At 72.9% G+C, this 55047-nt stretch carries 53 protein-coding genes and 1 pseudogene (2 of these 54 cut by a window edge); 21 read left to right on the top strand and 33 right to left on the bottom strand.

The window, feature by feature from the left end:
- The 3 genes in view from ACPPVO_RS20690 to ACPPVO_RS20680 are tightly spaced (each overlapping or abutting the next) and all read left to right on the top strand, a layout consistent with a single transcriptional unit that may run on beyond the window.
- A protein-coding gene (locus tag ACPPVO_RS20690) for an ArsR family transcriptional regulator (protein WP_426512842.1) crosses the window boundary here: on the top strand, positions 1–610 show its 3' portion. The gene continues 104 nt to the left of window position 1, outside the view; only the last 610 of its 714 coding nucleotides appear in the window; the start codon falls outside the window, past its left edge; it ends in the stop codon at positions 608–610.
- The gene (locus ACPPVO_RS20685) at positions 607–921 is read left to right on the top strand and encodes a VOC family protein (RefSeq protein WP_426512841.1); all 315 of its coding nucleotides are present in this window, start codon (positions 607–609) and stop codon (positions 919–921) included. Before ACPPVO_RS20690 ends, ACPPVO_RS20685 begins: the two co-directional genes overlap by 4 nt.
- Positions 885–1403, top strand: a complete 519-nt coding sequence (locus ACPPVO_RS20680) for a chromate transporter (RefSeq protein WP_426512840.1) — start codon at positions 885–887, stop codon at positions 1401–1403. Before ACPPVO_RS20685 ends, ACPPVO_RS20680 begins: the two co-directional genes overlap by 37 nt.
- On the opposite strand, the gene ACPPVO_RS20675 is transcribed toward ACPPVO_RS20680, so the two are convergent.
- Both ACPPVO_RS20675 and ACPPVO_RS20670 read right to left on the bottom strand, forming a co-directional pair.
- Entirely contained in the window at positions 1364–2440 is a 1077-nt protein-coding gene (locus ACPPVO_RS20675) for a hypothetical protein (protein ID WP_426512839.1), read from the bottom strand. The genes ACPPVO_RS20680 and ACPPVO_RS20675 overlap by 40 nt on opposite strands.
- A 205-nt stretch (positions 2441–2645) precedes the next feature.
- Positions 2646–3614, bottom strand: coding sequence for a ThuA domain-containing protein (locus tag ACPPVO_RS20670; protein WP_426512838.1), 969 nt, complete (start codon positions 3612–3614; stop codon positions 2646–2648).
- 256 nt (positions 3615–3870) lie between these two features.
- Between ACPPVO_RS20670 and pqqC the strand changes: the two genes are divergently transcribed.
- From pqqC to pqqB, 3 genes are all read left to right on the top strand, one after another.
- Entirely contained in the window at positions 3871–4569 is a 699-nt protein-coding gene (gene pqqC / locus ACPPVO_RS20665) for a pyrroloquinoline-quinone synthase PqqC (protein ID WP_426512837.1), read from the top strand.
- Entirely contained in the window at positions 4566–6194 is a 1629-nt protein-coding gene (gene pqqE, locus ACPPVO_RS20660) for a pyrroloquinoline quinone biosynthesis protein PqqE (RefSeq protein ID WP_426512836.1), read from the top strand. Before pqqC ends, pqqE begins: the two co-directional genes overlap by 4 nt.
- Positions 6195–6377: 183 nt before the next feature.
- Positions 6378–7511 carry a pyrroloquinoline quinone biosynthesis protein PqqB gene (gene pqqB, locus ACPPVO_RS20655; protein WP_426512835.1) on the top strand — a complete coding sequence of 378 codons (1134 nt, stop codon included), beginning with the start codon at positions 6378–6380 and terminating at the stop codon, positions 7509–7511.
- Here the strand turns inward: pqqB and ACPPVO_RS20650 are convergent.
- From ACPPVO_RS20650 to ACPPVO_RS20620, 7 genes and pseudogenes are all read right to left on the bottom strand, one after another.
- The gene (locus ACPPVO_RS20650; RefSeq protein ID WP_426512834.1) at positions 7491–8132 is read right to left on the bottom strand and encodes a TetR/AcrR family transcriptional regulator; all 642 of its coding nucleotides are present in this window, start codon (positions 8130–8132) and stop codon (positions 7491–7493) included. The genes pqqB and ACPPVO_RS20650 overlap by 21 nt on opposite strands.
- A 372-nt stretch (positions 8133–8504) precedes the next feature.
- Positions 8505–8831: pseudogene (locus tag ACPPVO_RS20645) on the bottom strand (WhiB family transcriptional regulator); the annotation flags it as partial.
- A 2041-nt stretch (positions 8832–10872) separates the two neighbouring features.
- Complete coding sequence (locus tag ACPPVO_RS20640) at positions 10873–11925, bottom strand: caspase family protein (RefSeq protein WP_426512833.1); 1053 nt, start codon at positions 11923–11925, stop codon at positions 10873–10875.
- 14 nt (positions 11926–11939) lie between these two features.
- Positions 11940–12311: a hypothetical protein gene (locus tag ACPPVO_RS20635; RefSeq protein WP_426512832.1), complete on the bottom strand. Its 372-nt coding sequence runs from the start codon at positions 12309–12311 to the stop codon at positions 11940–11942.
- A gap of 138 nt (positions 12312–12449) precedes the next feature.
- Positions 12450–13859 carry a cellulose binding domain-containing protein gene (locus ACPPVO_RS20630; protein WP_426512831.1) on the bottom strand — a complete coding sequence of 470 codons (1410 nt, stop codon included), beginning with the start codon at positions 13857–13859 and terminating at the stop codon, positions 12450–12452.
- Entirely contained in the window at positions 13856–15088 is a 1233-nt protein-coding gene (locus ACPPVO_RS20625; RefSeq protein WP_426512830.1) for a cellulose binding domain-containing protein, read from the bottom strand. The genes ACPPVO_RS20630 and ACPPVO_RS20625 overlap by 4 nt, the downstream gene beginning before the upstream one ends.
- A gap of 111 nt (positions 15089–15199) precedes the next feature.
- Entirely contained in the window at positions 15200–15643 is a 444-nt protein-coding gene (locus tag ACPPVO_RS20620; protein WP_360382967.1) for a VOC family protein, read from the bottom strand.
- 63 nt (positions 15644–15706) lie between these two features.
- Here ACPPVO_RS20620 and ACPPVO_RS20615 point away from each other — a divergent pair, with 63 nt between their 5' ends.
- Positions 15707–16633: a helix-turn-helix transcriptional regulator gene (locus ACPPVO_RS20615; RefSeq protein ID WP_426512829.1), complete on the top strand. Its 927-nt coding sequence runs from the start codon at positions 15707–15709 to the stop codon at positions 16631–16633.
- A gap of 29 nt (positions 16634–16662) precedes the next feature.
- On the opposite strand, the gene ACPPVO_RS20610 is transcribed toward ACPPVO_RS20615, so the two are convergent.
- The 3 genes from ACPPVO_RS20610 to ACPPVO_RS20600 all read right to left on the bottom strand — a co-directional run bounded on the left by ACPPVO_RS20610 (position 16663) and on the right by ACPPVO_RS20600 (position 18793).
- Entirely contained in the window at positions 16663–17046 is a 384-nt protein-coding gene (locus ACPPVO_RS20610; RefSeq protein ID WP_426512828.1) for a nuclear transport factor 2 family protein, read from the bottom strand.
- Between the two features lie 72 nt (positions 17047–17118).
- Positions 17119–18345 (bottom strand): RNA polymerase sigma factor, encoded by a 1227-nt coding sequence (locus tag ACPPVO_RS20605; RefSeq protein WP_426512827.1) that lies wholly within the window; start codon positions 18343–18345, stop codon positions 17119–17121.
- 76 nt (positions 18346–18421) lie between these two features.
- Entirely contained in the window at positions 18422–18793 is a 372-nt protein-coding gene (locus ACPPVO_RS20600) for a YciI family protein (protein WP_426512826.1), read from the bottom strand.
- Between the two features lie 188 nt (positions 18794–18981).
- Between ACPPVO_RS20600 and ACPPVO_RS20595 the strand changes: the two genes are divergently transcribed.
- Together ACPPVO_RS20595 and ACPPVO_RS20590 are read left to right on the top strand one after the other, a co-directional pair.
- On the top strand, positions 18982–19419 hold the full coding sequence (locus ACPPVO_RS20595) for a MarR family winged helix-turn-helix transcriptional regulator (protein WP_426512825.1): 438 nt from the start codon (positions 18982–18984) through the stop codon (positions 19417–19419).
- Complete coding sequence (locus ACPPVO_RS20590) at positions 19416–20258, top strand: alpha/beta fold hydrolase (protein WP_426512824.1); 843 nt, start codon at positions 19416–19418, stop codon at positions 20256–20258. Before ACPPVO_RS20595 ends, ACPPVO_RS20590 begins: the two co-directional genes overlap by 4 nt.
- Positions 20259–20267: 9 nt before the next feature.
- Here ACPPVO_RS20590 and ACPPVO_RS20585 read toward each other — a convergent pair whose 3' ends face one another.
- From ACPPVO_RS20585 to ACPPVO_RS20555, 7 genes are all read right to left on the bottom strand, one after another.
- Positions 20268–20984, bottom strand: a complete 717-nt coding sequence (locus ACPPVO_RS20585) for an ABC transporter ATP-binding protein (protein ID WP_426512823.1) — start codon at positions 20982–20984, stop codon at positions 20268–20270.
- Positions 20981–22768 carry an ABC transporter permease subunit gene (locus ACPPVO_RS20580; RefSeq protein WP_426512822.1) on the bottom strand — a complete coding sequence of 596 codons (1788 nt, stop codon included), beginning with the start codon at positions 22766–22768 and terminating at the stop codon, positions 20981–20983. Before ACPPVO_RS20580 ends, ACPPVO_RS20585 begins: the two co-directional genes overlap by 4 nt.
- An 85-nt stretch (positions 22769–22853) precedes the next feature.
- Entirely contained in the window at positions 22854–23723 is an 870-nt protein-coding gene (locus ACPPVO_RS20575; RefSeq protein WP_360382951.1) for a branched-chain amino acid ABC transporter permease, read from the bottom strand.
- 62 nt (positions 23724–23785) lie between these two features.
- Complete coding sequence (locus ACPPVO_RS20570; RefSeq protein ID WP_426512821.1) at positions 23786–24934, bottom strand: ABC transporter substrate-binding protein; 1149 nt, start codon at positions 24932–24934, stop codon at positions 23786–23788.
- Between the two features lie 15 nt (positions 24935–24949).
- Positions 24950–26686, bottom strand: coding sequence for a thiamine pyrophosphate-binding protein (locus ACPPVO_RS20565; RefSeq protein ID WP_426512820.1), 1737 nt, complete (start codon positions 26684–26686; stop codon positions 24950–24952).
- Positions 26683–27660 (bottom strand): zinc-dependent alcohol dehydrogenase, encoded by a 978-nt coding sequence (locus ACPPVO_RS20560; RefSeq protein ID WP_426512819.1) that lies wholly within the window; start codon positions 27658–27660, stop codon positions 26683–26685. Before ACPPVO_RS20560 ends, ACPPVO_RS20565 begins: the two co-directional genes overlap by 4 nt.
- Entirely contained in the window at positions 27657–29129 is a 1473-nt protein-coding gene (locus tag ACPPVO_RS20555) for an aldehyde dehydrogenase family protein (RefSeq protein ID WP_426512818.1), read from the bottom strand. Before ACPPVO_RS20555 ends, ACPPVO_RS20560 begins: the two co-directional genes overlap by 4 nt.
- Positions 29130–29284: 155 nt before the next feature.
- Here ACPPVO_RS20555 and ACPPVO_RS20550 point away from each other — a divergent pair, with 155 nt between their 5' ends.
- The 3 genes from ACPPVO_RS20550 to ACPPVO_RS20540 are packed head-to-tail and all read left to right on the top strand — an operon-like array spanning position 29285 to position 32101.
- On the top strand, positions 29285–30088 hold the full coding sequence (locus tag ACPPVO_RS20550; RefSeq protein ID WP_426512817.1) for an IclR family transcriptional regulator: 804 nt from the start codon (positions 29285–29287) through the stop codon (positions 30086–30088).
- A gap of 49 nt (positions 30089–30137) precedes the next feature.
- Complete coding sequence (locus ACPPVO_RS20545) at positions 30138–31328, top strand: CaiB/BaiF CoA transferase family protein (RefSeq protein ID WP_426512816.1); 1191 nt, start codon at positions 30138–30140, stop codon at positions 31326–31328.
- On the top strand, positions 31325–32101 hold the full coding sequence (locus ACPPVO_RS20540) for a citryl-CoA lyase (RefSeq protein ID WP_426512815.1): 777 nt from the start codon (positions 31325–31327) through the stop codon (positions 32099–32101). Before ACPPVO_RS20545 ends, ACPPVO_RS20540 begins: the two co-directional genes overlap by 4 nt.
- A 5-nt stretch (positions 32102–32106) precedes the next feature.
- Here the strand turns inward: ACPPVO_RS20540 and ACPPVO_RS20535 are convergent, their stop codons facing one another.
- On the bottom strand, positions 32107–34740 hold the full coding sequence (locus ACPPVO_RS20535; RefSeq protein ID WP_426512814.1) for a TIM barrel protein: 2634 nt from the start codon (positions 34738–34740) through the stop codon (positions 32107–32109).
- 179 nt (positions 34741–34919) lie between these two features.
- On the opposite strand from ACPPVO_RS20535, the gene ACPPVO_RS20530 reads away from it, so the two are divergent.
- Complete coding sequence (locus ACPPVO_RS20530; protein ID WP_426512813.1) at positions 34920–36995, top strand: PQQ-binding-like beta-propeller repeat protein; 2076 nt, start codon at positions 34920–34922, stop codon at positions 36993–36995.
- A gap of 109 nt (positions 36996–37104) precedes the next feature.
- Here ACPPVO_RS20530 and ACPPVO_RS20525 read toward each other — a convergent pair whose 3' ends face one another.
- Complete coding sequence (locus ACPPVO_RS20525) at positions 37105–37737, bottom strand: hypothetical protein (RefSeq protein ID WP_426512812.1); 633 nt, start codon at positions 37735–37737, stop codon at positions 37105–37107.
- A gap of 332 nt (positions 37738–38069) precedes the next feature.
- On the opposite strand from ACPPVO_RS20525, the gene ACPPVO_RS20520 reads away from it, so the two are divergent.
- Positions 38070–38936 (top strand): hypothetical protein, encoded by an 867-nt coding sequence (locus ACPPVO_RS20520; protein WP_426512811.1) that lies wholly within the window; start codon positions 38070–38072, stop codon positions 38934–38936.
- A gap of 505 nt (positions 38937–39441) precedes the next feature.
- On the top strand, positions 39442–42411 hold the full coding sequence (locus ACPPVO_RS20515; protein ID WP_426512810.1) for a phosphatidylglycerol lysyltransferase domain-containing protein: 2970 nt from the start codon (positions 39442–39444) through the stop codon (positions 42409–42411).
- Here ACPPVO_RS20515 and ACPPVO_RS20510 read toward each other — a convergent pair.
- The 10 genes from ACPPVO_RS20510 to ACPPVO_RS20465 are packed head-to-tail and all read right to left on the bottom strand — an operon-like array spanning position 42326 to position 47811.
- The gene (locus ACPPVO_RS20510; RefSeq protein WP_426512809.1) at positions 42326–42637 is read right to left on the bottom strand and encodes a gas vesicle protein K; all 312 of its coding nucleotides are present in this window, start codon (positions 42635–42637) and stop codon (positions 42326–42328) included. The genes ACPPVO_RS20515 and ACPPVO_RS20510 overlap by 86 nt on opposite strands.
- Positions 42634–43188: a gas vesicle protein GvpJ gene (gene gvpJ / locus ACPPVO_RS20505; protein WP_426512808.1), complete on the bottom strand. Its 555-nt coding sequence runs from the start codon at positions 43186–43188 to the stop codon at positions 42634–42636. Before gvpJ (ACPPVO_RS20505) ends, ACPPVO_RS20510 begins: the two co-directional genes overlap by 4 nt.
- Entirely contained in the window at positions 43185–44075 is an 891-nt protein-coding gene (locus ACPPVO_RS20500) for a GvpL/GvpF family gas vesicle protein (RefSeq protein WP_426512807.1), read from the bottom strand. The genes gvpJ (ACPPVO_RS20505) and ACPPVO_RS20500 overlap by 4 nt, the downstream gene beginning before the upstream one ends.
- Positions 44072–44584 carry a gas vesicle protein GvpJ gene (gene gvpJ, locus ACPPVO_RS20495; protein ID WP_426512806.1) on the bottom strand — a complete coding sequence of 171 codons (513 nt, stop codon included), beginning with the start codon at positions 44582–44584 and terminating at the stop codon, positions 44072–44074. The genes ACPPVO_RS20500 and gvpJ (ACPPVO_RS20495) overlap by 4 nt, the downstream gene beginning before the upstream one ends.
- A 6-nt stretch (positions 44585–44590) precedes the next feature.
- Positions 44591–44893 carry a gas vesicle protein GvpO gene (gvpO, locus tag ACPPVO_RS20490; RefSeq protein WP_426512805.1) on the bottom strand — a complete coding sequence of 101 codons (303 nt, stop codon included), beginning with the start codon at positions 44891–44893 and terminating at the stop codon, positions 44591–44593.
- Between the two features lie 13 nt (positions 44894–44906).
- Positions 44907–45137, bottom strand: a complete 231-nt coding sequence (locus ACPPVO_RS20485) for a gas vesicle protein GvpG (protein WP_426512804.1) — start codon at positions 45135–45137, stop codon at positions 44907–44909.
- Positions 45113–45856 (bottom strand): GvpL/GvpF family gas vesicle protein, encoded by a 744-nt coding sequence (locus tag ACPPVO_RS20480; RefSeq protein WP_426512803.1) that lies wholly within the window; start codon positions 45854–45856, stop codon positions 45113–45115. Before ACPPVO_RS20480 ends, ACPPVO_RS20485 begins: the two co-directional genes overlap by 25 nt.
- A gap of 1 nt (position 45857) precedes the next feature.
- Positions 45858–46238: a gas vesicle protein GvpJ gene (gene gvpJ / locus ACPPVO_RS20475; protein ID WP_426512802.1), complete on the bottom strand. Its 381-nt coding sequence runs from the start codon at positions 46236–46238 to the stop codon at positions 45858–45860.
- On the bottom strand, positions 46235–47281 hold the full coding sequence (locus tag ACPPVO_RS20470) for an SRPBCC family protein (protein WP_426512801.1): 1047 nt from the start codon (positions 47279–47281) through the stop codon (positions 46235–46237). The genes gvpJ (ACPPVO_RS20475) and ACPPVO_RS20470 overlap by 4 nt, the downstream gene beginning before the upstream one ends.
- A gap of 2 nt (positions 47282–47283) precedes the next feature.
- Entirely contained in the window at positions 47284–47811 is a 528-nt protein-coding gene (locus ACPPVO_RS20465) for a hypothetical protein (protein WP_426512800.1), read from the bottom strand.
- Positions 47812–48215: 404 nt separating this feature from the next.
- Between ACPPVO_RS20465 and ACPPVO_RS20460 the strand changes: the two genes are divergently transcribed.
- Positions 48216–49208 carry an EAL domain-containing protein gene (locus ACPPVO_RS20460; protein WP_426512799.1) on the top strand — a complete coding sequence of 331 codons (993 nt, stop codon included), beginning with the start codon at positions 48216–48218 and terminating at the stop codon, positions 49206–49208.
- A 37-nt stretch (positions 49209–49245) separates the two neighbouring features.
- Here the strand turns inward: ACPPVO_RS20460 and ACPPVO_RS20455 are convergent, their stop codons facing one another.
- Positions 49246–50121, bottom strand: a complete 876-nt coding sequence (locus ACPPVO_RS20455) for a LysR family transcriptional regulator (protein ID WP_360382918.1) — start codon at positions 50119–50121, stop codon at positions 49246–49248.
- Positions 50122–50193: 72 nt separating this feature from the next.
- Between ACPPVO_RS20455 and ACPPVO_RS20450 the strand changes: the two genes are divergently transcribed.
- From ACPPVO_RS20450 to ACPPVO_RS20430, 5 genes are all read left to right on the top strand, one after another.
- Positions 50194–51510, top strand: a complete 1317-nt coding sequence (locus ACPPVO_RS20450) for an MFS transporter (protein WP_426512798.1) — start codon at positions 50194–50196, stop codon at positions 51508–51510.
- Positions 51507–52091 (top strand): hypothetical protein, encoded by a 585-nt coding sequence (locus ACPPVO_RS20445; protein ID WP_426512797.1) that lies wholly within the window; start codon positions 51507–51509, stop codon positions 52089–52091. Before ACPPVO_RS20450 ends, ACPPVO_RS20445 begins: the two co-directional genes overlap by 4 nt.
- A 28-nt stretch (positions 52092–52119) precedes the next feature.
- The gene (locus ACPPVO_RS20440; RefSeq protein WP_426512796.1) at positions 52120–52722 is read left to right on the top strand and encodes a CoA-binding protein; all 603 of its coding nucleotides are present in this window, start codon (positions 52120–52122) and stop codon (positions 52720–52722) included.
- A gap of 174 nt (positions 52723–52896) precedes the next feature.
- Positions 52897–53775: a universal stress protein gene (locus tag ACPPVO_RS20435; RefSeq protein WP_426512795.1), complete on the top strand. Its 879-nt coding sequence runs from the start codon at positions 52897–52899 to the stop codon at positions 53773–53775.
- Positions 53776–53845: 70 nt separating this feature from the next.
- Complete coding sequence (locus tag ACPPVO_RS20430) at positions 53846–54487, top strand: MgtC/SapB family protein (RefSeq protein ID WP_426512794.1); 642 nt, start codon at positions 53846–53848, stop codon at positions 54485–54487.
- 76 nt (positions 54488–54563) lie between these two features.
- Here ACPPVO_RS20430 and ACPPVO_RS20425 read toward each other — a convergent pair whose 3' ends face one another.
- On the bottom strand, positions 54564–55047 hold the 3' portion of the coding sequence (locus ACPPVO_RS20425) for a universal stress protein (RefSeq protein ID WP_426512793.1). 398 nt of this gene lie beyond the right edge of the window; only the last 484 of its 882 coding nucleotides appear in the window; its start codon lies beyond the right edge, outside the window; the stop codon is at positions 54564–54566.

Below are 55047 nucleotides of genomic sequence, written 5' to 3'. Positions count from 1 at the left end.
CCTGTTGTCGTACCATCTGGGCCGCCTCCGGGAGAGTGACCTCGTCCGCACCCGGCGCAGCGCCGCCGACGGCCCCGACATCCACTACCGCCTCGCCCTCGCCCGCTGCCGGGATCTGTTGGGTGCGGCCGGCGCCGCGTTGCACCCCGCCCTGCGCGGCGCGACACCCCCCGCACCCGCGCCGTCGCCGGCACGGGTGCTGTTCCTGTGCACGGGCAACAGCTCACGGTCGCAGATGGCCGAGGCCCTCCTGCGCCGGCGGTCCGGCGGCGCCGTCGCGGCGTTCAGCGCCGGCAGCCGGCCCAAGCCGGTCAATCCGGACTCGGTGGCGGTCATGGCCGCGCGCGGCATCGACCTGACCGGCGCCCACCCGAAACACCTCGACGAGTTCAGCGGCGAGCGGTTCGACCGGGTCATCACCCTGTGCGACCGGGTCCCGGGAGGTGTGCCCCGAATTCCCCGGCCGGCCGGCGGCCGCGCATTGGAGCATGCCCGACCCGGCCGCCGAACCGGACGGCCGGCGTTCGAACGGGCCGCGGACGACGTCGCTGAGCGGATCGAGTTCCTGCTGCACGTCCTCGCCGCCGAACCCATCCTGGAGGGATCATGACCGGCATCACCGACGACACCGTCAGCGTGCGATACCTCGTTGACGACGTCCAGACCGCCATCGACTTCTATACCACGCACCTGGGCTTCACCGTCACCACCGCGTTCGTGCCCGCGTTCGCCGACGTGCTGCGCGGCAACATGTGGTTGCTGCTGCCCGGCCAGCTCCGCCGGCCGGGCGATACCCGACGGCCGCACCCCGCGCCCGGGCGGCTGGAACCGCATCCACCTGCTCGTGACCGTCGTACGGCGGCGGGTTCGTCATCATCCCGCTCATGCGCGCCGACGCCGTCGACCACTACCACTGGATGACCGGCGCCCAGTTCCTCAACGCCGTCGCGCTGGGCCAGATCACGCCGGGCCCGGTCGTGCAGACGGTCGCCGTGGTCGGCTACGCCGCGGCCGGTCTCGGCGGCGGCGTGCTCGCCTCCGCCGTCGCCTTCAGCCCGTCCTTCGCGTTCATCCTGCTCGGCGCCGACCGCTTCGACCAGCTGCGGGGCAACCGGGGGGTGCGCGCGTTCCTCGACGGCGCGGGGCCGGCCGCGATCGGCGCGATCCTCGGCTCCGCCGTCCCGCTCGCGGCCACGCTCACGCAGGTCTGGCAGTACTGCATCCTGGCCGGCGCCGCCGTGCTCCTGCTCATCCCTACGCCGCGGCCCGGTCCTGACCCTGCTCAGCGCGGCCGCCGTGGGCGTGGTCGTCGTGCTCGCCGGCAGCCCCGGCGGGCTGACGCCGATGGCCGTCGCCGCGGTCGTCAGCCCTGGCGCAGGGCCGGCAGCGGAACGGGAACCTGATACGCGGTGGCCCCGGCGCCGACGCCGCCCTCACAGGTGTTGGGCGGAGCGGTGCTGACCCCGCGGGTCGACGGCCGCTCGGCGGCCCAGAACATGTAGCCCAGCATCCCGGCGGTAGCGCCCGCGCCGTTCGGGGCGACGGACTGGACAAACGACCCGGTGGAGCGTTGCAGCGACGCGCCGAAGTTCGTGCACTCCGCCAGGACCTTGCTGCCCTCGGCGATGTACAGGGCACCGGTGAACTTCGCCGGCGCCAGCGGCGGCACCGGTGGCGCATACGTGGGCTTGCCGTCGACGTGCTCCTGCCAGTTGGCCGTCGCGGCGCTGGTCGATGGTTGCCGCGACGGGACCATCGCGTTGGCGTAGTCCAGCACCGGCGGCGTCGGGCGCAGCCAGTCGGCGGTGGCCTTGCGGTTCAGCGCGATGAGCCACCGGTCGCCGGCGGCCACGTCGATGGTCAGCCGGGCCGCGGGGTTCGCCCCGGACGCGTCGTACGGCAGTGCCGTGCGGTATGCGTCGATGAACGCCTGCAGGCCCGCCAGGTTGGGGTTGGTGTTCTCCTCGTAGTCGATCTCGATCCCGACGCCCAGCCGGGCGGCGACGGCGGCGGCGTTGCGGCCGAGTTGCGCGGCGTTCTCGGCCAGGGCGGCGTTCCACGCATCGGTGTAGGTGATGCCACCGATGGACAGCATCACCCGGATGCCGCGGCCGGTGAAGTAGCCGACGATGTCCGGGGTGATGCCCCGCGGCACCCCGGCCACCGTCGTGGCGTCGTCGGTGAGATGCCGCAGCTTGGCCGGCTGCACGAAGCTCAGCACCACCACGTTGACCGACGGCCGACCGTCCCCCCGGTCGACGAGCCAGTGGTTCTGGCCGTCGAACTCGGCGGTCGACCGCACGGTACCCCAGATGCAGGCGTCGTTGCCGCAGTGCCAGGCGCCGTAGACCTGGATCGGCGTGACCGCCGCGGCCGCCGGCCGGCCCGGCGCCAGCAACAACCCGGCACACACGGCGAGCACCGCCAGCATCCGTCGCATCCGCGTTCTCCCATGCCATCGCCCGGGTCGGGGCTGGAGCGTACCCATCGACGCGAACGCCTCGGCAGCGGTACCGGCTCCGGCGTGCGGCTGGTGCGGAAACATCGATCGGCGTGTAACACTCAGCGGGGCTGCCCCGCCGCTTCCGGCACGGGCCCTGGCGTTGAGAACGGCCACCGCGAAGGCCTGCGAGACCTTCCGGCGGTCAGCGGCAGAACGGGGCGGCACCCATCGCCGAGCGGACGCCGCCCACCAGCAGCTGCTGGAACTGCACGGCACCCGGGAACGCGCTGCCGTCGCTGAAGTCGAGCGCGTCATGGCCGAGGGTGGTCAGCCAGGCGCGGCCGCCGTCGTAGTACTGGCACCAGGCGACCGGGTGTTCGGCGCCGTGCCCGGGGTGGCCCATCGAGCCGGTGACGCCCTGGGCCAGGCTGTGCTCGTCGACCGTCAGCAGCACCCGCACCCGGCTGGGCGCCGGCACGAGGTTGTACCACTCGTCCTTGAACGACCACGTCGCCGGCAGCCCGGCGGTGGAGACGTCACGGCGGTCCACCGTGCGGACCGTGCCGGACTGGGCCGGGCCGTGGTCGTAGTAGTTCGCGCCGCCGAGCAGACCCTCGTACCACGGCCAGTTGTACTCCGTGCCGAACGCGTTGTGCACGCCGACGAAACCGCCCCCGCCGCGGATGTACTGCCGCAGCGACGTCTGCGCCGCGTCGTCGAGCGTGTCCCGCGACGTGCTGTAGAAGATCACCGCGTTGTAGCGGAACAACTGGTTCGGGGACGCGAGCTGGGTGACGTCCTCGGTCCAGTCGACGGCGAAGCCGTTCTGCTGACCCAGTGCGACGACACCGTTCTGCACGACGTTCGCGGCGGTCAGCGGCGGGTTGAGCCCGGCGGCCAGGGCGGGGCCGAGGTTGGCGTGGCGCGGGCCGGCCGTGCGCGTGAACAGCAGCACCCGGTAGCCCTTGGCCGGGTCGAAGTTGCCCCAGTCGTGGTAGCAGCGCTCGTCCGGGCCGCGGCACACCCCGTAGTCCGGGCTGCCCAGCTCGCGGGCCCCGGTGTCGCGGTCCTTGGGTTGTTGGGCCGCGCTGGGCAGCACGGCGACGAGTCCGATCACAGTGGTCGCGGCCGCGACGAGCGCGGCGAGCAGAGCCGGACGTTTCAGATGCATGCCGGGCACTCCTTAAGGTCCATCAGGCGGACTTCTTGTACCGACATAAGGTCGGCTCAATATAGGTCCGCGCCTCTTGGCGCACAAGGTTGCGACGGCTATGGTCTTCCCATAGATCGGATCGCATGGACCGCCTAGCGGACCAGAATGGAGCCGTCATGCCGAACCCGAAGAGCCGCCGCCCGTGGACCCCGCCCAAGGTCGAATGCCTCGAGACCCGGCCGGAGGTCTCGGCCTACTCGGGTGCGGGCGACCCGTGGCACCGTCAGCCCCGCTGAGCCGGGCGGCGTTCGCCGAGGCCCTGCGGGGCCTCGGCGCACACTACTGGGACCGGCACCCGTTCCATGTGCGCCTGCACGAGGGGCACGGCACACCGCACGACATCCGTCTCTGGGTTGTCAACCGGTGGTACTACCAGCGCACCCTCGCCCAGAAGAACGCCGCGATCGTCGCCAGCTGCCCGCTGCCCGAGGTCCGCCGGGCCTGGCTGCCCCGGGTCACGTTCCACGACGGCACCCACGACGGGGAGGGCGGGCTCGCCGACTGGCTCGTGCTCGCCGGGGCCGTCGGGCTGTCCCGCGACGAGGTCGTCGACGAGCGGCACGTGCTGCGCGGGGTCCGCTTCGCTGTCGACGCGTACCTGCACTTCTGCCGCACCCGCCCGTGGACCGAGGGCATCGCCGCGGCCCTCACCGAGCTGTTCTCGCCGGAGCACATGGCCGACCGGATGCGGGCCTGGCAGCGGCACTACGACTGGATCAAGCCCGACGGCCTCGCCTACTTCGAGACGCGGATCCCGGTCGCCCGGGCCGACAGCGCCGACACCCTCGAGCTGGTGCTCACCCACTGCACCAGCGCCGAGCAGCAGGCCGCCGCCCTGGCGGCGCTGCGCTTCAAGTGCGACGTGCTCGGCGCGATGCTCGACGCGATCGACTACGCGGCGGCCGGGTCATGAGCGCCCCGAGCCTGCGCCCCGGCACCAGACTGATCTTCGACGAGGTCCGGCAGACCCATGCGCTGTTGTACCCGGAGGGCGTACTGCTGCTCGACGAGGTCGCCGCGGACGTGGTGCGCGCGTGCGACGGACGGCGCGACCTGGCGTCGATCGTGGAGGTGCTCAGCCTCGAGTATGACGGTGTGCAGGTGTCCGATGTGGAGCGCCTGATCGCCCGGGTCACCGGTACGGCCGGCGTGGACGGTGCCGGCCCGGCTGCGTCGCCCGCACAGTCGAGCCCGACCGGGACGGCCGGCGCCGACCGTGCCGGCACGGCTTCGCCACCCGCACAGCCGAGCCCGACCAGGACGGCCGACCGTGCCGGCACGGCTTCGCCACCCGCACAGCCGAGCCCGACCAGGACGGCCGACCGTGCCGGCACGGCTTCGCCACCCGCACAGCCGAGCCCGACCCGGATGGCCGACGTGAACCGTGCCGGCACGGCTTCGCCACCCGCACACGCAACACCGACCGGGATGGTGGCCGGCCTGGACCGTGCCGGCACGGCTTTGTCGCCCGCGCTGGCGAATCCGATCGGGATGGTCGCGGAGTTGACGTACCGGTGCCCGCTGCAGTGTGCGTACTGCTCGAATCCGGTGGAGCTCAGCGCGTACCACCGGGAAATGACGGCCCACGATTGGCTCGGCGTGCTGGACCAGGCCCGTGCGGCCGGCGTGCTGCAGGTGCACTTCTCCGGCGGCGAGCCACTGCTGCGCCGGGAACTGCCCGGGCTGGTCGCGCACGCGCGGGAGCTCGGGATGTACACCAACCTGGTCACCAGCGGCATCCCGCTCACCGGTGACCGTCTCGCCGCGCTCGCCGGGGCCGGCCTCGACCACCTGCAACTGTCCATTCAGGACGCCGGGGCGGCCGACGCGGACCGGGTCGCCGGCGGCCGGTTCCACGAACGCAAGCTCGCCGTGGCCGCGCTCGTGCGCGAGGCCGGGATCCCGCTGACGATCAATGTGGTGCTGCACGCCGGGAACGTGGACCGGCTGGGCGCGATCGCCGACCTCGCCGCCGGGCTGGGCGCCGACCGGCTCGAGCTGGCGCACACCCAGTACTACGGCTGGGGTCTGCGCAACCGCTCGGCCCTGCTGCCCAGCCCGGACCAGGTCGAGCGGGCCGCGGCCGCCGCCGCGGAGGTCCACGCCCGGCACGGCGACCGCCTCGAGGTCGTGTACGTCGAGCCGGACTACCACACCGGCCGCCCGAAGCCGTGCATGCAGGGCTGGGGCGGACGCCAGTTCGTCGTCGCCCCGAACGGCGACATGCTGCCGTGCCTGGCCGCCGGGCAGTTGCCGGGATTCACCGTGCCGTCCGTGCGGACCGCGGCGCTGACCGACATCTGGACGCATTCGGCATTGTTCAACAGTTTCCGCGGTACCGACTGGATGTCCGACCCGTGCCGCACGTGCGCACTGCGCCACGTCGACTTCGGCGGGTGCCGGTGCCAGGCCTTCCAGCTCACCGGCGACCCGGCCGCGACCGACCCGGCGTGCGAACTGTCTCCGCATCACGAACTCGTCCGGTCCGCCGCGCGGCTCGGAGCCCGTGCACCGGTGATGCCCCGGCGGTGGCGGTGATCGGCCCCGTGCCGGGCAGCACGCCCGTAACACCACGGCGGCCGCCTGCCGGGCAATGTGCCGATGACACTGCGGCGGCAACCGTGACCGGCCGCGCGCTGGGCAGCGCGCCCGCGACACCGCGGCGGCAACCGTGACCCGCCGCGCGCTGGGCAGCGCGCCCGCGACGCCACGGCGGTGGCTGTGATCGTCCGTGTGCTGGGCAGCGCGGCCGGTGGCGGCGTGCCCCAATGGAACTGTGCCTGCGACGGCTGCACGGCCGCGCGCCGGGCCGGGATCGACCGCACCCAGGACGGCGTCGCGGTCAGCGGGGACGGCGCCGCGTGGTACCTGATCAACGCCTCCCCCGATATCCGCGCCCAGCTGCTCGCCGCCGAGGTGCTCCGCCCCGGCCCGGGCCGCCGGGACACCCCCGTCCGCGGTGTGCTCCTCACGACGGCCGAGGTGGACCACACCGCCGGGCTGCTGAGCCTGCGGGAGGCCGTCCACCTCGAGGTGTACGGCACGGCGACCGTGCTCTCCGCCGTGCCGCTGATCCCGATGCTGGGCCGCTACACGGACCTCCGCCTGGGCGAGCTGCCGGCGACGCTGGAGGGTGGCCTGACCGTGCGATCCCTGACCGTCGGCACGAAGGTACCCCGTTACGCACGGCCGGACTGCGGCACCGACTGGGTCAGCGCACTGCGGATCACGGACAACCGCACGGGCCGTGCGTTCGTGTACGCCACCTGCCTGCCCGAGTGGACAGACCAGTTCGACGCGTTCCTCGAAGACTCCGACGTGGCCCTGCTCGACGGGACCTTCCTCGACGCGGACGAGCCCGCGCGCGTCGCCGGGCTCGCGCGCACCCCGCGCGAGATGGGCCACCTGCCGATCGCCGACGCGCGGGCGGCGCTGGCCCGCCACCCGGGCACACGGGCGCTGTTCGGGCACCTCAACAACACCAACCCGCTCGCCGTCACGCCGCCGCCCGCCGTCACGGCCGCGCCCGGCATCGCGGCGCCGCCCGGCATCGCGGCGCCGCCCGGCATCGCGGCGCCGCCCAGCGTCACGGCGCCGCCCAGCGTCACGGCGCCGCCCAGCGTCACGGCGCCGCCCAGCGTCACGGCGCCGCCCAGCGTCACGGCGCCGCCCAGCGTCACGGCGCCGCCCAGCGTCACGGCGCCGCCCAGCGTCACGGCGCCGCCCAGCGTCACGGCGCCGCCCAGCGTCACGGCGCCGCCCAGCGTCACGGCGCCGCCCAGCGTCACGGCGCCGCCCAGCGTCACGGCGCCGCCCGGCGTCGCGGCCGACGGGTCAGTGCTGCTCGAGGAGTAGGTGCGACACGATCATGTCGCCGAGCAGCCGCCGGTAGTGCTCGCGCCGGGCCGGGTCCACGGGGTCCCGCTCGAAGATGGCGGTGAGGGTGTACCGGTTGGCGATCCGGAAGAAGCAGTAAGCACTGATCGCCAGGTGTACGTCGAACGCGTCCACATCCTCGCGGAACAGCCCCTCGGCCCAGCCCCGCTTCAGGATCTGCTCGATCACCTTGATCGCCGGGCTGTTGAGCGCGGACAGGCTCTCCAGCTGCGCGATGTGCTCGCCGCGGTGGATGTTCTCGATGCTCACGAGGCGGATGAAGTCCGGGTTCGCCTCGTGGTGGTCGAACGTGATCTCGGCGAGGCGCCGGATCGCGTCGGCCGGTGGCAGGTGGTCGAGGTTGACACCGTGCTCGGCCTCGCGGATCCGTGCGTAGGCCCGCTCGAGCGCCGCGACGTACAGCTGCCGCTTGCCCCCGAAGTAGTAGTAGATCATCCGCTTGGTCGTCCGGGTCCGCTCGGCGATCTCGTCGACGCGTGCCCCGTCGTACCCGCGGTCGGCGAATTCCCGCGTGGCGACGTCGAGGATCTCGCGCCGAGTCCGCTCCGCGTCACGCCGGCGGTCGTCTGGCTGGTCCATCCCGTCCCTTCACGTGGCTCACGCTCGCACCCAGTTTGGCACGGGCGCACGCCACCTCGCCGGACGCCGTCAGGCGGTGAGGCCGCGGCGGGTGGACGGCGCCGGGCGGACCACCTCCAAGGACGCCCGCCGGACGACGGCGGGCTCGACCGTCACCGTGATCTGGAGCCGCCGCCGGATGTCCTCGATGTCGCCCGTCACGTCCGCGATCCGCACGCGGTCCTCCGCCGTGGCCGTACCGCCGGCGCCTTCACGTTCGCGTACCAGTTGAGCCCGGACACTACCGGCCTCGGTCACGGAGATGTCCACCGTGTGCTCACCCAGCCAATCGGCACGGGCGGAGTGCAACACCTGGCGGCCGTCCGCGGACTCCAGCTCGCTGACGTCGTATCCGAGGTCCGCAAAGGCACGGGCGACCGCATTGCGGAGCACGAGCACGTCGATGGACTCGGCGGCCGGCCGATGGGGTCGGCCGCGCGGTCGCTTGCGCGGGACGATCACGCCGCGTTCGAAGATCTCTCCGCCCCAGACGCCCCACGGCTCATGCCGCTCGAGGGCACCCGCGAGGCAAGCCGTGCGCAGCGGGCACTCGCGACAGAGGGACTTCGCCAGTTCGAGGTCGGCGGGAGCGTCGGCGAACCACAGGTCGGGGTCGAGCGTGCGGCACGGCACGTTCTCGAACGGGCTGCTGATCGACAGGTCGGGCGCGACCGGACCGGTGGTCGGGGCATCCTCCGGGCCGGCGGTCGGGAGGTTGCCGACCTGCACGGCGTGGTACACGCCGCCGACCGCTCGTTCGGCCGGGGTCAGCGACAGGACGCCGAGCAGTCCGGGTGGGGACTCGTCGCCGGTGCGGACCTGCGCCTCCGCCGTGGCGTCGGCCTTGCGGCGCACCTGCTGCATGGTGTTCAGCTCGAGCTCGGCCGGCGGGCGCTGCCACACCGCGGCCGCCCGCGTCCGGGCCGTCGGGAGGCGCGCGCCGACCACGTCGCCGAGCGCCTCCAGGTCCGCGTCGATGCGACGCGGACTGAGCCGGAGCGCCTGGCGTTCGGCGAGCGACGCCAGGTCCGGCGGCAGCTCGGCCGCGGTGGGCAGGCGGGCGCCGGCGAGCAGCACCGGGATCACGGGCAGGCCGAGATCGAGCGCCACGCGAAGCTCCCGCCGGACGGCATCGTCCGGCCGGTCGATGGCACGCCGGCCGTCGGGCCCCGGGCGCAGCCATCCCGGGCCGATCACGGCGACGACCACGCTGGCCTTGTGCAGTTCGCGCCACGCCACGGCATCGGACTCGGCGGTGGGCGGCCGGCCGCTCCAGTGCACGCGCGACGCCCCGAACCGCCTGCTCAACGCCTCGCGGACCAGCACGGCGCCGACGTCGTCGTCCCCGGCCCGGGCGCTGACGAACGCCGCCGTCGCGACCAGCGGGCGTACCCGGGCCGGCGGCTCGCCGTCGACGGGTCGGACGGCCGGCCTGATCGCGGCCATGACCTCTTCGACGGCCGAGACCGGCAGCGCCGTCGAGAGCGCGACGGCCGCGGGCTTCCAGGCCGCCGCCACGTCGGCGTCCGCGGTACCGTCGATCGCCGCGACGTCGGCGATGAACCGCCGGACCCGTGCGACGGCCCGGGCGGTCGCACGGCGCCCGGTCGCCGCGGCGTCACTGGGCTCCTCGCCCGTTCCGAGCGCCTCGTACTTGAGCCACACGCCCCCGCTCACGAGGTTCCCGGCGATCTGGTACGCGAGTGAATGCTCGACCAGCACGCCGGGCGCGGCGACGTCGGCCGGGACGACGAGGTCGCGGTACGCGGCGTGGATCATCGGTGGCCAGGCCAGGCGCTGCCGCCCGGGCGTGACCGCTCCCTCGCGCCACAGCGACAGGGCCTCGACGTCGGGATGCCCGGGAAGGAGGTCCGTCAGCCGGTCGGCGATCAGGTCGTGGGTCGTGTCGTCCGAGGGCCACTCGGCGCGCAGCGCGTGCGCCGCGAGCACGCCCAGCATCGGGTTGAGGTCGGACCGGTTCGACAGCAACGCATCGACGACGTCCCGGCGGAAGACCGCCCGGCGGCGGAGCAGCGCCGTGCGGGCGACCTCCACCGCGGTGTTCGCGGCGCTGTCAGCCCGCCACGGACGGCCGGCCTCCACCAGGTGCAGCGAGACCTCGAAGCCGTGGGGAGCCTGCCGCAGGAACACGATCGTCTGCCAGCCGGGCGAGAGCCAGAACGGCATATCGGTACCGTGCCGGCGCAGCACGTGTCCGCCGGCCGGCCGTGCACGGTCCCAGGCGGCGGCACGGTCGCCGATCCATCCGTGCGGCCACGCGTCGACCGGGCGAAGGTCCTCGTCCAGCAACTGCCATTGGCTCAGCACGGTGGCGACCGGTACGTCGGATACCACCACGAGATGAGCCCGGGCCGGGTCCCCGTGCGCCGCGACCGTGCCGCTGACCGACTCCGCCACCGTGCGGTACTCGTCGTCGGTCTGCCGGTCGGCCGCCACGGGCGCGACCGAGCGCAGTGTCAGATCCACAGCGGCGTTGACGTGGTCCCGGCCCGGTCGCACCGCCACGATCTCGGTCTCGTGGGTGTCGCCGAGCCGGCGTTCCACCTGGTACAGCCCGGGCGCGACGCTGACGTCGAGATGGCCGACGCCGTGGGCGACGACGTCGAACCGGCTGTCCCGCACGGACAGCTCCGTCCCGGGCCACGTTCCGAAGAGCCGGATGCGGCCGGGGCCGGGGTGGTCAGAGTCGGACTTCACGATCGGCTCCCGCCACGACGAACATGCCGAGCCCCGCGGAATCTCCGGCGTCACGCTGCCCCTGGCGGACCACCCAGTACAGCCCGGACGGAAGCTTGGTCGTCAACGGGCCGGTGGCGGAGTCCCAGCGCTCCCGCACGTGGAAGTCGCCGTCGAGCAGCTCCACCGGGCCCGTCGACTCCGGCAGCACGATGTCGACACGGTGCGGTGCGGCCGCTTCGGCGAGCGGCGGGCCGAAGGTCATGTCGGGCACTCCGCTGAACTCGACGCCCTGCCCGCGCCGGCTTTCGGACGCGAGCTGGTGGACGCACGCCTGAACGAATCCGGACAGCCGGGCCGAGGTGACGCGCCCGCCGAACCGCGGGTCGCCGGCCTCGCGGAGCCCGCGCAGCAAGGCTTCGGTGAAGTACCCGCGTCGCTGGTCGGGACGGTCGGCCCGGCCGTTCTCCAGGGCCGTGCGGCCGAACTCGCTGGCGTAGGCGACCGTGACCCGAACCGGCCGGCGGGCGTCGCCGCGCAGGGTGAACGGCGGGCCGTTGGAGGGCGCGCCCTCGACGAAGCTGCGGCAGCAGTCGGCGAACACGACCAGTTCGTGGAAGGCGCACGAGACCTGATACCAGCGTCGGTACAGCGACAGCTCGATATTGTGGCCGAGCTCCTCCAGGCTCGCGTTGGCGGCCAGCAGCGCCCCGTCGCCGCCGTCCGGCGCGATCCCGTGGCCGGCGACGAAGATGTACAGCCGCGTCTCATCCCACCGTGACGGTTCCTGCGTCAGGGCCAGGTTGACTGCGCGGTTCACGCGGCTGAGCGCCAGATTGATCTGGTGTACCGCCGGCTCGGCCGACTCCGCCGGCAGGGAAGCGGCGTCGTCCGCGGAAGCCGGTACCAACTCGATGTTGGCCCTTGGCACGGCGCCGCCGGCCGGGTCGGCCAGCCACTCGAGGAACCGTGCCGCGTCGCCCACGGCCGCGGTGAGGTCGCCGAGCGCCGGGTAGCGGTTGATCCCGACGACCACGGCGTAGTGCAGGGCGTTCATCGCTGGGAACGCTCTCAGTCTTCGGTGATCTCGCCGGACTTCACTCGTACGGTCTTGATGAGCTTCCCGTCCGGACCGTAGAGCTCCACCACCTGCGGTCGCTGCTGCGGATCGCGTTCCTGGCGGCGCTTCGCCCACGCGGCGACACGGTCGCGCACGGCGCTCACACCGCTGTCGATGAGACCGCCGGTCACGCCGTCCAGGATCTTGCCGCCGAGGTAGATCATGGTCACCTCGTACCAGGTGACCGCCCGGCTCGTGGCGGCGTCCTCCTCGACCGCGACCTCGATGCCCAGGTCCCGCAGGCCGGCGCACAGTTCGGCGATCGCCTCCCTGCTCGCGGCCGACCGATCGCCGTTCTCGACGAGCACCGTGACTTCGGGCACGCTCACCCTTCCCGCCGCATCCGGAACGCATGGTGCACGCATTGTCACCCGTGCATCATCGGTCCGCCAAGGTGAGCCGGTCCAGACAACGTCACCCGATGGATGACCGGCGCTCGGCTGTTCGTCGGCCCGTTCCGTTCAGACCGCCGCGCAGCGGGTGCCGTTGAGCGTGAAGTCGGTCGGGGCCGGGTTAATGCTCGTCCAGGTGCCGGTGAAGCCGAACGCCGCCGTGCCGCCCGCCGGGATCGTTGCGTTCCAGGTCGCGTTGCTCGCGGTCACCGCCGTGCCGGACTGCGTCGTGGTGGCGTTCCAGGCCTGGGTCACCGTCTGGCCGCCGGCGAACGCCCAGCGCAGCGCCCAGCCGTTCACGGCGCTCGAGGCCTGGTTCGTGATGGTGACGTCGCCCTGGAAGCCGCCCTGCCACGAGTTCGTGATCTTGTACGCGACCGAGCACCTACCGGCCGGCGGCGGCGTCGTTGCGCTCGGGCTCGTGCTGGAACTCGGGCTGGTCGACGCGCTCGGGCTCGTGGTCGGGGTCAGCCTCGCCGCCACGATCGGGGCCAGCTTCGCCGTGATCGCCTGGTGGCCCTTGTCGTTCGGGTGGACGCTGTCGCTCAGGCCGTCGCTCGGCAGCCAGCCCTCGGTGTTGACGTAGTACACGTTGCGGTCGCCGGCGGTGTTCTGCGTCGCCACCGCGGCCTGGGTCTCGGCCGCGTACCTCTTCGAAAACGTCTCGAGGGCGAGGATCGCGGCGTTCGGGTACTTGCCGCGCACGGTCTTGATGAAGGCGACGTACCCGGCCTGGAAGTCGGCCGACGAGACGCCGTGGCTCTTGTCGTTGGTACCCAGGTTGATGACGACGGCATCGGCGGTGTACCGGCTGAAGTCCCAGTTCGCGCTGGTCGACGAGTAGCCGGTCTTCAGGAACTGCGCGGCCACCGACACACAGCCGTCCGCGGTGGCGACCAGGCAGCCGCCGCCGTAGCCGATCTGCGTGTGCCGCACGCCCAGCTGTTCGCCGGTGAGCCAGCCGTACGCGGTGAGCGCGTTCTTCGACGACGTCGTGCCGACGGTGATCGAGTCGCCGACGAACTCGACCAGTTTCGGCGACACGTTCGCGGGCAGCGTCTTGGCGCCGGAGTCCAGGACGAGCCCCTGGAAGACGGCGTCGCCGGTGTACGAGCCGGCCACGACACGGTAGGAGACCATGAGCGTGTGGTTGCCGGCCGCCAGCTTGGTCGGCGTCAGGTTCACCGTGCCGGACACGTTCTGCGTGTACTGCACGGCGCCGCCGTCGATGCTGAAGTACACGTCGATGGTCCCGCGCTGCTTGAGTTTCACGGTGGTGCCGGTGAACCCCGTGCGCAGGTAGGCCCCGGCCCAGTTCGGCACATAGGCGCTCGAGTTGGTGCGGTCCCAGCGCCCGACGAACGCGATGTTCGCGTCACCGGGCGAGCCGTCACCGGTCGCGGCCAGCGCAACGGCGACCCCGGTCCCGGCCAGCACGGCGCCGGTCACGGCGGCGGCGATGCGCAGTGCGGCCCTCACTTGAGGTATCCGATGAGATCCAGCTTCTGGTTGCGCACCGCGGTCGCGACCAGCTTGGCGATCTGCACGGCGCCGGCGGTCTCGAAGTGCGTGTGGTCGTTGCAGAAGAAGGCCCCGACGGCGCCCTGGGTGTAGTCGCCGTTGTTCGGGCACAGCCCCGCACCGGTGTAGTACGTGTAGGACAGCTTGTGCAGGTCGATGACCGGCACACCGTTCGCGCTCGCGGCGTCGTTCGTCTCGGTCAGGAAGCCGCGGTTGCCCGTCGCGGTGCTGCCGCTGCACGTGATCGCGGCGACGGCCGTGAGCATGACGACCTTCACCCCGCGCTGTTTCGCGGCGGCGGCCATGACCCCGAGCAGCTGCTTGTACCGTGCCGAGCCCACGTGCCGCGGGCAGGCCGAGTCGCCGTCGTTGATACCGAACTGGATGAACAGGTAGTCGCCGGACTTCATGCCTGTGCTCGCGTCGAGCATGCCCTGCCAGCGGGTCGAGTACGTGTTCGGGCTGATGACGCACTCGCCGCTGCCGTCCTTGGTGGACGTGACGTTCGGGTCGTACATCCAGGTCTGGATGCTGCGCCCGGCCACCGCCTGGTTCTTGACGGTCACGTTGGCGTTGAACAGCGGCGCGAACTGGCTGCCCCACCCGACCGGGCACACGCCGCCGGACGGGTTGGCGACGGTGGAGTCCCCCGCGAGCCAGATGGTGATCTTCGGCTGCGTGCTCGAGCTGGCGCTCGGCTTCGGACTCGTGCTCGCGCTCGGGCTCGTACTTGCACTTGGGCTCGTGCTGTGGCTAGCGCTCTGCGACGGCGTGGCACAGGGCGATGCCGTCGGCGATCCCGTGCACGCGACCCCGTTCACCGTGAACGCTCCCGGGACCGGGTTGCTCGTCGTCCAGGCGCCGTTGAAGCCGAAGTTGACGGTACCGCCGGTCGCGATGCTCCCGTTGTAGCTCACGTTCTTCGCGGTGACCGCCGTGCCGGACTGGGTCACGGTGGCGTTCCAGGCCTGGGTGACGCTCTGGCCGCTGGCGAACGTCCAGCCCAGCGTCCACGCGGTGACCGGGTCGCCCAGGTTGGTGACGGTGACGTCGGCGCCGAAGCCACCCTGCCACTGGTTGGTCACCTTGTACGCGACCGAGCACCCGGCCGCGGCCGCGCTCGCCTGGTTCACCACCGCGACCCCGAGCCCGACCATCAGCAGCGTGACGGCGATCAGTGCCCGCATGCCCGCTCCCTCATCGACTGTGAGCGCTCACGGTCGACCGGGCACTGATCTACGTCAATGGTTTCGTGCGGTTTCGTGCGTTCGGCGCAGGGTCGCGCGGAAACTTACATGTCAGTCGAGGCAGAACTCGTTGCCCTCCGGGTCGGCCATCACGATGTGCCCGGACGCCAGCGGGGGCCGGGGTTCGTGGCGCGCGAGACGCTTCGCGCCGAGGCCGGTCAGCCGGTCGGCCTCCGCCTCCAGCGCGGCCATCCGCTCCTCGCCCTGCAGCCCCGGCGCGGCCCGGACGTCGAGGTGCATGCGGTTCTTGACCTGCTTGCCCTCCGGTACCCGCTGAAAGAACACCCGCGGCCCGAGACCCTCCGGGTGCAGGATCGCCGAGGCACGGTTGCGGTCCTCCGCCGGGATGTTCATCGCGTCGAGCGCCTCGTCCCAGCTGCCGAAGCCGGGCGGCGGGTCCTGCAGCTTGTAGCCGAGCGCCTCGATCCAGAAGCCGGCCAGCGCGGCCGGGTCGGCACAGTCGATCGCGACTTGCACGGTACGCGTCTCAGTCATGTCCCACAGTCTGCCCGGAATCGCGGACAGATACGGTCCGCGATTGGTGACATGATCGAGCCCATGACCGCCGAACGGGTGCTGCGACTGCTCGCGCTGCTGCAGCGGCGGGCCTCGTGGACGGCGACGGAACTGGCCGCGGAGCTGCACGTCACCGACCGTTCGATCCGCCGCGATGTGGAGCGGCTGCGCTCGCTGGGCTACCCCGTGCACGCGACCGGCGGGGTGGGCGGCGGCTACCAGCTGGGCGCCGGCACACGGCTGCCGCCGCTACTGCTGGACGACGAGGAGGCGATCGCGACCGCGGTATCGCTGCGCCTGGCCTCGGCCGGGACGGTGGCCGGCGCGGGCGAGGCCGCACTGCGCGCCCTGGCCAAGCTCGACCAGGTGATGCCGCCGCGGCTGCGGGCCGAGGTCCGTGCGGTGCACGGCGCGACGGAGACGCTGATCGGCCCGGGCGTGGAGATCGACGCCGACGTCCTGATGACGCTGGCCTGCGCCTGCCGCGACGCCGTACGCGTGCGGTTCCTGTACTCGGACACCGAGCGCACGGTCGAACCGGTCCGGCTGGTGACGACCGGGCGGCGGTGGTACCTGATGGCCTGGGACGCCGACCGTGACGACTGGCGCACGTTCCGCCTCGACCGCATGCGCACGGTGGAGGCGACGACGTGGCGTTTCCGCCCGCGCGAGCACCCGGACCCGGCCGCCTTCGTCCAGCGCGCGGTGGCCGAGGCGCCGTACCGGCACGTGGCCCGGGTCCGCCTCCGGGCCGCCGCCCAGGAGGTCCGCGAGCGCGTCCCGCCCCAGGTCGGCCGGGTCGAGGACGACCGCGACGGCTGGTGCGTACTCGTCGCCGCCGCCGACCGCCTGGACGTCATCGCGGTACACGTGGCGCGTCTCGGTTACGAGGCGCAGGTGCTGGACCCGCCCGAGCTGCGCACGGCCGCGACCGAGCTCGCGAGCCGCCTGGCCGCACTCGCTGGCTGACCGCCGGCGTGCGGCTGCCGGTCGCCCGGTCAATCCACTCGTGGCCCGGCATGCCCGGCGAGACATTGCCAGCCGTCGGCGGAGTTGACCCAGGTCTGCGTCAAGCGCAGCCGGAACGTCTCCTGCACCCCGTCGCGGTTCACCACGTCGACGACCAGCGCGGTCAGGACCGCGACGGCGTCCCCGACGATCTGGACGTCGACGTCCAGCAGCGTCTGCTCGACCCAGACCAGAGCGCCACCGACGTTGCCGGTCAGGTACTGCTCGCGGTCGAGGACAGCTCCTCGGTACGTGGTCCACCGCAGCCGGGGATGCAGGAGCGCCGCCAGCCGCCGTCGGTCGCCGGCGACGAGAGCGGCCGAACGCGCTCGAGCCGCCGCCACTACCGCCTTCGTCGCTTCGTCGATGGTCACCTCGGTGATCCTGCCCGAGTGGGACAAGCCGTGTGGGAGAAGCCCGAGTGGGAGAAGCCCGAGTGGGAGGAGTCAGCCCAGCGTGGCCGCCTTGCGCAGCAGCACCGAGCGTTCGCGCTGGTTGGTGCACAGCCGGGCCGCGAGCTCCAGCTCGGCGCGCGCCTCCGGGAGCCGGCCGAGCCGGGCCAGCAGTTCACCGCGCACGGTCGGAACCAGATGCGAACCGGGGAGCCGGTCCGAGGCGATCAGCTCGTCCACGATGGCCAGGGCCGGCGCCGGACCCGAGGCCATGGCCACGGCGACGGCCCGGTTGAGCTCCACCACCGGCGAGGGCGCGACCCGGCCGAGCGCCTCGTAGAGCACCACGATCCGGTCCCAGTCGGTCGCCTCGACCGCGTGCGCCGACGCGTGGGTGGCGGCGATCGCGGCCTGCAGTCCGTAGGGGCCGAGCCCGCGAGCCGACGCCTTGGCCAGCGCGGCCAGCCCACGGCGGATCGCCGAGATGTCCCACCGCCGCCGGTCCTGGTCCTCCAGCAGGATCGGCGAGCCGTCCGGGGCGGTCCGGGCCGGGAAGCGCGCGGCCGTCAGCTCGCACAGCGCGAGCAGACCGTGCACCTCGGGCTCGTCCGGTTGCAGTGCGGCAAGCGTGCGGGCCAGCCGGATCGCCTCGTACGCGACGTCGCGGCGCAGCAGCCGCTCGCCCGACGTGGCCGTCGACCCCTCGGTGAAGATCACGTAGATGACGCTGAGCACGCCGCCCAGCCGCTCCCGGCGCTCGCCGGCCGGCGGCAGCTCGAACGGTACCCCGGCCGCCGCGATCGTCTTCTTGGCCCGGGTGATGCGGGCCTGCACGGTCGGCACGGGTACGAGGAACGCGCGGGCGATCTCCTCGCTGGACAGGCCGCCGACCACCCGCAGGGTCAGCGCCACCCGGGCCTCCGGGGAGAGCACCGGGTGGCAGCTGATGAACATCAGCGCCAGGACGTCGTCGTCGATCCGGTCGGGGTCGACTTCCTCGTCGACCGCCGAGTCGGCCGCCGGGTCCGCCGCCAGCAGGGCGTACCGGTCCTGCAGCGCCGCCCGGCGGCGGATCGCGTCGATCGCCCGCCGCCGGGCCGTGGCCATCAGCCAGCCGGCCGGATTGGCCGGGGCGGCGAGCGGCCACGACACCAGCGCCTCGGCCACGGCCTCCTGGGCCGCGTCCTCGGCCAGCCCGAAATCGCCGGTGAACCGGGTCAGCGCGGCGACGATCCGCGCCGACTCGATCCGCCAGACGGCCTCGACATCGGCCGTACCCATCAGATCCGGCCCTCGCTCCCGTACCCGGCCCAGCCCGGGCGCCGCCGCGAGGGTCCGCGGGTCCAGTCCTCGACGATCATTCGCCGGCCTGCGGGACCTCGTCGCTCTCGGGCACCCGCCGGATCTCGATCTTGGACCCGCGAGCCGCCGGTACCCGTTTGGCCCACTCGACCGCCTCCTGCTTCGAGGCGACATCGAGCAGGAAGAAGCCCCCGAACAGTTCCTTGGTCTCGCCGTACGGCCCGTCCGTGACCACCGGGGCCTCGCCGCTGAAGTCGACCACGACGCCCTGGCGCGCATCGTCCAGCCCCTCGGCCGCGAGGAGAACCCCGGCCTTGATCATCTCCTCGATGAACTGGCGGGTCGTGGTCATCAGCTCCTCGATGTCAGCCATCATGGCCGCGTTCGACTCGTCGGTGCCCCGCATGATCAGCATGTACTTCGACATCGTGTCCTCCTCGTCAGCGGGCCGCCTCTCGGCTCGCGCACCCTCAGGTCGAACGAGCGGCCCGCGGATCGACACGGGCTCCGGAATAATTTCGCCCGTCCGACCGCCCCGGCAGATCAGAAACCTTATCGTCGCCGCGGGGCCGGCAGGTAACTTGCGAAGCTAAGTTAGTCTGCTAAGTTATGGGCGTGGCGCACAACCTGAGCTTTGCCTTGCACGTGCTCACTGCCCGTCTGGACCGGATGGGCGACCGGCTCCTGCGGGCCCAGCACGACATCTCCTACCACCGCTTCCTCGCGCTCGTCTTCGTCGGCGAGCTGGGAGCGTCGACCCAGCGCGCCCTCGCCGACGAGCTCGGCGTGACCGAGCCTTCGGTCAGCCGCATGACCGCCGTCCTGGCCGCCGACGGGTTGCTCAACGTCGAGCCCGACCCCGCCGGGGGCAACCGCCGGCGGCTGAGCCTCACCGACAAGGGCCAGCGGCTCGTGACCACCGTCCGGCGTGACTTCGAGGATCGGCTGGCCGTTTTCGTCGAGCACAGCGGCGTGCCGTACGCGCAGTACGCCGAGCACACCGAACGTCTGCTCAGCACCCTCGACCGCATGGAACAGGAGCGACCCGCATGAGTGCGACAGACCCCGCGCTGCTGGAACGGCCAGGGACCGTGGTCTCCGCCGACGGTACGAAGATCGCCTATCGGACCATGGGCGACGGCCCCGGCCTCATCGTCGTCGGGGGCGCGCTGCGGACCGCGGAGGACTACCTGCCGCTGGGCCGTGCGCTGGCCCGGTCGTGCACGGTGCACGTCGTCGACCGGCGGGGGCGCGGGGCCAGTGGCCCGCAAGGGCCGGACTACTCGCTGGACCGCGAGGCCGACGACCTGCTCGCCGTGCAGGCCGCGACCGGGGCACGGCTCGTGTTCGGCCACAGTTTCGGAGGGCTCGCCGTCCTCGAGACCGCACGGCGGTCCGCCGTGTTCGACCGCATCGCGCTCTACGAGCCGGGCGTGCCGTGCGAACCGTTCGCCACCGCCTGGATGGAGCCGTACCGCGAGCGGCTGGCGGCCGGAGATCCGTACGGGGCGTTCGTGCACTTCATCCGGGGCTCCGGCGGGGCGCCCGCCTTCGTGACCAGGATGCCGTACTGGTACCTGCGCTTCGCGATGCGGGTCGGCTTCCGCGGCGCGACCTGGCAACACATGCGGCCGCTGCTCGGCGCCAACCTGGCCGAGCACGAGCAGATCGCGGCCCGCATGGGTCGTCTCGCCGACTATGCGGCCGTCACCGTGCCGGTGCTGATTCTCCGGGGCAGCCGGACGGCCGCCGCGATCCTCACCCAGACCGATCGCCTGAAGGACACCCTCGGCGACGCCACGATCGAGACCGTCGCGGGCCTGAACCACTTCGGTCCGGAAGGCAGGACGGCGCCGGTCGTAGCGGAGCGCGTTTCGGCGTTCCTGCGCTGACGGCACGGTTCACAGACCCAGGTACACCTTCCGTACCCGGGTGTCGTGGCGCAGCTCGGACGAGGAGCCGGTCATCGCCACGGTGCCGTTCTCCATCACCAGGCAGCGGTCGGTCGCCTCGAAGGTGAGCTTCGCGTTCTGCTCGACCAGCAGCATGCTCAGCCCGTCGGCGGCCAGGCGCTGCAGCGCGGCCAGGATCTCCTCCACCAGCTTCGGCGACAGCCCCATCGACGGCTCGTCGAGCAGCAGCAGCTTCGGGCGGGACATGAGCGCGCGGCCGATGGCGAGCATCTGCTGCTGGCCGCCGGACAGCGCCCCGGCCAGCCGCGCCCGCATCTCCCCCAGCACCGGGAACAGCGCGAAGACCTCGTCGAGCTGCGTTCGGACCGAAGCGTTCCAGCGCTGGGCGTACGCGCCCAGCATCAGGTTCTTCTCCACGCTCAGACCCGGGAACACGTGCCGGCCCTCGGGCACGTAGCCGACGCCGTGGCGGACCATGTCGCGGGCCTTCACGCGCGAGACGTCCTCGCCGTTCAGGCGCAGGCCGCCGACCGTGCGCGGCACCAGGCCCAGGACCGCCTTGAGCGTCGAGGTCTTCCCGGCGCCGTTGGCGCCGATGATGCCGACGCACCCGCCGGCCGGGACGGTGAAGGAGACCTGCTCGACCGCGCAGACGCCGCCGTACCGCACGGTCAGGTCCTCGACCGTCAGCGCATCCGGGCTCATCGGCCGACCTCCTCGATGACGACCTGCTCGACGGTGTCGGCCATCGAGTCGCCGAGGTACGCCTCCACGACCGCCGGGGCGATCGCGACCACGGCCGGGGTGCCGTCGGCGATGATCCGGCCGCTGGCCAGGACGGTCACCCGCTCGCACAGCGACATGACCAGGCCCATGTTGTGCTCGATGAGCACGACGGTGACGCCGCTGTCGCGGATCGAGCGGACGATCTCGCTGAGCTGGCGGACCTCCTCGCCGTTGAGGCCGGCGGCCGGCTCGTCGAGCAGCAGCAGCCGCGGCTGCTGGGCCATCGCGCGGGCGATCTCGACGCGGCGCTGGATGCCGTACGGCAGGGCGCTCGGCCGGGCATCGGCGAAGTCGGCGAGGCCGAAGCGGCCGAGCAGCTCGTCGCCGGCGGCGCGCAGGGCCCGGTCCTGCCGCCACACGCCCAGCGGCCACAGCGGGTACCGCCAGATGGAACGGGTCCGGGTCCGATCGAGGGCGACGAGGACGTTCTCGCGCACGCTGAGCGCGCCGAACAGCCGCAGGTTCTGGAAGGTGCGGGCCATGCCGGCCTGGGCCAGCCGGTAGGGCGCCGCGCCGGTCACCTGCGCGCCGGCGAACGAGACCGAGCCCGCGGTGGGCTTGTAGAGACCGGTGATGACGTTGAACAGCGTCGTCTTGCCGGAGCCGTTGGGCCCGACGATGCCGCGGATCTCGCCGGCCCCGACGGTCAGGGAGACCTCGTCGAGCGCGCGCAGGCCGCGGAACTGCTTGCTGATGTCAGAAAGCTCCAGCAGCGGCCGCGAGTCCTCTGTGGACGCCAGATCGAACGGCGTGAACGGTCGCAGCTCCTGCCGTGGGCCCGCCCGGCGACGGCGGAACCGGGAAGGCAGCCCGGCCAGGCCCGTCGGGGCGAAGACGACCACGAGCACGACGATGCTGCCGTAGACGACCTGGGCGTACGTCGGGTAGTCGGACAGCAGCTCGCGCAGCAGCGACAGCGTCACGGCGCCGGCGACGCAGCCGAGCAGGCTCTGCCGCCCGCCGATGATGACCATCGCGAGGAGCAGGAACATGTTGGCGATGCTGAACGACTCGGGCGCGACGTAGCGCACGAGCCCGGCGTAGAGCACGCCGGCGGTGCCGCCGTAGACGCTGGCGAGCGCGAAGGCGGTCATACGCAGCATCGGTACCTCGACCCCGACCGCCCCCGCCGCCAGCGGGTCGTCGCGCATGGCCCGCATGCGCCGGCCCAGCGGCGTGCGGACCACGAACAGGCCGAAGGCCAGCGCGATCGCGAACACGATGAGCTCGAGGTAGTAGAAGAGGTACTCGCTGGAAAGGTCGACGCCGGGGAACTGCGGCACCGGGATGGCGTTGATGCCCTCGGCGCCGCCCGCGACCGCGGCGTTGGTGACCCAGTTGGTGAAGGCCAGCGCGAGGCCGAGCGTGACGATGCCGAGGTAGTGCGACTGGACCCGCAGCGCCGGGGTACCGACGAACAGGCCGGTGACGGCGGTGGCGACCAGGGCCAGCAGCGCCGCGGTCCAGAAGCCGAAGCCGTTGTGCGTCGTCAGGATCGCCACCGTGTAGGCGCCCACGCCGAAGAACGCAACCTGGGCCAGGTTGACCTGCCCGGCGATGCCCATGGCGAGGCCGAGGCCGATGGCGAGCAGGGCGAAGATGAGCGTGACGTCCACGACGTGGATGGCGTAGGAGTCCAGGGCGTACGGCAGCATCCACAGGGCGGCCGCGACCACAGCCAGGATGGCGAGGCGGCGTTTCATGCCGTCACCTCCGCTGCGCTCCGGCGCCGGCAGGACGAAGGCTGAGCCTCATGATGAGCGGCCACTCCGCTGCGCTTCGTACCGCTCATGCCCGGTTCACCGTCCGCTCGCCGAAGATGCCGGTGGGCCGGATCATGATGATGGCGGTGAAGACGAGGAACGTCACGAGCTCGGAGTAGCCCTGGAAGTGCCCGGCGGCGAACGCGTCGAGCACGCCGATGGCCAGGCCACCGACGATGGCGCCGGGGATGCTGCCGAACCCGCCGAGAATCGCCCCCGCGAAGCCCTTGATACCCAGGGCCCCGCCCATCGTGGGGCTGACGTACAGCAGCGGCCCGACGAGCCCGCCGGCGAGCGCGGCGAGGCCGGCGCCGATGACGAACGCGAGGGAGTTGCTGCGCCCGACGTGGATGCCGACGGCGGTGGCGGCCTCGTGGTCCATCGCGACCGCCTGCATCGCCGTGCCGCGCTTGGTGCGCTGCAGGAACAGCATGAGCAGCAGCATCGCGACGGCGGCGATGAGCAGCACCACCAGGTCATACGTGCGGATGCGCAGGCCGAAGAGGTCCAGCGGCGCGCCGGGCACGGGCGAGCGCACGGCCCGGCCGGTGGCGCCCCAGATGATGATGGCGAGGGCGTCGAGCACGATGCCGAAGCCGATCGTGCCGATCAGCATCAGGTCGAAGTCCTTGTTCTCCAGCGGCCGCAGCACGAACTCGATGACGAGGCCGACCAGCCCGGTGACGACGATCGCGACGACCATCGCCAGCGCGAAGGGCAGCTTCGCGGACATGTAGAACGTCGACGCGACATAGGCGCCGAGCGTCACCACGTTGCCGTGGGCGAAGTTGACGAGGCCCATCGTGCGGTACACCAGCGAAAAGCCCATGGCGACAAGGGCGTAGACGGCGCCGAGACTCAGCCCGCCGATAAGCGTTTGCAGTGTGACTTGCATGGCTCTCCCGAGGCCGGACCGGGGCGCCGTCGCGACGGCGCCCCGGTGAAGAGGGGAACGGCTCAGCCCTTGGCGGCCTGGAGCTTACCGCTGGTGATGACCCCGATCGACGTGGCGAAGATGCCGACCCCCGTGTCGTCGTAGGCGAAGTCGCCGAGCAGGCCCTTGTACTTCGTGCCCCGGATCGCGTCGGCGAGCGGCTTGCCCGTCGCCGCGTTGCTCGTCTTCAGCGCGGTGAGCACGATCTGGGTGCCGTCGTAGGCCTTGGCGCCGTGCAGCTCCGCGTCCTCGTTGTAGGCGGCCTTGTACGCCGCCGCGAACTTCTTCGCCGCGTCGCTGACGTCGTTGGACAGGTACGGGGAGCTCACGATGGTGCCCTCGACGTTGGCCGCGCCCGCGGTGTTGAGGAACACCGGCGTGCCCTGCGGCGCGGCGCCGGCGAACGGCACGGTGATGCCGAGGTCGCGGGCCTGCTTGACGATGAGCCCGGACTCGACCTCCTCCGCGCCGAGGAAAATCAGCTGCGGGTTCTTGCTGCGGATGGTGGACAGGGCGGCGCTGAAGTCCTTCTGGTCGGTGGTGACGACCTGGTCCGCGACCGGGGTGACGCCGCGGGACTGCAGGGCCTTGAGGAACGCGTCGTGCTCGCCCTTGCCGTACGAGCCGTTGTTCGTGATCAGCGCGATCGACTTGATGCCCTTGGTGTCCACGATGTACTTCGCGAGGGTCTCGTCGTAGGTGGTGCTGGTCGGGCCGTTGAGGAACAGGAACGGGCTCTTGACGGCCACGAGGCCGGTCGACTGGCCCGAGGTGATGTTCGGGATCTGGGCCTGTTGCAGGATCGGGGCCATCGCGATCGTCACGGCGCTCTCGGCGGTGCCGATCATCGCGACGTACCCCTCCGAGGCGATCTTCCGCGCCAGGTTGGTGCCGACCGTCGGGTCGCCCTGGTCGTCGAACACGTCGAGCTGGATCTGCCGGCCGTTGACGCCGCCGGCCTTGTTCCACTCCTCGACCGCGAGCTTGGCCCCCTTGAGCTCCCAGGCGCCCAGCGAGGACAGCTGGCCGCTCTGGGCGTCGACGAGGGCGAGCTTGATCGGTCCGGCGGCGTTCTGGGTGTCGTTCTTCTTCTCCCCCGGCGCGCTGCAGGCGGTCAGCGCGAGGGCGAGCAGGGTGGTGCCGGCAAGGATGCGGAAGCGTTGCGTGGACATGATGCGCATCACCTCTCAGTCAAAAAGACCTTGGTAGATGTCCTTGATGTTCCAGTGCCCAGGGGTTGGCACCGGCTCGTTGACCATCGCGACGTCGAGCACCGCTGGGCGGCGGCGGCGTTCGGCGGTTCGCAGCGCGCCGCGCAGGTCCTCGACGCGCTCGATCTGGTACCCGTCGGCGCCGCAGGCCCGGCCCAGCGCGGCGAAGTCCGGGCTGTACGGGCGGCCGTCGGGGTCGGTGAACTCGCAGCCGTACTGCCGGCCGAAGTTCGCGGCCTGCAGGTCGGCGATGGTGCCGTGGGCCCGGTTGTTCATGACCACGAACAGCACGGGCAGCCCCCGCTCGACCGCCATCGGCAGGGCCGGCAGTTGAGCGCTCATGCCGCCGTCGCCGACCAGCGCGACGACGACCCGGTCGGGCTCGGCGATCTGCACGCCGAGCGCCGCGGCGGGGCCGAAGCCCATGGTGGACGCGCCGCCGGGGGTGATGAAGCGGCCCTCGGGCGGCAGCGGGTAGCACTGCGCCACGCCGTTCTTGTTCCAGCCGACGTCGGTGACGAGGATCGTGTCCGGCGGCAGGGTCTCGCGGAGGTCGAGCAGGATGCGCTCGGGGCGCAGCGGGAAGTCCGCGCTGCGGCCCCGCTCGGTGCTGCCCTCGAACAGGGCGGTGCGGGCGGCGTGGATCTGCTCGCGCAGGCCCGGGCGGCGCACCGGCTCGGGCACGGCCCGGCGCACCGCGGCGTCGATGGCCCGCACGGCCTGGGTGGCGTCGGCGACCACGCCGATCTCGACGGGGTAGTTGCGGCCGATCTCGGCCGGGTCGATGTCGATCTGGATCAGCCGGGTCGGCGGGATCCGCCAGGTGTAGGCGGGGTTCCAGGAGCTGGCGTCGGTCTCGGCGAACCGGGTGCCGATGGCCAGCACGACGTCGGCCTCCAGGGCGTAGGTGTTTGTCACCTCGAGGCCCCAGAAGCCGGTCATGCCCATCACGAGCGGATGGCGGTCGGGCAGCGCGCCCTTGGCCATGAGCGAATGCGCGACCGGGATGTCGAGGTGCTCGGCCAGGGACAGCAGCGCCCGGCGGCCTTCGCCGCGGCCGAGGCCGCCGCCGAGGTACACCAGCGGCCGCTCGGCCCCGGCCAGCAGCTCGGCGATGCGGGAGGCGTCGGCGAGGGCGGGCACGGTGACGGCGGCCGGCAACGGGTGGTCCTCGAAGTCCAGCGGCCGCGAGAACAGGTCCATCGGGACGTTGAGCAGCACCGCGCCGGGGCGGCCGGAGGTTGCGGTCCAGAAGGCCCGCTCCAGGAAGCGCGGCAGGTCCTCGACCCGGTGCGCGTGCCAGGCGCGTTTGACGAACGGGCGGTAGATGGCGGTCTGGTCGGCGTCGGCGTGGAGGTTGACCTCCTGGTGCGGGTGCCGGCCGTGCATGTAGGAGGGCACGTCGCCGGCGATCACGACCATCGGCACCGAGTCCAGCGCCGCGGTGGCCACGCCGGTGACCGCGTTCATCATCCCGGGCCCGACGTGCAGCAGGACGACGCCAGGCTTGCCGGAGGCGCGGGCGTAGCCGTCGGCGGCGTGGGCCGCGGCCTGCTCGTGGCGGGCGATGACGAACTCGATCGAGCTGCGGCCGATGGCGTCGAGCAGTGCGATGTTCGTGTGCCCGCAGGTGCCGAAGACGTACCGCACCCCGTACGCCTCCAGCTGAGTGACGAGCGCCTCGGCGGCGGTCGTCTTCGTCTCGGCGCTCATCGCGGCGGTTCCTCCAACGTGATCCAGGTCTTCCCGGGCAGCTCCCGTGCCCGGGCGAACGCGTCGGCCACCCCGGCGAGCGGGTACCGGCCGCGCAGGATGCGGCCCGGGCGCAGCTCCGCGACCCGCGCGACGGCGGCCGCGAAGTCGCCGGGGTGGTCGTAGATGAGGCAGCCCCGCAGCGTCAGCCGCCGCTGGACGACGGTGAACGTGGACAGCCGGGCCGGGGTGCTGCTCTGTCCGATGAGGACGATCCGGCCGTCGGGCGCGGCCCGCTCGACGGCGGTCTCCAGGGCCGGCGGGGCACCGGAGGTCTCGAACACCACCGGGAACAGCCCGTCGTCCGGGGCCGCCGCGGCGCCGAGCTCCAGTGCGGTGGCGAGCCGGCCGGCGTGCGGGTCGATGACGAACGGCACCGCGCCGAGCGCCCGCGCGGCCAGGCACACCAGCAGGCCCTGCGCGCCGGCGCCGACCACGAGGCAGCGCTCTCCGGCGGTGAGGCCGGCGCGAGCCAGCGCGGCGAGCGCGACGGCGAGCGGCTCGACGCAGACCAGGTCCTCGTCGGCGAGGCCGGGCGGGGCGGGCCAGGCGAACCGGGCCGGCACGGCGACCCGCTCGCGCAGCGCGCCGGGCTCGTTGATGCCGAGGATGCGCCGGTTCGGGCAGACCGCGGTGCGACCGTCCGCGCAGGCCGGGCAGCGCAGGCACGGGAAGTTGGGCTCGACGGCGACCCGCTGCCCGACCCGGCCGGGCGCCACGCCGGCGCCGACCCGCACGATGTCGCCGATGGCCTCGTGCCCCAGCGCCCAGGGCAGGTGGGGCACGGCCCGGCGGCCGTCGACGACGGCGAGGTCGGACCCGCACATGCCGACGGCCCGCACGGCGACGACGACGTCGCCGGGCCCGCACTCGGCCTCGGGCCAGTCGCCGGTGACCTCGACGGCCCCGGGCGCGGTGAGCACGGCCGCCCTCATGCCTGGGTACCCCAGATCGACAGGCCGCGCAGCAGCAGGGTTTTGACGACGGTGTAGTCCTCGATCATGCAGGCGGGCGACTCGCGGCCGAAGCCGGAGTCCTTGACCCCGCCGAAGGGCACGTGGTCGAGGCGGAAGTTGGACGAGCCGTTGACGACGAGCCCGCCAACCTCCAGCTCCCGCCAGGCGGTGACGATCCGGCCGATGTCGCGGGTGAACAGGCCCGCCTGCAGGCCGTACCGGCTGCCGTTGCACGCGGCGAGAACCTCGTCGAAGTCGTCGTAGGGCAGCACCGCCACGAGCGCGCCGAAGACCTCGCGGGCGACCACGTCGGCGCCGGCGGGCGGGTCGAGCACGACGGTCGGGCTGAGCGTCGCGCCCGTGCGGGTGCCGCCGAGCGCGATCGTCGCACCGTCGGCGGCGGCCTGCGCGGCCCAGGTCGCGACCCGTTCGGCGGCCGCGTCGTCGACCATCGAGCCGACGTCGGTCTCCGGGTCGAGCGGGTCGCCGACCTTCAGCGCCGCGACCTCCTTGCCGAACGCGGCGGCGAACTCGGCGTAGCGGACGCGCTGGACGTACACCCGCTGCACCGAAATGCAACTCTGCCCGGAGTTGGTGTAGCCGGTGCGGGCGCACACGGCGGCGGCCTGCGCGATGTCGGCGTCCTCGCACACGATCGTGGCCGCGTTGCCGCCGAGCTCGAGCACGAGGCGCTTGGCCCCGGCGGCGCGGGCCACGGCCGCGCCGGTCTCGACGCTGCCGGTGAAGCTGATGACGGCGACCTCCGGCGCGGCGCACAGCGCGGCCCCGACGTCGCCGCCGCCGTGCAGCAGCTGCACCGCCTCCATCGGGGCGCCCGCCTCCAGCAGGAGGGCGACGACGGCCGCGGAGACGGCCGGGGCCTGCGGCGGGGCCTTGACGATTGTGGCGTTGCCGGCCGCGAACGAGGCGCCGAGCTTGTGGGCGAGCAGGTTGGCCGGGGCGTTGAACGGCGTGATGGCCAGGGCGACGCCGGCGGGGGCGCGGTAGGTCAGGGCGGTGTTGCCGACGCCTCGGGCCCAGCCGGCGACCGGCAGCAGCTCGCCGCCGATGCGGCGGGTCTCCGCGGCGCAGACGGCGAAGGTGTCGGCGACGCGGTCGAGCTCGCCGCGGCCGTCCTTGAGCGGCTTGCCGAGCTCGAGGGCGAGGAGCCGGGCGATCGCGTCGCGGTGGCGTACGGCGAGTTCGGCGGCGCGTTCGAGCACCTCGGCCCGGGCCGCGGGGGCCAGCGCGGCCATCCGCCGGGCCGATTGGTGGGCGTACTGAACCGCGGTGCGGACCGCCTGATCGTCGGCGAGCACGGCCCGGCTGACCACCCGGCGCACGTACGGCCCGACCCGCTCGGCCTGCGCACCGTCCGCCCGCCACTCCCCCGCAAGCAGAGCCGGGGCCACGACCGGGGACTCCGATCCGAGGATCGCATTCAGCATGGCGCTCCCTCGCTGCAAACCGCTCGGCGGTACATCTGGACCGCTATGCGGACTGGGTGTAACGTACGGGCGGCCGACAGCCGCTGGCAAGAGCCCGAGTCGAGAAAGTTGCGACAATCGGCGTCCAGGGCGCGACGAGCGATGGAGACACGAACATGGTGAAGACGGCAGGCCGCGACGGCGTCGAGCATCAGGAGGCCGAGGCCGACGCGCCGGGGGTCCGCAGCGTCCAGCGCGCGCTGGACATCCTGACGCTGCTCACGGAGGATCGGCCGCTGGTCTCGATCCGCGACATCGTCGAGGGCACGGGGCTGGCCAAGACGACGGTGATCCGGCTCGTGCAGACGCTCGAGCAGTGCGGGCTGCTGTGGGGCACCACCGCCGGCTACATGGCCGGCCCGGGCCTGTGGCGCTGGGCGCACCTGGCCCGGCGCAGCTGGGAGCTGCCGCCGGAGACGCAGCGGATGATGCGCGACCTTGCCGCCCGGCGGCGCGAGACGGTCAACGTCTACGTCGCCCGGGACATCTACCGGGTCTGCGTCGCCCAGCAGGAGAGCCCGCAGCCGCTGCGGCACGTCGTGCACATCGGCGACGAGCTGCCGCTGTGGGCCGGCGCCTCGTCGAAGGTCCTGCTGCGCAACGCGACCCCGGCCCGCCTGCTGCGCGTGGCGCGCAGCTCCCCCTACGGCGACCAGCACATCAAGCGGCTGCAGGAGTGGATCGACGAGGCGGCCCACCAGGGCTACGCCGTCAGCCACGGCGAGCGCGAGGAGGGCCTCTCGGCCGTCGCCGTGCCGATCTTCTCCCGCGCGGGCGCGGTCGTCGCGGTGCTGTCGCTCAGCGGCCCGACGCTGCGCTTCCCGGAGGAGCGCGTGACCGAGTTCGCCGCCGACCTCAAGGACGTCGCCCAGCGGATGTCCGAGCGGGGCTTCGACCACCCACTGGGCAGTTCGCTCTGAAGGAACCTCCGAAGGAAGCTCTGAGAGCAGCGCTGAAGGAGACAGGTGCATGCAGCCGCGACCACTAGACGGCATCCGCGTCCTCGATCTCACGAACGTCCTCGCCGGCCCGTACTGCAGCTACCAGCTCATGCTCCTGGGCGCCGACGTCGTCAAGGTCGAGGTGCCGGGCCGCGGCGACCTCGCCCGGCAGCTCGGCCCGGACTCGGAGCTCAACGAGCGGTACCTCGGCACGTCCTTCCTCGCCCAGAACGCGGGCAAGAAGTCCGTCGAGCTCGACCTCAAGGACCCGGCCGGGCGCGAAACCTTCGAGGAGCTCGTCGGCGCGGCCGACGTGCTCCTGGAGAACTTCCGCGCCGGGGTCCTGGCCCGGCTCGGGTACGACTGGCAACGCCTGCAGGCCTTGAACCCGCGCCTGATCGCGTGCTCCATCACCGGATTCGGCCAGACCGGCCCGATGAGCCAGGCGCCCGCCTACGACCAGATCATCCAGGGGCTCTCCGGCATGATGAGCGTGACCGGGACCCGTGACACCGCACCGCTGCGGGTCGGATTCCCGGTCTGCGACAGCATCGGCGGCCTCGCCGCGGCGCTCGCGATCGTCGCCGCCGTCGCGGCCCGCCACCACAGCGGCGCCGGCTGCCAGCTCGACGTGTCGATGCTCGAGGCCTCCATCTCCGCGATGGGCTGGACCGTCTCCAACTACCTCCTCGCCGGTGTGCCGCCCGAGCCGACCGGCGACCAGAACGCCACCGCGGCCCCGTCGGGCACGTTCGACGCCGCCGACGGCCCGCTCAACATCTCCGCGAACCGGCAGGAGCAGTACGAGACGCTGTGCCGGCTCGTCGAGCGCCCCGAGCTGCTGACCGACCCGCGCTTCGCCGCGCCCGAGGCTCGCAAGGCGCACCGGGCGGCGCTCAACGAGGAGCTGAACCTGGCCCTGCGCCGCCGGCCGGCCGCCGAGTGGGAGCGGGAGCTCAACGCGGCCGGCGTGCCCGCCGCGCGCATCCTGACCGTCCCGCAGGCGCTGGAGTCCGAGCAGCTGGCTCATCGCGGCTTCATCACCGAGCTGCCGTTCCCGGACGGCTCCGCGCGGCGGCTGGACGTGGTGGGCAGCGGGGTGCTCTTCGACGGGGTACCGCTGACCCCGCCGGCCCCGCCGCCGATGCTGGGCGAGCACACCGCCGTCGTCTCCGATCTCATCGCCGCATGGCGTCTCAAGGAAGGTGTCGCCGAATGAGCACCGACGTCCAGGAGGTGGCCGACTGGTGGGCCACCTCCGTCTCCCGGATCGAGCCCGGCGTCATCGAGTTCCGCGGCCGCCCCATCCAGGATCTGCTCGGCGCGACCACGCTGACCGACGCGATCTGGCTGATGCTGCGCGGCGACCTGCCGGACGCGCGCCAGGCCGAGCTGCTCGACGCCGCCCTGGTCGCCTCGGTGGACCACGGCCCGCACGCGCCGTCGATCGCCGTCGCCCGGATCTCGGCGACGTGCGGGATCGGGCTGAACAACGCCATCGCCAACGGGGTCAACGTGATGGGCGACGTGCACGGTGGTGCCGGACAGCAGTGCCTGGAGTTGTACACCGAGATCCGCGACCTCGCCGCGCAGGGCACGGACCTGGCCGAGGCCGCGGCGCAGACCGTCGCGCGCTGGCAGGCGCGCAGCAAGTACCTGCCCGGCTTCGGGCACCGCTTCCACCCCCGCGACCCGCGCCGCGACCCGCTCGTCGGGCTCGTGCAGCGGGCCGTCGACGACGGCGTGGTGGCCGGGGACTTCCTCGCCGCGGGGCTCGCCGTCGAGGCGGTCATCGACCCGGTGCCGATGAACATCGACGGCTCCACCGCCATCATCTACGGCGAGCTGGGCTTCCCGCCGCCGCTGGCCCGCGGCCTGTTCGTGCTCGGCCGCAGCGTCGGCATCCTCGCCCACGCGTGGGAGGAGACGCAGGGCGGCCGGCGCATCAAGGGGCCCATCCCGCCGGGCATCACGCCGACGTACCGCCCCTGAGGACGTCATCGCACCGCGGCGAGGTCGAGGTGGTCGCGGGCCGCGCTGAGGGCCCGGCGGGCGTGCTCCTTGGCGCCGATCTGGGCCACCAGCATGGCCCGCGGGATCTCCAGCGCGTAGGGCAGCCCGGGCGGCAGCGCGTCGAGAATGCCGCGCACGTCGATGCCGCCCTCGCCCGGGAACAGCCGCTCGAACCGGGCGGTGTGGATCAGACCCTCGTTCGTCGGCGGTACCCCGGCCGGCGCATCACAGACGTGCGCGAAGTGGAACCAGTGCGGGGGCAGCTGGCGCAGGTCCGCGATGCTCGAGCCGGACCGGGCGAAGTGCAGCAGGTCCACCAGGATGCCCGCGTTCGGCTGGTCCGCGGCGCGCAGCACCCGGACCGCCTCGCGCAGGTCGGGCGTCTCGGTCCAGGACGGGAACTCCAGGTCCACGGTGAGCCCGAGCGGGCGGGCCAGCTCGCACAGCTCGGCGTACCGGTCGATCTTGCGGGCCCGGTCCGGGTCGGGCAGCTGGGTGATGACGTGCCGGGCGCCCAGCTCGGCCCCGGCCTCCAGGAAGCGCACGTAGTCGCGGGGCGAACGCTCCGGGCTCATCCGGGCCAGCTCGATGTCGAGCACCTCGATGCCGGTCGCGGCGAGACGGACCTTCGTGCGGTGCATGAGGGCCGGGTCGGTCGCGAGCGGGTAGTGCGGCTCCTGCGGGGTTACCCGGGTCAGGCGCAGCCCGACGTACCGGTAGCCGGCGTCGGCGGCCGCGTCGACGAGCTCGGGCGGGGAGAGGCTCAGCGCGGTCAGGTGGGCCAGCGAGTAGTCGTGCCGGTCGCCCGGCTCGCGCGCCGAGACCAGCCGCCGCGCGCGGTGGGCGGCCATCCGCACCGGGATGCTGCCGGGGTCGCCGTAGCCCTCGTAGCGGCCGAGGCGCTGCACGACGGCGAAGAAGATCCGCGAGCCCAGCATCTCCGTGTAGAAGTGCAGGTACTCGCCGTCCGCGTCGCGGTCGTAGAGGATCGAGTGCTCGCGCAGCTCGGCCAGGCGCTCGGCCGGTAGCGCGAGGCGGGCGTCGAGGTCCGCGTAGTAGTTCGCGGGGATCGGCAGCACCGCGGCGCCGAGCGCGCGCATCGCCCGGGCGCTGGCGATGATGTCGTCGGTGGCGAACGCGATGTGCTGCGGGTCGGGCACCGACGGGGCCCAGTCGCCGCGGCGCATCGGCGCGGTGTTGAGCGCGATGCGCAGCCGGCGGGCCGGGTCGGTGGCGACGCGGCTGCGGATCAGGCCGAACGGGGCGGCGATGTCGGTCGTCTCCTGGGTACCGAGGCCGAGCACCGTGCGGTAGAAGACGGCGGCCTCGTCGAAGTCGTCGAGCGACTCGGTCAGCGAGACGTGGTCGATGCCGGTCACGTGCCCGTCGGCCGGGGCCTGCGTGCCGGTGTCGGCGAAGTCGTCGAGCCAGCCCCCCGGCGTGGTCTGCACCAGGAACACGGCGGTCCCGTCGGGCGCGGCCACCGAGGTCAGGTCGGCCTCGCCGATGTCGTGCAGCCGGGGCAGTACCGGGGCCAGCAATGCCTCGGCGCGCTGGGCCCCCTGCGCCGGGTCGGCGCTCTCCACGCCGAGCGCGCAGATGGCCGCGGTGCCCGGCTCGACGGTGCGCTGGGCGGCGAAGTTGAGCAGCACCCGGGCCCGGCCCTGCTGCCAGAGCCGGACGGGCTTGGAGCGGTGCCGGCCGGCCTCCGCGAAGCCGAGCGCCGCGAGGGCCCCCGCGATCGCCGGGCCGGACACGTCGTCGACGGCGAGCTCGGTGAACGCGTGGCCGCCGAGCCCCGGCACCGCGGGCAGCCCGCTCTCGCGCAGGGTCAGCAGGGTCCGCATCCCGTCGATGGCGGCGTAGCGGGGGTCGGCCTGGCGGTACACGTCGTTGAAGACCTCGAGCGAGAGCGGCCCGTCGTAGCCGGTGCTCAGCACGTGGGCGACGAGGCCGGTCAGGTCGAACGAGCCCATCCCGGGGAACAGCCGGTGGTGGCGGCTCCACTCGACGATGTCCATGCGCACCCGCGGGGCGTCGGCCAGCTGCAGGTGGAAGATCTTCGCGCCCGGTACCACCCGCAGGGCGGCCGGGTCCTCGCCCCGGGAGAGCACGTGGAAGCTGTCCACGCACAGCCCGAGCGCGGGATGCCCGGCGCGGCGCACGATCCGCCAGGCGTGCGCGGTGGTGTTGACGAACCGGCCCCACGCCAGGGCCTCGTAGGCGATGCGCAGGCCGCGGGCGGCGGCCCGCTCGGCCAGCGCGTGCAGCTGCTCGGCGGCGAGGTCGTCGTCGTCGACCGCGTCCGGCGACACCGACGACGTGACGAGCAGCGTGCCGGCGCCCAGCGCCTCGACCACGTCCAGGACGCGCCCGGCCCGGCGCAGGTTGGCCGCGAACACGTCCGGCGGGACGGCCTCGAGGTCGCGGAACGGCTGGTACAGATCGATGGTCAGGCCGCGCCGCTCGCACTCCTGCCGCACGCGGGCGGGCGACCAGGGCGACGCGACGAGGTCGCTCTCGAAGATCTCGACGCCGTTGAAGCGGGCGGCGGCCGCGGCGGCGAGCTTGTCCTCCAGCGCGCCCGACAGGCAGACCGTGGCGATGCACAGGCGCATGCGGCGCTCCTACGTCGACTGTGAACGTACTGGATAGTTACTTATACCGCCGCGATGATGACCACGGAAGATGCGAACCACCAGGCGGTCCGATCCTTGCTCATCAATGCCACCGGGTCCTACATTCATTGCTGTCATTCGTGGACCAATTGGTCCGCCTGGCGGACCTAGGAGGCGGCATGGATCGTCGGCAAGTACTCAAGGGCGCCGCGGCGTCCGCGGTCGGCGCGGCAGGAGTCCCGCTCGGCACCGCCGCGCCACCGCCGTGCACCACCCCGCCGGCCCACGACTTCCCGAAGGTCGGCGGCAACTACGGCAACCAGAACTTCTCGGCGCTCACCCGCATCAACCGCGGCTCGCTGCGCCGGCTCGGCGGCGCGTGGGTGAACCGCATCGAAGGCGGCCTGACCACCGGCACCAACCAGAGCACCGCCATCGCCGTCGACGGGGTGCTGTACATCGAGTCCGCGCTCGGCAACGTGCACGCCGTCGACGGCGCCACCGGCGTGACCAAGTGGACGTACCACCAGACCCGCGGCACCGTCACCCGCCGCGGCGTGGCCGTGGGCCAGGGCCGCGTCTACACGCACGGCAAGGACAACTGGGTCATCGCGCTCGACCAGCAGACCGGCGCGGTCGTGTGGGAGAAGCAGATCACCGGGTACGGCAACATGGAGAAGGTCGCCGTCACGTACCACGACGGCCTGCTGCACATCGGCACCCACGACGGCGACCGCGGCGCCGCCCTCGCCGTGAACGCCGCCGACGGCGAGCTCGTCTGGCACTTCTGGGGCGCGCCCGGCCCCGGCGAGCTCGGCAACGACACGTGGGAGGGCGACTCCTACCTGACCGGCGGGGCCACCCCGTGGATCCACCCGGCGCTCGACCCGGAGCTCGGGCTCGTCTACTGGACCTTCGGCAACGCCCGCGGCAACCGCTCGTCGCAGGACGGCTCGCAGCGCGGCGGGGCCAACCTGTTCTCCAGCTCGATCGTCGCGATGGACATCAAGACGGGGCAGTACCGCTGGCACTTCCAGTCCATCCACCACGGCATCTGGGACATGGACAACGTCATGGCGCCGGTGCTCGCGGATGTGCGCATCCACGGCCGCATGCGCAAGGTCGTCGTGTACGGCAGCAAGTCCGGCATGTACTTCATCCTCGACCGCACCGACGGCTCGGCGCCGCTGGGCATCGACGAGCGGCCGGTGCCGCAGGACGCACGGCAGAAGACGTGGCCGACCCAGCCGTTCCCGCGCCAGGGCGGCTGGACCGAGCAACGCGTCGTCGACCAGCCGCTCGGCACCTCGGTGCCCGGCGACCCCAACCGCGCGGTGCCCAACTACGTGCAGGGCGCCCTCTACGACCCGCACTGGGACGTGCCGGTGCTCTCCATCCCGGGCCACGGCGGCGGCGCCTGCTGGAACCACCAGTCCTTCAGCCACAGCACGGGCCTGGTGTACACCGGCTTCGGCTACGTCGCCGCGGCGCACTCGCTGACCGAGTCGAGCAACGGGCTGCGGCCCCCCGGGGAGTACCAGACCGGCGGCGTCGTCGCCGTGGACGTCAGCACGAACCGGGTCAAGTGGAAGCGCCGGATGCCGTACTCGCTCGCGCACGGCAACGGCATCCTGACCACGGCGGCCAACCTGGCCTTCATCGGCCAGCCGGACGGCAACCTGCTGTGCCTCGACGCCGAGAACGGCCGGGAGCTGTGGCGCTTCCAGTGCGGCGCCGCGATCAGCAGCAGCCCGCTCATGTACGAGGTGGCCGGCGAGCAGTACCTCGCCGTCTACGCGGGCGGCACGGGCATCCCCTACGGCGACTCGGCGCCCCGCGGCGACTTCCTCTGGTCGTTCAAGCTCGGCGGCGCGGTGCCCGCCGCGGCCACCCCGCCCCCGCCGGTGGTGCGCCGCCCCGTCTCCGGCGGCCCCGTCGAGGGCAGCACGGTCGGCAACAAGGTCGTCCTGGCCCGCACTTACAACGCGACCACCGGGCAGGTCGGCACCGTGGAGTCGACGGCCGTGAACGGGATGGCCCCGACCCACCTGCGCGTGCCGGTCGGCACCACTGTCACGTTCGTGAACCCGGTCGACAACGTCAACGAGCACAGCGCGACACAGTTCTTCGAGGGGCTCTTCGACTTCCGCCTGCAGCCGGGGCAGTCCGCCACCTACACGTTCACACACCCCGGCGAGTACTTCTTCAACGACAGCTACAGCCCGCGGCCGACGGGCAAAATCGAGGTGTACTGAGTTTTCGGTTTTGGCGTCGTTTCGGTTTTGCCGTTCTTTTCGGTTTTGGCGTTGTTTTCGGTTTGGCTTTTTGAGGCCGGCGCCCCGGTTCGGGCGCCGGCCTCGGCGATCATTTGCTCGCGACCAGTTCCGGCACCGCGAAGCCCGCGCTCCGCGGCGTGCGGGCGGCGTGGACCAGCCCGGCCGCGCCGAGCAGGAGCAGCAGCCCGGCGGCGAGGTACGCGACAAGCGCCGCCTGGGCCGCCTTGGCCCCGAACTCGCTGAACCCGTACGACGTCAGCAGCAGCCCGCGCAGCGTCTCACCCTTGAACACGGTCTCCCGCGTGGTGTTGGTGTCGGTGAGCTGCTTCTGCAGGTCGGTGACGGCCGCGGTGTCGTTCGCCTTCTGCGCGGCGGCGAGCTTGGTCTTCAGATCGGTCTGCACGTCGCCGAGCTGGGCGTAGGTCTTGCCGCCGCCGATGGACTTGAGGTGCAGGCCGATGAACTCGTTGGCGTAGCATTCGGCCTGCTTGCCGGAGTTGAGCGGCTGCCCGGCGTACTGCACCAGGCACGCGGACTGCTTCTCCTCGGCGGTGAGCGTGTCGGCGGTCTTGAACGAGATCTGCTGCTGGCTGAGCTGACTCTTCACGTAGTCGTTGGCGAAGTTGGCGTTGCTGGTGAGCACGAGTCCGGCCACCAGCAACAGACCGGCCAGGACGACCAGTCCGGCGCCGACGATGAGATCGAGGGTCCTGCGCTTCATGACGACCTCCGGGGCTTATGTTGCGGGGCGTACGCCTCGCTGCCCATAGCGTGCGGGCCCGGGCCGGTCCGGGTGCAGAGGACAATCACCCCCGTCGACGGGACCTCCGGCCCATCTGTCCCGGGACCGCCGGCCCGCTCAGCCGTCCGCCCTGGGCCTGCTTCCGGCGCGTTGTGGGCGTCATCCCAGCCCAGGACCTCGGGCCGCCCAAGGCCGCCTTTGCGGACGTCACCCCATCCCGGGATCGCTGACCCACTCCCGGCGCCTTGCGGGCGTGATCCCGCGTCGACGGGGTAGATCCATCGGCGCGCGGGACGGGGCGGAGGTGCGCGATGGCGGCAGGCCACCTGGTGGCACTCGGGTGCGCCGTCGCGGCCGCGCTCGGGTACGGCCTCAGCTCACTGCTGCAGGCTTCGGGCGCCCGCCGGGCAACGAGCACGCTGCGGGTGCTGCGCCAGCCGTTGTACGTGGCCGGGGTCGGCCTGGACCTGCTGGCCTGGCTCGTGTCGCTTGTCGCGTTGCGGACGCTTCCGGTGTACCAGGTGCAGGCCGTGCTGGCCGGCTCGCTCGCCGTGACCGTGGTCGCCGCGCGCCTGTTCCTGCGCGTGCGGCTGCGCCCGGTCGACGGCCCGGCCATCGTCGCGATCGTCATCGCGCTGGTCGTGCTCGCGACGAGCTCGGGCCCGATGCCGCCCGTGCACGCCTCCACCGCCGAGCGGATAGGGCTGCTGGTCGCGGCCGGCGCGGTCGCGGCGCTGGGTTTCGCCACGGCCCGGGCCGGGCGGGCCGCGGTGTGCGCGGCGGCGTCCGGGCTGGGCTTCGGCGGGGCCGCGCTGGCCGTGCAGGCCGTCACCCTGCCGCCCGTTACGTGGCGGCGCCCACTGGCGACGGTGGGCGGGTTCGGCGCGGACCCGGCCGTTTGGGCGCTCGCGGTGTTCGCGACCGCCGGGATGCTGCTGTACGCCCGTGCGCTGGAGGACGGTGACCCGGCCCGTGTGACCGCCGTGCTCTGGGTGGTCGAGGTCGTCGTGCCGTCGATCGTGGGCGTGGCCCTCTTCGGCGAGACCGTCCGGGCCGGCTGGGCGCCCGCCGCGGGGCTGGCGCTACTGGTCTCCGTGGGCGCGGCGGCCGTGCTGGGCACGGCCTCGGCACAGCGCGTACTAACCGCGCCCGCCCCCATCCAGGAGGCAAACCAATGACCGACAACCGCCGCGGCCCGGCCCCAGCCCCCGTGCACGACACAGCCGCAAACCCCGCACGCAGCACGGTCTCAAACTCCGTGCACAGCGCGGCCGCAGACTCCGCGCACAGCACGGCCGCAAACCCGGCACGCAGCACAGCCCCAGACTCTGCACACAGCACGACCGCCAATCCGGCACGCAGCACGGCCACTGAATCCGCACCGAGCACGGCCGCAAACCCCGCACGCAGCACCGCCCCAGACTCCGCACACGGCACGGCCGCCAACCCCGCACGCCGCACCGCCCCAGACTCCGCACACAGCACGACCGCCAACCCCGCACGCAGCACCGCCCCAGACACCGCACACGGCACGACCGCCAACCCCGCACGCCGCACCGTCCCGGACACCGCACGGAGCACGGACTCAGACCCCGTGCACGACACGGCCTCAGACCCCGTGCACGACACAGCCCCGGCACAGCGCGTGCCCACCGTGCCCGGCCCCACGCAGGAGGCGAACCGATGAGCGACGACGTGCCCGACCGGACCGTCCTGCGCCTCGGCGCCGACGCGACCGTGCTCGTGTGCAGCGACCTCCACCTCGAGGCGGCGCCGACCGCGGCCACGGCGCTGATGGAGGCCGACCTCGCCGAGCGCCTCGAACGCTGGGACGGGCCCGGGGCGATCCTGTTCAACGGGGACACGTTCGAACTCTGGGGCGACCCCGGCGGTACCGTCGCCGCCACCCTCGACGCCCACCCACGCCTCGCCGCCGCCGTGCGGCGATTCGCGAGTGAGCCCGGCCGCGCGGTGGTGGTCCTGGTCGGCAACCACGACGGGCCGATCGCCTGGGACGGGGTCTCCCCCGGCGTACTCGCGGACCGGCTCGGCGCCCGCTGCGCCCTCGCGGCCGACCTCGTGCTCGAAACCCCGGCCGGTGAGCGGGTGGTGCGTGTCGAGCACGGGCACGCGTACGACCCCGCGAACCGGTTCGCCGATCCCCGCAACCCGCTGGACTCGCCGCTGGGCCAGCACGTCGTGCAGGAGGTACTGCCCGAGACGCGGCGCACGCCCCTGCTGACCGACCTCGGGTCGCTGGCCGATCCGAACGCGATCGGGCGGTTCGTCGCCTCGCGGCTGGTGTACCGCCGCCTCGGCCGGCACGCGTGGTGGCTGCTCGCGCCGATCCTGCTCGCGGCCGCGCTGCACATGCCGACCGTCGCGCATCTGCTCGGGGAGCATCAGACCGGGCCGCGCATCGCCCGCTGGGTCGCGTTCACCGGGTTCGGCGTGCTGGCCGAGGCCGTGCTGCTGCTCGGGCTGGCGCTGCTCGCGGCCCGGGCCGTGTACGCGGCCATGGCGGGCAGCCGGTTCGGCCCCCGCGGTACCAGACTCAACGCCATTCCCAAGTCGGCCGCCGAGGCCATGTGCGGCGACGGGCGCATGGCCGGGCTCGTCACCGGACACACGCACCAACCGGAACTCGCCGCCGTCGAGGGCGGCTTCTACGCCAACACCGGCTCCGGCACCCGCCAGATCCAGCAGCGCCGCGCCCGCGGGCCGCTCCCGCCGGTGTTCGTGGGGGTGCTGCGCCGCTGCTGGGTCGAGCTCGACGTCGACCGGGACGTGCGGGTGCGGCTGATCGTCGCGGAGTCCCCCGCCGGCGACGCGACCCGGCTGGAGCGGCTCGCGCTGCACCGCGGGCCCGCCCTTCCCCGCACGCCGGAGGTCGTGGCGACGCTACCCGGTAATGTGGCCTGGCCACTTGACCGCCACCTGCTCGCGGCCCGGGCGCGGACGGCTCGGGTGCGGGCGGTCGCGGCCGGGCTCGTGGCCTTCGTGGCGCTGCTCGGCATCGTCTCGGCCGTCACCACCCCGCTGCGCGGCCGGCTCGCGGCGCTGCTCGACGTGCTGCCGATCGCCGCACCTCAGGCCGCCGGTACCGCGGTCGTCTTCGTCAGCGCCTTCCTGCTGCTCGTCGCCTGGGGGCTGCGCCGGGGCCGCCGCCTCGCGTGGATCGTCGCGGTCGCCCTGCTCAGCGCCTCCGCACTGCTGCACCTGATGAAGGGGCTCGACGTCGAGGAGGCCGTCGTCGCGCTGGCCGTCGCCGCCTGGCTGGCCGGGCACCGCGCCGCCTTCCCGGTGCGCCCCGACCACCGGCAGGCCCGGCGCGCGTCAGTGGTGCTCGCGGTGGGCGGCCTGGCCACCGCCGCGCTGACCGCGATCCTGGTCGCCGGCGCCGGTGTGCGCGGCACGGACGGGCGCACGGCCGAGGCCGTCGCGGAGCGGCTCGCCGGGCGCACCTCGGTGCCGCTGCCGGCCGCGTCCCCGCTGATCGCGCCGATGCTGTTCGCCACCGGGCTGAGCCTGCTGCTGGTCGTGGGCTGGCTGCTGCTGCGCCCGCGCCTGCTCGGCTCGCCCAGCGCCGCCGACCGCCGGGCCGACCGGGAGCGTGCACGGCAGATCGTGGCCGCGCACGGCGGTGACACGCTCGGGTACTTCGCCCTGCGCGCCGACAAGTCGTGGTTCTTCAGCGGCGACTGCGTGGTGGCGTACGACGTGCGCGACGGCATCTGCCTCGTCTCGCCCGACCCGATCGGCCCGCCCGAGCAGCACGAGCAGGCCTGGGCGCAGTTCACCGCCTTCGCCGACCGCAGCGGGCGGCCGGTCACCGTGGTCGGCGCAGCCGAGCCCTGGCTCCCGATCTACCACGCGGCCGGGATGCACGCCATGTACCTCGGCGACGAGGCCATCGTCGACTGCACCGCGTTCAGCCTGGACGGACGGGCGATGAAGTCGCTGCGCGGCTCCTACAACCGGGTGCGCAAGGCCGGGTACAGCGTCCGGTTCCACGACCCGGCGGCGCTGCCCGCGGATCTCGTCGCCGAGCTGCGGGCGCTGGCGACCCAGAGCCGGCAGGGCGAGACCGAGCGCGGCTTCTCCATGACCCTCTCCCGGCTGTTCGATCCGGCTGACACCGGGCTGCTACTTGCCGTCGCTTACGCTGAGAACGGGCAGGCGGCCGGTTTCTGCCAGTGGATCCCGGCCGCGGACATCGGCGGCTGGTCGTTGGACGTGATGCGGCGCAGCACCGCCGAGGACGTGCCCAACGGCCTGACCGACTTCATCATCATCGAGACCATCCGGCACCTCGAGACCCGCGGCGACTGGGGTCTCGGGCTCAACTTCGCGGTCATGCGCGGCGTCCTGGCCGGCGTGCGTGGCCACGGGCGGCTCAGCGAGCTGCAGCGGCGGATCCTGCGCCGGGTCGGCGGCAGCAGTCAGATGGAGACGCTGTGGCACTTCAACGACAAGTACCAGCCGCTGTGGCGGCCCCGTTACGTCGTGCTGGACACCTTGGCCGACGCGCCGCAGCAGGCGGTGGCGGTCGCGGCCGCGGAGGGCGTCACCGAGGTGCCGGTGGTGGGCCGCCTGCTGGGTTCGGGGGCTCCCGGGGCAGGAGCGGGCCGAGCGGGCCCAGATCGAGGTTGAGGTCCTCGGGGGCGAGCCCGAAGTGCTCGCGCAACTCGGTCATGCGCTCCTCGAGGGCCATGAGCGTGGCGCCGATCTCCTCCACCTGGTCGTCGGTGAGGTCGCCGACGTCGACGCGGCGCAGTGCCTGGCGCTCCATGAGCTGGCGCAGCAGTTCCACGACGGTGAGCACCAGGCTGGCGAAGCCGCGCTCGACCTGCTCGCGATCGACCTCGAGCCGGCTCATGCCAGCCCCGGCTCGACGGCGCCGCCCGACCCGCTCTGCCGCCACGGGCCGACGGGGCCGGTCGCCAGGTCTTCTTGCCCCGGCTCGGCAGCGCCGATCGGCCCGGCTTCACGCCACGGCCCGGCTTCACGCCACGACCCCGCAGCGTCGATCGACGCCTCTTCTTGCCACCGCCCGGCGGCGCCAATCGACCCGCTTTCTTCCCGAGGCCTGGCGGCGCCAATCGACCCGCTTTCTTCCCGAGGCCTGGCGGCAGCGCCAATCGGCACGCTTTCTTCCCAAGGCCCGACGCCGCCGATCGACCCGCTGTCTTCCCAAGGCTCGGCGCTGCCAATCGACCTGCCCTCTCCCCCCTGCTGGGCGGCGCCGATCGACCCGGCTTCTCGGCACGGCCCGGCGATGGTGCCCGCCGACGCCACGAGCGCACGCAGCGACACGTGCACGAGGTCGACGCCCGCTATGGCCAGTGTCACCTCGCCGGCGATGACGACGCCGGTCGAGAGGACCCGGTCGAGCAGGTCGACGAGGGCCACCTGGTCGGTGCGGATCATGGCGGTGTCTCCTCCGCGGCCGCGAACGAGTACGGCGGCCACGGTCCGGTCAGCTCCAGGTGCAGTTCCGGGTGGCGGGCGGCCTCGGCGGCGACGAGCCCCGCGAAGCCGTCCGAGCCGGCCCGGTCGACGAGGAAGGCGCCGTTGAGCACCATCGGCTCGGTACGGCCGGTCAGCCGCGGGTCCTGGGGCGGGTGCCGGCGGGCCTCGGCGGCACCCGCGGCCAGTGCCGCGTAGGTGGCCTCGGCACCGTCGGTCGCCCGCTGCCGCCAGACCTCCCCGGCGGACAGCCGCGCCCGGCGCCGGCTCAGGTAGGCCGTGCCCGGGCGGTCAGCCAAGTCGCCCGCACCGCGCCGGTCGCCGGGCGCGCCACCGGAGTCGGCGGCCTCGGTGCCCGGACGGTTGGCCCGGTCGCCCGCGGTGTGCCGGTCGCCGGACGGCCCGGCGGAGTGGGCGGATGCGGCCGGGGTGGCGGGAGGGGCCTCGGTTTCGGGAGCGGCGTACGCCTTCACCCCCCACTCGGCCCGGTCGCCGACCCGTTCCAGCACCGCGTCGAGGTCGCCGCGGCGCTGCTCGAGCATTGTGCGGAGGCCGGCGTCGTCGCGGTACACGGTGGCGAGGCCCGCCGGGACCACCGCATGCTCCCGGGCCAGCGCGGCCACGACCGAGTGGTGGGCCCGGGCGATGCGGTCGAGCCAGGCGAGGTCCTCCAGGTTGCGGCGCAGCGCGTCCTCGCCGAACTCGTCGAGGTCGACGGGGCTGACCACGGCCACCAGGTCGGCGCCGCTCACGGTCCGCAGGTCGCCACCGGCGACGGCCTCGCAGTCGTCGATCGCGCCCGGCGCGAGGTCGCGGGCCACGGCGTGCAGCCAGATGCCGTCGCTCATCGTCCGCCCCCGGAGCCGCGGCCACGAGAGCCGGACTCCCGCGAGGCCGAGGACCGCGCCGCGGACGAAGACGACCGCTCTGCGGACGACGACGAAGGCGCCGCGGAAGCAGAAGACGAAGCCGAAGGCGCCGCGGAAGCAGAAGACGAAGCCGAAGGCGCCGCGGAAGCAGCAGACGAAGCCGAAGGCGCCGCGGAAGCAGAAGAAGACTCCAGCGCCGCGGGTTGGGACCCCGGCGGCAGCGGCTCCTGGGCCTTGGAGGTGAGCCACGGATCGTGCTCCCACCAGTCGATGCCCATCTGCCGGGCCGTGTCCACCGAGGCCACCACCAGCCGCAGCTTGAGCGTGAGCAGCTCGATGTCGAGCAGGCTCACCCGGATGTCCCCGACGATGACGATCCCGCGGTCGAGGACGCGTTCGAGAATGTCGCCGAGGTTCGCCGGCTCGTGCCCGGTGGACGCTGTCCGGGACGTGCCCGAACCGAACCCCGGATCCGCGGAAGGCCTCATGTCAGGTCACCCCTCTGGGTCGCCCTTGCCGCGCGGGTACCGTCGCAGCCGCCGCAGCTCCGCGAGCTCCCCGTCCGCGGTGACCTGCGCCCGGTAGATGGCGAGCAGGTCACCGGAGGACGGGATGCGCGTCTCCTCGACGACCTCGACCTCGACCAGCCAGCCGCCGTCGTCGGCGTGTTCCAGGGCCGTGATGCCCGAAGGTGCGCGGCCGGTCATCTCGGCGATGTCGCGCAGGGCCAGCTTCGCCACCGTCCCGGGCGCCAGTGGCTCCAGGGTGTCGTCGTAGTCGTCATGTTGGCGGGGCACGGGCTCACACCTCCTACCGGTCGGGCCGGATCAGCCGGCCGATCAGTTCCCGCTGCCGGCGGTCGGCCTCGGCGGGGTCGATCCGCCCGGCGGCGCGGTCCTCGTCGACCTCCCCGAGCTGACGCCGGATCACCCCGGGGTCGTACAGCTCCCGGTCGACCTCGTCGCGGATCAGCTCGCCGACCCAGATGGCCACGCGCACGGGGGCGAGCGGGGCGGTCAGGAGCGCACTGACGAGTCCCACGACACATCTCCGACGAAGTCGTACGCGGCCAGCGGGCCCAGCAGCCGCACCTGGAGGCGCTCGGCCAGGCCCCCGAGCGCCCGTTCGAGGTCGCCCTCGCGGTCGAGGTCGGCGAGCACGGACACGTACGCGGCGTCGTACTCGCCGGCCGGCTCGTGGGTCACGACGTCGTCGGCCACCGGGGCGACGGCGTCGGCGACCGCGCGGGTGTCCACCTGGCGGCGGGCCTCGATCGCCCCGTTGATGGCCTCGCCGAGCGCGATCCGCTCGGTGCGGGCGGCGTCCTCGGGCCGGTCGCGGATCGCCTCGCGCAGCCGCGCGATCCGCGGGTCGCCCGCGACCACCTCCTGGAGCAGGGTGTCGGGCACGTAGCGGGCGCTGATGACGTACTGCGCCTTGCCGTCGAGCTGGTGCAGCGCTTCGTCGAACTCGTCCTGGTGCTCGGCGAGCAGCTCCTCGGCGACGGCCCCGCGGTCGGTGAGCACCGCACCGAAACGCACCGGCAGCACCGGTACCGCGGCGGCGGTCGCATCCAGCAGCGCCCCGTGGGCGACCAGGTCCTCGGGGGTGCCGAGCGGCCGGTCGAGGTCGAGGTCGCTCACCAGCGCCGCGATCCCGTCCTGGCGCACGATCGCGATGGGGGCCTCGCCGATCCCGCGGGCCTCGTCGTCGATGTCGACGTCGGCCGGGACGATGCCGTACACGTACACGCCCGCCATGTCAGTCCTCCTCCCGCCGCCGGCGCCGGGGCACGCGCTCCGGCTCCTCATCGGCGTCGAACACGTCACGTACCTTGTCCCCGGCCGCCTCGAGCACGCCCTTGGTCTTGTGCTTGGCCCCGCCCTGCTGCATGTCCTGCACGAGCTCGGGCAGGCCGGCCTTCTCCTCGGCGATGTCGAGACGGTTGACCGCCTCGGCGAAACGCAGGTAGGTGTCGACGCTGGCGACCACGATGCGGGCGTCGATGGTGAGCAGCTCGATGCCGACGAGCGAGACCCGCACGTACGCGTCGATCACGAGCCCCTTGTCGAGGATGGTGTCGACCACCTCGGCCAGCGACGTGGAGTTGGGGCGGTCGACAACCCCGGTGGGCGAGCTCATCGCCGCCGCCTCCCTCCGCTGCGCCCGGCCCGGACCGGCTCGGGCTCGTCCTCCGGCTCGTCCTCCGGCTCGAACTCCTCGTCGGACTCCTCGTCGGACTCCTCATCAGGCTCCTCGTCGGACTCCTCGTCGAACTCCTCGTCGGACTCCTCGTCGGACTCCTCGTCGGACTCCTCATCGGGCTCCTCCGAGTCGACCTCCGACTCCTCAGGCTCCTCGGCGGAAGCGGAGGAATCGGAAGAAGAGGCCTCCTGCTCCTCCTGAACCGCGGTCTCGTGGTCCTTGACCACCTCGCCGTCGCGGATCTCGCCGCGCCAGCCCTCGATCCCGTCCGGGTTGAGAATCGACTGGGTCATGACGTGCCGCCGGTAGTGCTTGAACTCCAGGCGCGCCCGGCGGCCCTGCGCCCGCCACAGGTTCCCGGTGCGTTCGAAGAGACCCTGGGGGTGGTACTCCATCGCCAGCATGACCCGGGTCAGTCTCGGCCCCAGCTCGTGGAACGTGACCGAGCCGTCCACATGGCCCTTCGCGCCCTTGGAGTTCCAGACGATGTTGTAGTCCGGGATCTGCTGGACGATCGTCGCCTCCCAGGTGCGGTGCGACCAGAAGACCTGCGCCTTCCAGTTGAGCTTCTCGTCCGACTCCTGCTGGACGCTCTCGACCTTCTTCATGAAGCTCGGGAAGTCGGAGAACTGCGTCCACTGGTTGTAGGCGACGCGCACCGGCACGCCGACGTCGAGCGACTCCTCGATGTTGGTCAGCTTGAGCTTCTTGGGCTTGGACTTGCCGCCGCCGAAGAAGCCCTTGACCTTCTCCTTGAGCCCGGTGAGGCCGCCGGAGAAGGCGGCCCGGGCGGGCGACTTGCCCTCGGCGATCTTCCCCGCGCTGGCCGCGGCGGCCTTGACCTTGGGGCTGCCCTGCTGGTCGGCGTACTCGCTCAGGCGATCGGTCAGCGAGCCGACCTTCTTGCCGGCCGCGTCGGCCGCCCGGCGGCCGACGACCGACAGCAGCTCGCCGACGACGCCGCTCGACTGTCCAGCCATCGTCAGTCCTCCCTGCGCCGTCGTACCGGTGGCCGCCCACGCGACCGGCCGGTGCTCGCGGTGACCAGGCCTTCGTCGTCTTCCTCGTCTTCGTCCTCGTCAGCCTCGTCGTCGGGCTCTTCCGGCTCCTCCACGGCCGAGCGCTGGCGGCGGTTGGCGGCGCGCGGCCGGCGGGGCCGCCGTGGCTCGCGCTCCTCGTCGGGCTCGTCCTCGGCCGGCGGTTCCTCGGCCGTCGGCGCCGTCTCGGTGACGCCGCGCAGCTTGTCGGTCAACGAGCCGATCCGGCCCGACACGGCGTTGCGCGCGGCGTCCTTCGTGGCGGCGACGAGCGGTGCGCCGAGCTCGCCGATCTTGCCGAGCTCCGGCGTCGACTTGAGCGCCCGCAGGCCGTGGTCGAGCACGGAGCCGGGGCGGGTGAACCGTCCGCTCGCGGCCGCGGCGGCGAGCAGCAGGGCCCAGCGGAGCTTGCGCTGCCGCCCGAGCAGATAGCCGGTGCCGGCCGCCAGAACGACCTGTGTCTTACAGTTCATTGGCCTCTCCCTCAGCTTGGAGGCCGACCGGCACTGGGCCGTGAGGCGCGGCGTTCGGGGTGCGGCCGGCCGGGGATTCCGGAACCCACCGGCTACCCCCGCCCGTCGGGGTGAAACCGCAGTGCAGCTCGGGGAAAGCCTCTCGTACCGCCGCCGCGCGCCGATCTTCTGAAGGACGACGCAGCAACCTTAACCTTCGCAGAGGAGGGCGCCGTGGCCGAAAAGTCGAGGGGCTCGGGCTGGACCCTGTGGTCACGCAGCGGCTACCGGGGCCCGAGTGACCTGAATCCGGACGGCCAGCGACCCGACCCGGGCCAGGCGCCGGACCAGAACGCCGACAATGCGGCCACGGTACCGGCTCCCGACGCGCCGGCCCCGCCGGACGGACGCCGCCCTCGGTCTCGTTGCTGGTCAACGCCGAGGCCGACTCGCTCATCGAGCCGTGCCCGCCCGACCTGCTACCCACCGTGCTGGAGGCCGAGCGCAAGCTCCGCGTCTTCGTCGAACTGAGCGGCCGCGTCACCTCGCGCTACCCGTGCAACGCGCTGGAGACCGCCCGCCGGGCCCGCGCGGCGAACTGGGGCGTCTCCATCAACGACATCGAGTTCAGCGCGGCCGGCCTGGCCCTGGTCCCGACCCTCGAGCCGGACGTGGTCAAGCTGAACCACAGCCTGATCTCCAGCGGCTTCGCCCAGTCCAGCGCGGCGCTCATCGCCGCCATGGGCGAGAGCGAGCGCACCGGGGCCGCGCTGCTGCTCGAGCGGGTGGAGAACTCCGACGCCGCGATGGTGGCGAAGGCCGCGGGCGCCCGGTACCAACAGGGACACCTGCTCGGGCGGCCGGGTCCGCTGCCCGCGAGCCTGCCGCAGCCGCTCGCCCCGCTGCCCCTTCGCCGCGAGGACGTCGACACCACCGCGGCCACCCCGTGGAGCCTGCTGCACGACGGCGGCGCTCCGGCGACCACCGGCATCAGCCAGGCCGCCCTCGACCATCTCGTGCTCGCGGCCGCCACCCGGGCCGGCGCCGGCGACCAGCTCTCGGTCGTCGCGGTCGTCGCCCCGCCCGGCGACGTGGAGCCGGCCCGGCAGGCCATGTTCGCGATGCTGCTGGAGCGCTGCCCGCTCATCGTCCTGCTCGGCCACGGCGTGGCGGGCTGGAGCGACTGGCGGGTCCGCGCGGCCGATCTGCCCGTCGGGCACGCCTTGGCCGACGAGACGTGTTTCGTGCTGCTCGCGCCGGGCGTCTCGATGGCGCTGGCGGGCCGCCGCCACCATCGGGACGGCGCCGCGCCGGTCTGGGACCTCGCGGTGAGCCAGCGCCCGGAGGCCGGCCAGGCGGTGATGCGCCGCCTGCTCGGCACCGTGGGCCGTCTGGAGGGCGGCGTGCACAGCCACTGAGCGGGGCGCGGCGCTGCTCACACCGGCGCGGTGCCGGTCAGGCGGGCGCGGCGCTCAGCGACTGCGAGCCACTGGCCAGGATGGTCGCGATCAGGGCCCGCACGGCCGGCCGCTCCTCGGCGCGCGGGCTGGCCAGCAGCACGAGGTCGATGTGGCCGAGCTCGGGCAGGCGGTGGGCCGGCCCCAGGGTGGTGAGCTGGGGCGGCACCAGACTGGCGGCCAGGGCGGAGATGCCGATGCCGGCCGCGACCCCCGCGATGAGGCCGTTGACCCCGCGGCAGACACAGGCGCTGCGGTACGGCAGCCGCGCCCGGTTGAGCGCCTTGCGCATCTCGTCGCGGGAGATGCTCGGCGCCGCGTACACGACCAGCGGCACCGGCCGGCTCAGGTCGAGCCGCGTGGCGGGCGTGCCGACCCAGACGAGCCGGTCGCGCTTGACGAGCTGGCCGCGCTCGTCGCCGGGCGGGCGCTTGCCGACGAGCACGTCGAGCTTGTCGTTGACCATCCACTCGTGCAGTACCCGGCTCTGCTCGACGGTCAGGTAGAAGTCCACCATCGGGTTCTCCCGGCGGAACTCGCGCAGGATCTGCGGCAGCCGGGTCAGGGCGAGGTCGTCGGACATCCCGATGCGCAGGCGGCCCCGCGGGCGCGGGCCGCTGAAGTACGCGGCGGCCTGCTCGTGCGCGGCCAGGATCGTGCGCGCGAAGCCGATCATCGCCTCGCCGTCCGGGGTGAGCGCCAGGCTGTGCGTGGTGCGGTGCACGAGGGGCCGGCCGACCTGCTGCTCCAGCCGGCGGATGTGCTGGCTCACCGTCGGCTGGCGGATTCGCAGCCGGGCCGCGGCCTGCGTGAAGCTGCCGGTCTGCTCCACCGCCAGCAGGGTCGCGAGCAGCTGCGGGTCATAGGCGGTCATAGCAAAACCCTATAACTGTACGTCGAGTTATCGGTCTTCTCTATGTCCGGCGGTTCCGCAAGGGTTAGGACCGTGACCGCGTTCGAAGTACTCCGACATCGCGGCTACCGCGTCTACCTCATCGGCCAGAGCCTCGCCAGCACCGGCACCTGGATGGGCAGCATCGCCGTCGACTGGCTGGCCCTGCAGCTGACCCGCAGCCCGACCGCCGTCGGCGTCACGATGGCCCTGCAGTTCCTGCCGATCCTGTTCCTGGGCGTCCACGGCGGTCAGCTGGCCGACCGGTACCCGAAACGCTCGCTCCTGCTCGCCACCCAGACCGTCAGCGCGGCCCTGACCGGCACCCTCGCCGTGCTCACCGTCACCGGCGTCGTCCGCATCCAGCACGTGTTCGTGTTCGCGCTGCTGACCGGGCTCGTCTTCGCCGTCGACGCCCCCACCCGCCAGGTGTTCGCGGCCGAGGTCGTGCCGGAGCGCCACCTGCGGCAGGCGGTCTCCCTCAACGCGACCGTCTTCCAGGCCACGCGGCTCGTCGGCCCGGCGGTCGCGGCGGCACTCATCGGTACCGCGGGCATCGGCTGGGCCTTCGCCGGCAACGCGCTGTGCTTTCTCGGCCCGACGGTCGCGCTGCTGCGACTGCGGCCGGGCGACCTGAGCCCGGCGCCGCCCGCGGCCCGTGCGCCCCGGGCGTTCCGCACCGCCGGCCGGTACGTGTGGCGCCGGCCGCGGGTGTTCTGGACGATCCTGCTGGTCGGCGTCATCGGCACGTTCGGCCTCAACTTCCCGATCGTGCTGACCGCGATCGCGACGGAGTCCTTCCGCGGTACCGCCGACCTGTACGGCCTGTTCAACATCGTGCTCGCCGTCGGCTCGGCCGCGGGCGCGCTCCTGGCCGGCTCGGTCACGTCCACCCGGCTGCGGCGCATCGTGCTGTTCGGCGGCCTCTTCGGCTCGGTCCAGGCGCTGGCCGCCGTCGCCCCGAACCTGCCGACGTTCCTGCCGCTGCTGGCCGCGCTGGGCTTCGTGAACCTCGCGTTCCAGTCGCTGGCGAACTCCTCGGTCCAGCTGTGGATCGACCCGGAGATGCGCGGCCGCGTGATGGGTCTGTACATGCTGGTGTTCACCGGCGGCACCCCGCTCGGCGCCCCGCTCATCGGGGCGCTCACCAGCGGCTACGGCGCCCGGTTCGGCATGGCCGTCTGCGGCGTGGTCCCGGCCGCCGCGGCGGTGACGATCGTGCTGATCCATATCCGGACGGCCGGAGTCGCGAGCGCCTCGACAGGACTTTCGTCCCGCGGCATTCGGGCGCTCCGGCACGGGCGCAGTGCCCCTCCCGGGGACGACGATGAATGCGTCAGGGAGACAACGGCATCGGGAGGCCGACAATGAGCACCACGAACATCCACCGGGCACACCAGCTCGAGCAGGTCGAGGCACCGGGGAGCATGCTGACCAAGACCGCCGCGAAGGCCCTCGCCGTGCTGCGCTACGCCACCGGGTTCGTCTTCCTCTGGGCCTTCGCCGACAAACTCCTCGGCCTCGGCTACTCCACCCCCTCGGCCAAGGCCTGGATCAACGGCGGCAACCCCACCAAGGGCTTCCTCGCCAGCGTCGACACCGGCCCCCTGCAGACCTTCTTCCACACCATCGCCGGCACCTGGTACGCCAACTGGGGCTTCATGCTCGGCCTGCTCGGCATCGGCCTCGCCCTCACCGCCGGCATCGGCCTGCGCATCGCCGCCGCCTCCGGCACCCTCATCATGGCCATGATGTGGCTCGCCGAATACCCCCTCGCCCAGCACACCACCAAGGGCGCCCCCACCGGCTCCACCAACCCCCTCACCGACTACCACATCATCTACGCCGCGGTCCTGATCGTCCTCGCCGCCGCCTACGCCGGCCACACCTGGGGCCTCGGCCGCCTCTGGGCCAAGCTCCCCTTCATCCAGCGCAACCGCTGGCTCATCTGAACTCCGACCGCAAACGAGGCCCGGGACCGTGTCCCGGGCCTCGACCGTGTCGCCGGCGTCCAGCCGGCCCGGGCGGGACCATCGGCCCTACCCGGCGCTCGCCGCCGGGTGGACGGTGAGGTGGTGCGAGCTCATCGACGTACTGTCACAGGAGGCGGTCATGCCCACGATGCGAGCAGCGGCGACCCAGTTCCTGGCCCACCGGCGGATCGCGGTGACCGGGGTGTCGCGCAACCCGCGCGACCACGGCGCGAACGTGGTGTACCGGCGGCTGCGGGACCGGGGCTACCAGGTGTACGCGATCAATCCGAACGCCGAGCGGGTCGAGGGCGACGTCTGCTACCCCGACCTCGCGTCCGTGCCCGGCGCCGTCGATGCGGTCGTCATCGGCACGCGCCCGGAGACGGCCGAGGCGACCATGCGTGAGTGCGTGACGCTGGGCATCGGTGACGTCTGGATGCACCGCGGCTTCGGCGCCGGCAGTGTCTCGGCGGCCGCCACGGAGTACGGCCGCGCGCACGGCGTCACGGTCATCGACGGCGGCTGCCCGCTGATGTACGGCCCCACCGCCGACACCGGGCACAAGGTGATGCGCTGCCTGCTGGCCGGGTCCGTGCCGAAGCACGTGTGAGCGGACCGCAGGTCGGCCGGGCGGGCGGCCGTGGCGGTTCCGCAACGTCGCAGTCCGGCGGGCGGCCGTTCACCCCCGGATATATCACCCACCGCCGCGAGGGCCGGTGAGGGTGCGGGCGGCCCGGCCGCGCAACGCTGAAATGACCCGCCACCCCACAGCCGGGAGGTCGTCATGGTTCCGGAACACAGCGTCGTCGTCGGGGTCGACGGTTCCCGACCGAGTCTGGACGCGGTCGCCTGGGCGGCGGCCGACGCCTCGCGGCGCGGCCGGCCACTGCACATCCTGCATGCATACGTCTGGCCGGAGGTCTACGCACCCATGGCCGCGCCGGTCCTCGGCCCCTACGAGCAGGGCCTGCGGGAGGTGGGAGCGGAGACCCTCGCCGCGGCGGAGAACCGGGCCCGGTCCGTCGCCCCCGGCATCCCGCTCACCACCGGGACCCCCGTGCAGTCACCGGTACCCGCGCTGCTCAACGCCTCCGAGCACGCCGGCGTCGTCGTGGTCGGCCACCGGGGCCTCGGCGGCTTCGCCGGGCTGCTGCTCGGCTCGGTCGGCGTGCAGCTCGCCGCGCACGCCGCCTGCCCGGTCGTCATCGTCCGCAGCGACGAGCGGCCGGACGGGCCCGAAGCCGGGCGGGTGGTCGTCGGGGTCGACGGCTCGAACGACGCCGACCGTGCACTGCACTTCGCGTTCGAGCAGGCGTCGTACCGCGGCGTCGGCCTCACCGCCGTACTCGCGTACCTGTGGCCGGCCTCGACCGGGCCCGCCGACATGCTGCCGCTGCCCTACGACGCCGGCGCACTGCGCGAGGATGAGCGGCGCGCGCTGGCCGAGTCGACGAGCGGGTGGGCGGAGCAGTACCCGGGCGTCGACTTCCGGCTGGTCGCTGTGAGCGGCCGGTCGGCCCCGGTGCTCATCGAACGGACGGCGGGCGCGGAGCTTGTCGTCGTGGGCTCCCGCGGGCGGGGCGGATTCACCGGGCTGCTGCTCGGTTCGGTGAGCCAGGCCGTCATCCACCACGCCGCCTGCCCAGTGGCCGTGGTCCGATAGCGCCGGGCTCGCGGCTCCTACGCACCGCCCGGTGCTCGTCATCGCCCCACGCAGGTGCTGGAGGAGCACGATGTTCGAGGACGGCCAAATCATCGTCGTACAGATCCTGACCGCGGTCGCGTTGGGCGCCGTCATCGGGGTGGAGCGCGAGTTCGGGGCGCAGCCGGCGGGGCTGCGCACCCACATGCTGGTATCACTCGGCGCCGCGATCTTCGCCCTGGCCGGCGCCGGGCTCGCACACACCGACCCGGCCCGGATCGCGGCCCAGGTCGTCACCGGCGTCGGGTTTCTCGGCGGCGGCGCCATTTTCCGGGAGGGAGTCACGGTCCGGGGTCTTACCACCGCGGCATCCCTCTGGGTGACGGCCGCCGTCGGGGTCGCTGTCGGCCTGCGGTTCTGGTGGGCCGCGGTCGTCGCCACGGCGCTGGCGATCACCGTGCTCTGGCTGGTCAAACAGGCCGAGTGGCATTACCTGCCGATACGGCACACCGTCGTCGTACGCCTGAGCCTGGAGCCGGACCAGCCGCTGGACACTACCTCGCAGTCCGTGCGGGAAGCGCTGCCCCGCGCCAAGTTCCTGCAGATCGAGTACACCGGCCGCACTCACGTCATCGAGTTGACCACCCGCCTGCCGGCCAACGTGTCGCTGCCGCAGCTGGCCGAGTCGGTCCGGGTGATACCGGGCATCGCCGGGGTCGACATCTCGAATTGACCACATGCGCACCTCGGCGACGTCGCCGCCGACCCGCCTCGGCGAGGAGACGAACCGGGCCGCACCGTACCGGCGATCACGGCTCCGCCCCGGGTCCGGTCGCGGCGTGCGTGACGAGCACCGGGCAGTCCGAGTGCTGCAGCAGCCGCAGGCCCACCGAGCCGAGCAGCAGGCCGGCGACGCCGCCGTGACCGCGGCTGCCCACCACGACGAGCCGGGCCCGCGCCGACCGTTCACACAGCATCTCGCCGGCGTCCCCGGCGACACCGTGGAACTCCCACCGCACGCCGGGGTGCCGCCGGGCCTCCTCGCCGACGCGCGTGGCGGCCTCCGCCGACATGACCCGACCGGCCTCGGCGACGTCGTACAGCAACGGCGGCAGGCCGAGCGCCGGCGGCGCGAGCGGTGTCTCGATCGCGCGCACCGCGACCAGGTCGGCCCCGCGCCGCCCGGCCTCGGCGAAGGCCAGCCGGAGCGCCACGGCCGCCGACGCCGAGTCGTCGACGCCGACCAGGACGCCGCCGTCCGGGTCCGGGCGGCCCCGGACGACGGCGACGGGG

The organism is Dactylosporangium sp. McL0621 (assembly GCF_049995355.1).
Taxonomy (GTDB): Bacteria; Actinomycetota; Actinomycetes; order Mycobacteriales; family Micromonosporaceae; genus Dactylosporangium.
The sequence above is the reverse complement of the archived record's forward strand: the minus strand, read 5'-3'. Positions and strand labels throughout refer to the sequence as shown.

Excerpts from the sequence above, each read along its gene's own strand:
- ACPPVO_RS20685 (WP_426512841.1), top strand. The coding sequence starts at position 607 with ATGACCGGCATCACCGACGACACCGTCAGCGTGCGATACCTCGTTGAC.
- ACPPVO_RS20680 (WP_426512840.1), top strand. The coding sequence starts at position 885 with ATGCGCGCCGACGCCGTCGACCACTACCACTGGATGACCGGCGCCCAG.
- ACPPVO_RS20675 (WP_426512839.1), bottom strand. The coding sequence starts at position 2,440 with ATGCGACGGATGCTGGCGGTGCTCGCCGTGTGTGCCGGGTTGTTGCTG.
- ACPPVO_RS20670 (WP_426512838.1), bottom strand. The coding sequence starts at position 3,614 with ATGCATCTGAAACGTCCGGCTCTGCTCGCCGCGCTCGTCGCGGCCGCG.
- pqqE (WP_426512836.1), top strand. The coding sequence starts at position 4,566 with ATGAGCGCCCCGAGCCTGCGCCCCGGCACCAGACTGATCTTCGACGAG.
- ACPPVO_RS20650 (WP_426512834.1), bottom strand. The coding sequence starts at position 8,132 with ATGGACCAGCCAGACGACCGCCGGCGTGACGCGGAGCGGACTCGGCGC.
- ACPPVO_RS20640 (WP_426512833.1), bottom strand. The coding sequence starts at position 11,925 with ATGAACGCCCTGCACTACGCCGTGGTCGTCGGGATCAACCGCTACCCG.
- ACPPVO_RS20625 (WP_426512830.1), bottom strand. The coding sequence starts at position 15,088 with ATGCGGGCACTGATCGCCGTCACGCTGCTGATGGTCGGGCTCGGGGTC.
- ACPPVO_RS20620 (WP_360382967.1), bottom strand. The coding sequence starts at position 15,643 with ATGACTGAGACGCGTACCGTGCAAGTCGCGATCGACTGTGCCGACCCG.
- ACPPVO_RS20615 (WP_426512829.1), top strand. The coding sequence starts at position 15,707 with ATGACCGCCGAACGGGTGCTGCGACTGCTCGCGCTGCTGCAGCGGCGG.
- ACPPVO_RS20605 (WP_426512827.1), bottom strand. The coding sequence starts at position 18,345 with ATGGGTACGGCCGATGTCGAGGCCGTCTGGCGGATCGAGTCGGCGCGG.
- ACPPVO_RS20600 (WP_426512826.1), bottom strand. The coding sequence starts at position 18,793 with ATGTCGAAGTACATGCTGATCATGCGGGGCACCGACGAGTCGAACGCG.
- ACPPVO_RS20590 (WP_426512824.1), top strand. The coding sequence starts at position 19,416 with ATGAGTGCGACAGACCCCGCGCTGCTGGAACGGCCAGGGACCGTGGTC.
- ACPPVO_RS20585 (WP_426512823.1), bottom strand. The coding sequence starts at position 20,984 with ATGAGCCCGGATGCGCTGACGGTCGAGGACCTGACCGTGCGGTACGGC.
- ACPPVO_RS20580 (WP_426512822.1), bottom strand. The coding sequence starts at position 22,768 with ATGAAACGCCGCCTCGCCATCCTGGCTGTGGTCGCGGCCGCCCTGTGG.
- ACPPVO_RS20575 (WP_360382951.1), bottom strand. The coding sequence starts at position 23,723 with ATGCAAGTCACACTGCAAACGCTTATCGGCGGGCTGAGTCTCGGCGCC.
- ACPPVO_RS20570 (WP_426512821.1), bottom strand. The coding sequence starts at position 24,934 with ATGTCCACGCAACGCTTCCGCATCCTTGCCGGCACCACCCTGCTCGCC.
- ACPPVO_RS20565 (WP_426512820.1), bottom strand. The coding sequence starts at position 26,686 with ATGAGCGCCGAGACGAAGACGACCGCCGCCGAGGCGCTCGTCACTCAG.
- ACPPVO_RS20560 (WP_426512819.1), bottom strand. The coding sequence starts at position 27,660 with ATGAGGGCGGCCGTGCTCACCGCGCCCGGGGCCGTCGAGGTCACCGGC.
- ACPPVO_RS20555 (WP_426512818.1), bottom strand. The coding sequence starts at position 29,129 with ATGCTGAATGCGATCCTCGGATCGGAGTCCCCGGTCGTGGCCCCGGCT.
- ACPPVO_RS20550 (WP_426512817.1), top strand. The coding sequence starts at position 29,285 with ATGGTGAAGACGGCAGGCCGCGACGGCGTCGAGCATCAGGAGGCCGAG.
- ACPPVO_RS20545 (WP_426512816.1), top strand. The coding sequence starts at position 30,138 with ATGCAGCCGCGACCACTAGACGGCATCCGCGTCCTCGATCTCACGAAC.
- ACPPVO_RS20540 (WP_426512815.1), top strand. The coding sequence starts at position 31,325 with ATGAGCACCGACGTCCAGGAGGTGGCCGACTGGTGGGCCACCTCCGTC.
- ACPPVO_RS20535 (WP_426512814.1), bottom strand. The coding sequence starts at position 34,740 with ATGCGCCTGTGCATCGCCACGGTCTGCCTGTCGGGCGCGCTGGAGGAC.
- ACPPVO_RS20530 (WP_426512813.1), top strand. The coding sequence starts at position 34,920 with ATGGATCGTCGGCAAGTACTCAAGGGCGCCGCGGCGTCCGCGGTCGGC.
- ACPPVO_RS20525 (WP_426512812.1), bottom strand. The coding sequence starts at position 37,737 with ATGAAGCGCAGGACCCTCGATCTCATCGTCGGCGCCGGACTGGTCGTC.
- ACPPVO_RS20520 (WP_426512811.1), top strand. The coding sequence starts at position 38,070 with ATGGCGGCAGGCCACCTGGTGGCACTCGGGTGCGCCGTCGCGGCCGCG.
- ACPPVO_RS20515 (WP_426512810.1), top strand. The coding sequence starts at position 39,442 with ATGAGCGACGACGTGCCCGACCGGACCGTCCTGCGCCTCGGCGCCGAC.
- ACPPVO_RS20510 (WP_426512809.1), bottom strand. The coding sequence starts at position 42,637 with ATGAGCCGGCTCGAGGTCGATCGCGAGCAGGTCGAGCGCGGCTTCGCC.
- gvpJ (WP_426512808.1), bottom strand. The coding sequence starts at position 43,188 with ATGATCCGCACCGACCAGGTGGCCCTCGTCGACCTGCTCGACCGGGTC.
- ACPPVO_RS20500 (WP_426512807.1), bottom strand. The coding sequence starts at position 44,075 with ATGAGCGACGGCATCTGGCTGCACGCCGTGGCCCGCGACCTCGCGCCG.
- gvpJ (WP_426512806.1), bottom strand. The coding sequence starts at position 44,584 with ATGAGGCCTTCCGCGGATCCGGGGTTCGGTTCGGGCACGTCCCGGACA.
- ACPPVO_RS20480 (WP_426512803.1), bottom strand. The coding sequence starts at position 45,856 with ATGGCGGGCGTGTACGTGTACGGCATCGTCCCGGCCGACGTCGACATC.
- gvpJ (WP_426512802.1), bottom strand. The coding sequence starts at position 46,238 with ATGAGCTCGCCCACCGGGGTTGTCGACCGCCCCAACTCCACGTCGCTG.
- ACPPVO_RS20470 (WP_426512801.1), bottom strand. The coding sequence starts at position 47,281 with ATGGCTGGACAGTCGAGCGGCGTCGTCGGCGAGCTGCTGTCGGTCGTC.
- ACPPVO_RS20465 (WP_426512800.1), bottom strand. The coding sequence starts at position 47,811 with ATGAACTGTAAGACACAGGTCGTTCTGGCGGCCGGCACCGGCTATCTG.
- ACPPVO_RS20455 (WP_360382918.1), bottom strand. The coding sequence starts at position 50,121 with ATGACCGCCTATGACCCGCAGCTGCTCGCGACCCTGCTGGCGGTGGAG.
- ACPPVO_RS20445 (WP_426512797.1), top strand. The coding sequence starts at position 51,507 with ATGAGCACCACGAACATCCACCGGGCACACCAGCTCGAGCAGGTCGAG.
- ACPPVO_RS20435 (WP_426512795.1), top strand. The coding sequence starts at position 52,897 with ATGGTTCCGGAACACAGCGTCGTCGTCGGGGTCGACGGTTCCCGACCG.
- ACPPVO_RS20430 (WP_426512794.1), top strand. The coding sequence starts at position 53,846 with ATGTTCGAGGACGGCCAAATCATCGTCGTACAGATCCTGACCGCGGTC.